Annotated in this window: 53 protein-coding genes (1 of these 53 cut by a window edge); 40 read left to right on the top strand and 13 right to left on the bottom strand. The window is 63.7% G+C overall.

Annotated elements, in window-relative coordinates:
• The 9 genes from ABFD92_17735 to ABFD92_17695 all read left to right on the top strand — a co-directional run.
• Window positions 1-519, top strand: partial view of a hypothetical protein gene (locus tag ABFD92_17735; protein ID MEN6506381.1) — the 3' portion only. 9 nt of this gene lie to the left of the window's left edge; only the last 519 of its 528 coding nucleotides appear in the window; its start codon lies off the left edge, out of view; its stop codon occupies window positions 517-519.
• 647 nt (window positions 520-1166) lie between these two features.
• Window positions 1167-1466, top strand: a complete 300-nt coding sequence (locus ABFD92_17730; GenBank protein MEN6506380.1) for a hypothetical protein — start codon at window positions 1167-1169, stop codon at window positions 1464-1466.
• Window positions 1463-2809: an electron transport complex subunit RsxC gene (rsxC, locus tag ABFD92_17725; protein ID MEN6506379.1), complete on the top strand. Its 1347-nt coding sequence runs from the start codon at window positions 1463-1465 to the stop codon at window positions 2807-2809. The genes ABFD92_17730 and rsxC overlap by 4 nt, the downstream gene beginning before the upstream one ends.
• 7 nt (window positions 2810-2816) lie before the next feature.
• Window positions 2817-3893 carry an RnfABCDGE type electron transport complex subunit D gene (locus ABFD92_17720; protein MEN6506378.1) on the top strand — a complete coding sequence of 359 codons (1077 nt, stop codon included), beginning with the start codon at window positions 2817-2819 and terminating at the stop codon, window positions 3891-3893.
• An 11-nt stretch (window positions 3894-3904) separates the two neighbouring features.
• Entirely contained in the window at window positions 3905-4480 is a 576-nt protein-coding gene (locus tag ABFD92_17715; GenBank protein MEN6506377.1) for an FMN-binding protein, read from the top strand.
• Complete coding sequence (gene rsxE / locus ABFD92_17710; protein ID MEN6506376.1) at window positions 4470-5120, top strand: electron transport complex subunit RsxE; 651 nt, start codon at window positions 4470-4472, stop codon at window positions 5118-5120. Before ABFD92_17715 ends, rsxE begins: the two co-directional genes overlap by 11 nt.
• 9 nt (window positions 5121-5129) lie before the next feature.
• Window positions 5130-5945, top strand: coding sequence for an Rnf-Nqr domain containing protein (locus tag ABFD92_17705; GenBank protein ID MEN6506375.1), 816 nt, complete (start codon window positions 5130-5132; stop codon window positions 5943-5945).
• 8 nt (window positions 5946-5953) lie between these two features.
• Window positions 5954-6871, top strand: a complete 918-nt coding sequence (locus ABFD92_17700; GenBank protein ID MEN6506374.1) for an RnfABCDGE type electron transport complex subunit B — start codon at window positions 5954-5956, stop codon at window positions 6869-6871.
• A 98-nt stretch (window positions 6872-6969) separates the two neighbouring features.
• Entirely contained in the window at window positions 6970-7794 is an 825-nt protein-coding gene (locus ABFD92_17695; GenBank protein ID MEN6506373.1) for an alpha/beta hydrolase, read from the top strand.
• 137 nt (window positions 7795-7931) lie between these two features.
• Here the strand turns inward: ABFD92_17695 and ABFD92_17690 are convergent, their stop codons facing one another.
• The 3 genes from ABFD92_17690 to ABFD92_17680 are packed head-to-tail and all read right to left on the bottom strand — an operon-like array spanning window position 7932 to window position 11966.
• Window positions 7932-9086, bottom strand: a complete 1155-nt coding sequence (locus tag ABFD92_17690; protein MEN6506372.1) for a uroporphyrinogen decarboxylase family protein — start codon at window positions 9084-9086, stop codon at window positions 7932-7934.
• Window positions 9087-9099: 13 nt separating this feature from the next.
• Complete coding sequence (locus ABFD92_17685) at window positions 9100-10332, bottom strand: uroporphyrinogen decarboxylase family protein (protein ID MEN6506371.1); 1233 nt, start codon at window positions 10330-10332, stop codon at window positions 9100-9102.
• A gap of 8 nt (window positions 10333-10340) precedes the next feature.
• Complete coding sequence (locus ABFD92_17680) at window positions 10341-11966, bottom strand: hypothetical protein (GenBank protein ID MEN6506370.1); 1626 nt, start codon at window positions 11964-11966, stop codon at window positions 10341-10343.
• A 336-nt stretch (window positions 11967-12302) separates the two neighbouring features.
• On the opposite strand from ABFD92_17680, the gene ABFD92_17675 reads away from it, so the two are divergent.
• The 4 genes from ABFD92_17675 to ABFD92_17660 all read left to right on the top strand — a co-directional run bounded on the left by ABFD92_17675 (window position 12303) and on the right by ABFD92_17660 (window position 16789).
• On the top strand, window positions 12303-13676 hold the full coding sequence (locus ABFD92_17675; GenBank protein ID MEN6506369.1) for an MFS transporter: 1374 nt from the start codon (window positions 12303-12305) through the stop codon (window positions 13674-13676).
• Between the two features lie 198 nt (window positions 13677-13874).
• Entirely contained in the window at window positions 13875-15035 is a 1161-nt protein-coding gene (locus ABFD92_17670; GenBank protein ID MEN6506368.1) for a Gfo/Idh/MocA family oxidoreductase, read from the top strand.
• A gap of 144 nt (window positions 15036-15179) precedes the next feature.
• Window positions 15180-16244, top strand: coding sequence for a hypothetical protein (locus ABFD92_17665; protein ID MEN6506367.1), 1065 nt, complete (start codon window positions 15180-15182; stop codon window positions 16242-16244).
• A gap of 2 nt (window positions 16245-16246) precedes the next feature.
• Window positions 16247-16789: a metalloprotease family protein gene (locus tag ABFD92_17660; protein MEN6506366.1), complete on the top strand. Its 543-nt coding sequence runs from the start codon at window positions 16247-16249 to the stop codon at window positions 16787-16789.
• Between the two features lie 66 nt (window positions 16790-16855).
• Here the strand turns inward: ABFD92_17660 and ABFD92_17655 are convergent, their stop codons facing one another.
• Window positions 16856-17539 carry a PEP-CTERM sorting domain-containing protein gene (locus tag ABFD92_17655; GenBank protein ID MEN6506365.1) on the bottom strand — a complete coding sequence of 228 codons (684 nt, stop codon included), beginning with the start codon at window positions 17537-17539 and terminating at the stop codon, window positions 16856-16858.
• A 376-nt stretch (window positions 17540-17915) separates the two neighbouring features.
• Between ABFD92_17655 and ABFD92_17650 the strand changes: the two genes are divergently transcribed.
• On the top strand, window positions 17916-18137 hold the full coding sequence (locus tag ABFD92_17650; protein ID MEN6506364.1) for a hypothetical protein: 222 nt from the start codon (window positions 17916-17918) through the stop codon (window positions 18135-18137).
• Between the two features lie 129 nt (window positions 18138-18266).
• The gene (locus ABFD92_17645) at window positions 18267-18767 is read left to right on the top strand and encodes a fasciclin domain-containing protein (GenBank protein MEN6506363.1); all 501 of its coding nucleotides are present in this window, start codon (window positions 18267-18269) and stop codon (window positions 18765-18767) included.
• A gap of 58 nt (window positions 18768-18825) precedes the next feature.
• On the opposite strand, the gene ABFD92_17640 is transcribed toward ABFD92_17645, so the two are convergent.
• From ABFD92_17640 to ABFD92_17630, 3 genes are all read right to left on the bottom strand, one after another.
• Window positions 18826-19413 carry an RsmD family RNA methyltransferase gene (locus tag ABFD92_17640; protein ID MEN6506362.1) on the bottom strand — a complete coding sequence of 196 codons (588 nt, stop codon included), beginning with the start codon at window positions 19411-19413 and terminating at the stop codon, window positions 18826-18828.
• Between the two features lie 169 nt (window positions 19414-19582).
• On the bottom strand, window positions 19583-19804 hold the full coding sequence (locus ABFD92_17635) for a DUF3185 family protein (protein MEN6506361.1): 222 nt from the start codon (window positions 19802-19804) through the stop codon (window positions 19583-19585).
• 88 nt (window positions 19805-19892) lie between these two features.
• Window positions 19893-20666 (bottom strand): hypothetical protein, encoded by a 774-nt coding sequence (locus tag ABFD92_17630; protein ID MEN6506360.1) that lies wholly within the window; start codon window positions 20664-20666, stop codon window positions 19893-19895.
• A gap of 237 nt (window positions 20667-20903) precedes the next feature.
• Here ABFD92_17630 and asnB point away from each other — a divergent pair, with 237 nt between their 5' ends.
• Together asnB and ABFD92_17620 are read left to right on the top strand one after the other, a co-directional pair.
• The gene (gene asnB, locus ABFD92_17625) at window positions 20904-22934 is read left to right on the top strand and encodes an asparagine synthase (glutamine-hydrolyzing) (GenBank protein ID MEN6506359.1); all 2031 of its coding nucleotides are present in this window, start codon (window positions 20904-20906) and stop codon (window positions 22932-22934) included.
• A gap of 36 nt (window positions 22935-22970) precedes the next feature.
• The gene (locus ABFD92_17620) at window positions 22971-23672 is read left to right on the top strand and encodes a prolyl oligopeptidase family serine peptidase (GenBank protein ID MEN6506358.1); all 702 of its coding nucleotides are present in this window, start codon (window positions 22971-22973) and stop codon (window positions 23670-23672) included.
• Here the strand turns inward: ABFD92_17620 and ABFD92_17615 are convergent.
• Window positions 23660-23818: a hypothetical protein gene (locus ABFD92_17615; protein MEN6506357.1), complete on the bottom strand. Its 159-nt coding sequence runs from the start codon at window positions 23816-23818 to the stop codon at window positions 23660-23662. The genes ABFD92_17620 and ABFD92_17615 overlap by 13 nt on opposite strands.
• Window positions 23819-23908: 90 nt before the next feature.
• On the opposite strand from ABFD92_17615, the gene ABFD92_17610 reads away from it, so the two are divergent.
• From ABFD92_17610 to ABFD92_17560, 11 genes are all read left to right on the top strand, one after another.
• Window positions 23909-24772 carry a hypothetical protein gene (locus ABFD92_17610; protein ID MEN6506356.1) on the top strand — a complete coding sequence of 288 codons (864 nt, stop codon included), beginning with the start codon at window positions 23909-23911 and terminating at the stop codon, window positions 24770-24772.
• The gene (locus ABFD92_17605; GenBank protein MEN6506355.1) at window positions 24773-26332 is read left to right on the top strand and encodes a DNA methyltransferase; all 1560 of its coding nucleotides are present in this window, start codon (window positions 24773-24775) and stop codon (window positions 26330-26332) included.
• 104 nt (window positions 26333-26436) lie between these two features.
• The gene (gene alaS / locus ABFD92_17600; GenBank protein MEN6506354.1) at window positions 26437-29139 is read left to right on the top strand and encodes an alanine--tRNA ligase; all 2703 of its coding nucleotides are present in this window, start codon (window positions 26437-26439) and stop codon (window positions 29137-29139) included.
• A 444-nt stretch (window positions 29140-29583) separates the two neighbouring features.
• Window positions 29584-29769, top strand: a complete 186-nt coding sequence (gene rpmF / locus ABFD92_17595; GenBank protein MEN6506353.1) for a 50S ribosomal protein L32 — start codon at window positions 29584-29586, stop codon at window positions 29767-29769.
• A gap of 3 nt (window positions 29770-29772) precedes the next feature.
• Entirely contained in the window at window positions 29773-30780 is a 1008-nt protein-coding gene (plsX, locus tag ABFD92_17590; protein ID MEN6506352.1) for a phosphate acyltransferase PlsX, read from the top strand.
• Window positions 30780-31772: a beta-ketoacyl-ACP synthase III gene (locus ABFD92_17585; protein MEN6506351.1), complete on the top strand. Its 993-nt coding sequence runs from the start codon at window positions 30780-30782 to the stop codon at window positions 31770-31772. Before plsX ends, ABFD92_17585 begins: the two co-directional genes overlap by 1 nt.
• Before the next feature lie 137 nt (window positions 31773-31909).
• A complete protein-coding gene (fabD, locus tag ABFD92_17580; protein MEN6506350.1) occupies window positions 31910-32854 on the top strand; it encodes an ACP S-malonyltransferase in 945 nt (314 codons plus the stop codon).
• Window positions 32855-32927: 73 nt separating this feature from the next.
• On the top strand, window positions 32928-33689 hold the full coding sequence (gene fabG, locus ABFD92_17575) for a 3-oxoacyl-[acyl-carrier-protein] reductase (GenBank protein ID MEN6506349.1): 762 nt from the start codon (window positions 32928-32930) through the stop codon (window positions 33687-33689).
• Between the two features lie 135 nt (window positions 33690-33824).
• Window positions 33825-34070 carry an acyl carrier protein gene (gene acpP / locus ABFD92_17570; protein MEN6506348.1) on the top strand — a complete coding sequence of 82 codons (246 nt, stop codon included), beginning with the start codon at window positions 33825-33827 and terminating at the stop codon, window positions 34068-34070.
• A gap of 21 nt (window positions 34071-34091) precedes the next feature.
• Window positions 34092-35342: a beta-ketoacyl-ACP synthase II gene (fabF, locus tag ABFD92_17565; protein ID MEN6506347.1), complete on the top strand. Its 1251-nt coding sequence runs from the start codon at window positions 34092-34094 to the stop codon at window positions 35340-35342.
• Window positions 35343-35375: 33 nt separating this feature from the next.
• Window positions 35376-35906, top strand: coding sequence for a hypothetical protein (locus ABFD92_17560; GenBank protein MEN6506346.1), 531 nt, complete (start codon window positions 35376-35378; stop codon window positions 35904-35906).
• A 126-nt stretch (window positions 35907-36032) separates the two neighbouring features.
• Here ABFD92_17560 and ABFD92_17555 read toward each other — a convergent pair whose 3' ends face one another.
• A complete protein-coding gene (locus ABFD92_17555; protein ID MEN6506345.1) occupies window positions 36033-37274 on the bottom strand; it encodes a CCA tRNA nucleotidyltransferase in 1242 nt (413 codons plus the stop codon).
• Between the two features lie 184 nt (window positions 37275-37458).
• On the opposite strand from ABFD92_17555, the gene ABFD92_17550 reads away from it, so the two are divergent.
• On the top strand, window positions 37459-37965 hold the full coding sequence (locus ABFD92_17550; protein ID MEN6506344.1) for a metal-dependent transcriptional regulator: 507 nt from the start codon (window positions 37459-37461) through the stop codon (window positions 37963-37965).
• A 17-nt stretch (window positions 37966-37982) separates the two neighbouring features.
• Complete coding sequence (locus ABFD92_17545) at window positions 37983-38162, top strand: hypothetical protein (GenBank protein ID MEN6506343.1); 180 nt, start codon at window positions 37983-37985, stop codon at window positions 38160-38162.
• A gap of 263 nt (window positions 38163-38425) precedes the next feature.
• On the opposite strand, the gene queC is transcribed toward ABFD92_17545, so the two are convergent.
• Window positions 38426-39175: a 7-cyano-7-deazaguanine synthase QueC gene (gene queC / locus ABFD92_17540; protein MEN6506342.1), complete on the bottom strand. Its 750-nt coding sequence runs from the start codon at window positions 39173-39175 to the stop codon at window positions 38426-38428.
• Between the two features lie 114 nt (window positions 39176-39289).
• On the opposite strand from queC, the gene ABFD92_17535 reads away from it, so the two are divergent.
• The 5 genes from ABFD92_17535 (at window position 39290) to ABFD92_17515 (ending at window position 41883) form a co-directional block, all read left to right on the top strand.
• Complete coding sequence (locus ABFD92_17535) at window positions 39290-39508, top strand: type II toxin-antitoxin system HicB family antitoxin (GenBank protein ID MEN6506341.1); 219 nt, start codon at window positions 39290-39292, stop codon at window positions 39506-39508.
• Window positions 39505-39726, top strand: a complete 222-nt coding sequence (locus ABFD92_17530) for a type II toxin-antitoxin system HicA family toxin (protein ID MEN6506340.1) — start codon at window positions 39505-39507, stop codon at window positions 39724-39726. Before ABFD92_17535 ends, ABFD92_17530 begins: the two co-directional genes overlap by 4 nt.
• Window positions 39727-39861: 135 nt before the next feature.
• Window positions 39862-40203 (top strand): preQ(1) synthase, encoded by a 342-nt coding sequence (queF, locus tag ABFD92_17525; protein MEN6506339.1) that lies wholly within the window; start codon window positions 39862-39864, stop codon window positions 40201-40203.
• Window positions 40190-41326, top strand: coding sequence for an FAD:protein FMN transferase (locus ABFD92_17520; GenBank protein MEN6506338.1), 1137 nt, complete (start codon window positions 40190-40192; stop codon window positions 41324-41326). Before queF ends, ABFD92_17520 begins: the two co-directional genes overlap by 14 nt.
• A 2-nt stretch (window positions 41327-41328) precedes the next feature.
• Window positions 41329-41883 (top strand): hypothetical protein, encoded by a 555-nt coding sequence (locus ABFD92_17515; protein MEN6506337.1) that lies wholly within the window; start codon window positions 41329-41331, stop codon window positions 41881-41883.
• 197 nt (window positions 41884-42080) lie between these two features.
• Here ABFD92_17515 and ABFD92_17510 read toward each other — a convergent pair whose 3' ends face one another.
• Both ABFD92_17510 and ABFD92_17505 read right to left on the bottom strand, forming a co-directional pair.
• Window positions 42081-43943 (bottom strand): MFS transporter, encoded by a 1863-nt coding sequence (locus tag ABFD92_17510; GenBank protein MEN6506336.1) that lies wholly within the window; start codon window positions 43941-43943, stop codon window positions 42081-42083.
• 138 nt (window positions 43944-44081) lie between these two features.
• Entirely contained in the window at window positions 44082-44903 is an 822-nt protein-coding gene (locus ABFD92_17505; GenBank protein MEN6506335.1) for a hypothetical protein, read from the bottom strand.
• Window positions 44904-45059: 156 nt separating this feature from the next.
• Between ABFD92_17505 and dinD the strand changes: the two genes are divergently transcribed.
• From dinD to ABFD92_17485, 4 genes are all read left to right on the top strand, one after another.
• Complete coding sequence (gene dinD / locus ABFD92_17500) at window positions 45060-45929, top strand: DNA damage-inducible protein D (protein ID MEN6506334.1); 870 nt, start codon at window positions 45060-45062, stop codon at window positions 45927-45929.
• A 283-nt stretch (window positions 45930-46212) separates the two neighbouring features.
• A complete protein-coding gene (locus tag ABFD92_17495; protein MEN6506333.1) occupies window positions 46213-46950 on the top strand; it encodes a TetR/AcrR family transcriptional regulator in 738 nt (245 codons plus the stop codon).
• Window positions 46943-48232, top strand: a complete 1290-nt coding sequence (locus ABFD92_17490) for an efflux RND transporter periplasmic adaptor subunit (GenBank protein MEN6506332.1) — start codon at window positions 46943-46945, stop codon at window positions 48230-48232. Before ABFD92_17495 ends, ABFD92_17490 begins: the two co-directional genes overlap by 8 nt.
• Window positions 48233-48238: 6 nt before the next feature.
• Window positions 48239-51865: an efflux RND transporter permease subunit gene (locus tag ABFD92_17485; GenBank protein MEN6506331.1), complete on the top strand. Its 3627-nt coding sequence runs from the start codon at window positions 48239-48241 to the stop codon at window positions 51863-51865.
• Between the two features lie 142 nt (window positions 51866-52007).
• Here ABFD92_17485 and ABFD92_17480 read toward each other — a convergent pair whose 3' ends face one another.
• Window positions 52008-53789 carry an alpha-L-fucosidase gene (locus ABFD92_17480; protein MEN6506330.1) on the bottom strand — a complete coding sequence of 594 codons (1782 nt, stop codon included), beginning with the start codon at window positions 53787-53789 and terminating at the stop codon, window positions 52008-52010.
• A gap of 577 nt (window positions 53790-54366) precedes the next feature.
• Here ABFD92_17480 and ABFD92_17475 point away from each other — a divergent pair.
• Complete coding sequence (locus ABFD92_17475; protein MEN6506329.1) at window positions 54367-56814, top strand: transglutaminase domain-containing protein; 2448 nt, start codon at window positions 54367-54369, stop codon at window positions 56812-56814.
• The last annotated feature ends 82 nt before the right edge of the window (window positions 56815-56896 follow it).

Below are 56896 nucleotides of genomic sequence, written 5' to 3'. Positions count from 1 at the left end.
CTGTTCTACTCATATCAGAAGGCAGTTTGTGACCATGATGGTCGGGCTGTTCTTGACTGTCTGGAACCGGCCTTAAGAAAGGAAGCCGCCAAAATGTTGGCGGCGTACGCAGAGTTTTCAGCACAATCAGATGGCCTGCAAGAGTTGCTTTCTGAGAGATTTGGCAGGGAAGCAGGTGAGTATTTTCGTGAGCACCTGTTTGACCCCGTAAGTCAGCAATATCAGGGTGTTCTTCTATGGAGCGACTGCAGTGCGCGCATAGGGCGTGAGATAACAATTGACGGAAGTCCTCATCTTGCCCGTCTGGTAGTAGATGGGAGCAGCATAGGCATTGAGGCCGCGCGGATCGATGGCAAATGGGCGATATACTTTTCCCCCGAACGCATGGCAGGGCATTATCTAGATCGCTATCGTCTAATGTTGACCGAAGCTAACCAAGAGGTCGACCGTATATCTGAGGGCGTGAAAAGAGGAACCGTCACCAACGCAAATGTGAAAGAAGTGCTTTCTGGGAAGTGAATCCTCTCGGCAGACGGCTTTGGATCCAGCCCTCTTGTTCTGGGAATGCCTCGGGGGTGGAGGGTGTGGTCCTGGCCAGGGCTGCAACCGTCCGCTTGATCCATGGCGCCTCAACCGGTGGTGCGCCATGGGAGTACCATGCTGTGGCGTTTGCAGGTGGTTGATGGGGGCTTGAGGATGTTTGATCGAGAATTTGGGCGCGGGGGCACGATTGTCTGCTTGCACGTTGGGCGAGGCGGCGAAGTTATATAAACCATTTAAGGCCAACGGTTTGTGGTGCCACTCAAAGTGTTGATCGCTCGAAACAGACAAGAATAGACAACGAATGGACAATTGTTGGACAGGTGGTGCGAGTTTCAGGTTCGCATGAAAAGCTCCATGGAATGGTGTCCTCCATGCCTTCGACATGCGTACCAGAGGTGGGGGCCCGGCGGGGAGCATGGGCGAGACGCCCATGCAACACGGCGGGAGCATGGGCGAGACGCCCATGCAACACAGCGGGAGCATGGGCGGGACGCCCATGCCACACAGCAAGAGCATGGGCGGGACGCCCGTGCTACGGGGGACGGGCTTGCCACGGGGGGATTCTGTTTGATTTTCACAACGGTCATCAGTACAGTCATTCTTTTCGTTTTGAGGTCAGGATCGTGTCTGAGCAACCTCAGGATCAAACCGGTTCGCCGGCGGGCGGGGGCTGTCAGGCGTGCGGGCGCGCGTGCAAGTTCGCCGACGCGGGGATGGAGGCCTCGCCTCTGTCGTCGTGGCGGATGACGCTTTGCGCGGCAGAGGTGTTTCTGCTTCCGCTGGCGATGGCGGCGGGCGGGGCGGTGATCGGCGGACCGGCCCAGGGCGGTCAACTGATCGGGTGCCTGGTCGGACTGGTCGGGGGCATTGCTTTGGCCATTGGCGCCGTCCGCCTCATCGGCGGCCTCAAGGAGCGTTCATGACAGCCACCGGCAGAATGGACTTTCGCGGCGGGGTTCACCCGCCCGAGCGTAAGAGCCTGTCGGCCGACGCGGCGATCGAGGTGCTTCCGACGCCGCCGGAGGTTCGGATTCCGCTGGTGCAGCACATCGGCGCCCCGTGCGAGAGCCTGGTCAAGCCCAAGACGCCGGTGGCGATGGGCGAGATGATCGGCAAGGCCGGCGGGTTCGTCTCGGCGCCGGTCCACGCGTCGATCGACGGCACGTGCGGCATGGCGGACGTGACGACGCTGCCCAACGCCCGCCACGTGGCGGTGATCCCGATCACGGCCGGTCCGCAGACCCTCAGCGGTCAGGGTCTGTGGGACGCGATCTTCGGCGGCGAGTGGCCCACACGGCACCTGGAAGACCACGCCCCCCAGCAGATCGTCGAGGCGATCCAGGCGGCTGGCATCGTCGGCCAGGGCGGGGCGGCCTTTCCCACGCACGTCAAACTCGTGCGCAACGAAACCAAGCCCATCGACACGCTGCTGGTCAACGGCTGCGAGTGCGAACCGTACCTGACGGCGGACCATCGCATGATGATCCAGCTTCCCGGACCGATCATCTCCGGGGCGTTGCTGGCGGCGCAGGCGGCCGACGCCAAGCAGATCATCATCGCCATCGAAGACAACAAGCCCGTGGCGATCGACAATCTGCGCCGGGCGGTGCGCGGGACGAAGATACAGGTGGTGGTGCTGCCGACGCATTATCCCATGGGCGGCGAGAAGATGACCATCCGCGCCGCCCTGGGGCGCGTGGTGCCCACCGGCGGGCTGCCGCTGGACGTGGGCGTGGTGGTGATCAACGTCGGCACGGCCGCGGCGATTGCACGCGCGGTGCTGCGGGGCAAGCCGCTGACTCACCGCGTGGTGACGGTGACGGGCTCGGGCGTGGCGCGTCCGCGGAACCTGCTGGCGCCCATCGGCGTCAGTTACAAAACGCTGATCGAGCACTGCGGCGGGCTGACCGACCAGGCGGCCCGGGTGCTCTCCGGCGGACCGATGATGGGCCTGGCCATCGGCAACCTCGACACGCCGGTGACCAAGGGCACCAGCGGCATCACGGTGCTGACCAGCCAGGAGGCCCGCAAGGCCGAAGAACTCCAGTGCATCCGCTGCGGGCGGTGCGTCGACGTCTGCCCGGTGGGGCTGGTGCCCACCAAGATCGCCCTGGCGTGCCGATTCAAGGACTGGGACCTCGCCCGGCGATACCATCTCGACGCCTGTATCGAGTGCGGCTGCTGCGCGTACATCTGCCCCTCGGGAATCCCGCTGGTGCAGTTGATGCGCATGGGCAAGGCCGAAATCCCCCGCAAGAAGAAATGAGCCGCCGATGAGTCAAGCCCAACAACCCGCCCCTGCCGCCGGTAGCCAGCCACCCGCCGAACCGGTCCTGATCGTCGCGCCGTCGCCGCACATGGGCAACATCGCCCAGACCACGCGCCGCATGATGCTCGACGTGCTGCTGGCGCTGGTGCCGGTGATCGTGGCGTCGATGGCCGTCTTCGGGCTCTACGCCATCCAGCAGATCGCCCTGTGCATGCTGGCATGCATGGCCTTCGAGGCGATGTTCTCGATGCTCCGCGGAAAGGGGCTGACCATCATCGACGGTTCGGCGGCCGTCACCGGAGCGATCCTGGCGTTGTCGCTGCCCTGGTCGGCGCCGTGGTACGTCGGCGTCGTCGGCTCGCTGATCGCCATCGGAATCGCCAAGATCATCTTCGGAGGCCTGGGGCAGAATCTGTTCAACCCGGCGATGGTCGGCCGCGCGTTCGTCATGATCGCCTTCGCCGGCGTCATGGGCGCCAGCGCGTACGTGGCCCCGGCGTCGCGAACCGACGCGCCCCACGCCGTGACGCAGGCTACCCCGATGACCGCCCGGCGCGAAGCCGCCCGCAAACCCGCCGTCGCGACCGCGCCGGCCGCGGCGGCAACGCAACCGGCAACCGACTGGAATTACGTCAAGCGATTGTTCTGGGGCAACGTCAACGGCTCGCTGGGCGAGACGAGTGCGGCCGCCTGCATCCTCGGGGCGGTGTACCTGCTGATCCGGCGGACGGCCAGTTGGGAGATTCCGCTGGGGATGGTGGGCACGGCGGCGGTGATCGCCGGTCTGATGAACCTCGCCCAGGGCGGGGGACCGGAGCTGCTGCTGCATCACCTGTTCGGCGGGGCGCTGCTGTTCGGGGCGGTGTATATCGCGACCGATCCGGTGACCAGCCCGCTGACGCCCAGGGGCAAGCTGATCTTCGGCGCCGGGTGCGGGGCGCTGGTGATGCTGCTGCGGGTCTTCAGCGGATATCCCGAGGGCGTGATGTTCGCGGTGCTGCTGATGAACTCGGTCGTGCCGCTGATCAACCGCTGGACCATCCCCACGCCCATCGGCGGACCGGCGCCGGTCAAGGCCTGAGCGAGAACGCTATGAACTATCTCAAACAGAGTTGGCTGGTGATCGTGCTGGCGCTGGGCTTCGGCGTGGCGCTGGCGTTCGTGCAAACCAGCCTCAGCCCCGCGATCGAAAAGAACAAGCTCGACCTGACGCTGGAGCAAATCCCCTCCCTGGTTCCCGGCGCCGAAGCGGCCAAGAGCGAGCAGGTGACCCTCGCCAACGGACAGACGGCGTTCGTAGCCAATGACAAAGACGGCCGGCAGGTCGGCTGGGTCGTCAAGGGCAGCGGGCTTGGCTTTGCGGACGTCATCGAGGTGCTGGTGGGGCTGACCGCCGACGGAAAGACCATCACGGGTCTTTATGTGCTCGACCAGAAGGAGACTCCCGGCTTGGGCAACAGGATCACTGGCGAAGAATTCCTCTACCAGTTCAGAGACAAGAGCCTGAGCAAGCCGCTGGTCATTTCCAAGGCCTCGGGGCCCAGCAACATTACCCCCCTTTCCGGAGCGACTATCTCCTCCGAGGGCGTCGCCGACATCGTCAACAAGACCGTTCAGTCCTTTTTCAAGGCGATGTCCCAGAAAGAACCGGTGCGCCATGGCCGATAATGGCCCCTCCGCCTTACAACGATTCAATAACGGGATCGGTCCCGAGAACCCGGTCTTCCGCCAGATCCTGGGCCTGTGCCCCACCCTGGCGGTGACGAATACCGTCTCGGGCGCGTTGACCATGGCCGCGGCTGTGGCGTTTGTGCTGATCTGCTCCAACGTTCTCATCAGCCTGCTTCGTCTGCAGCTCAAGCCGCACCTGCGGATTCTGGTCTTCACGCTTACGATTGCGGCGTTTGTGACCATCGCCGACCGGGTGCTGGCGGCGTACCTGTACTCGATGAGCCGCCTGTTGGGGCCTTATGTCCCGCTGATTATCGTCAACTGCATCATCATCGCCCGCTGCGAAGTCTGCGCGGCCAAGCAGGGGCTGATGCCGGCCCTGGGCGACGCCATCGGCCAGGCCACCGGCAATGCCGCGGCGTTGCTGGCGATCTCTTCCGTCAGGGAAATCCTCGGCAGCGGAAAGTGGTTCGGCTTCACCCTGTACCAGTCCCCGGTGCATATTTCCTGGCTCGGGCAAGGAACGCCATTCTGGGAATCGTGGTCGATCATGATCCTGCCGCCCGGGGCGTTCCTCACTCTGGGGCTGCTCCTGGGCCTGGTGAACTGGGCCGTGGCTAAAAGAAAGGCCGCTTAGCGAGGCGCCATGGATTACTTAACCACCATCCTGCTGATGGCCATCACCACGGCCTTGATCAACAACATGGTCTTCCACTTCTTCGTGGGAAACTGCCCGTTCATCGGCGTCTCGCGAAGACTGGACGCGGCCTTTGGCATGGGTGCGGCCGTGACGGCGGTGACGACCGTGGCGGGACTGTTGAGCTGGGCGGTGACCTACTACATCCTGGCGCCCAACAAGATCGGCGGGCAAGTGCTCAGTGCGCCGCTGACGCATGCGGTCGTGCAGCTTTTCAGGCCCGGCTATGACGGCGTGGTCGACCTGAGCATCCTCAGCTATGCCGTCTACATCTTCCTGATTGCCTGGGCGGTGCAACTGGTCGAGATGTACATCCGGAAGTTCTTCCCGCCGCTGTACAAGGCCTTCGGCGTTTACCTGCCGCTGATCACGACCAACTGCGTGATCCTCTTCACGTGCCTCGAGATCATGCGCCACGCCTCGGCCACCAGCGGGGCCGAGCAATGGGGTCTGGACAAGACGCTGATTTTCGCCTTCTTCGCCGGAGTGGGATTCCTGATCGCCATCGTGATCATGGCCGGTATCCGCGAGGAATTGGACAAGGCCGACATCCCCAAGGCGCTGCGCGGACCGGGAATCACGATGGTGTTGGCCGGTATTCTCTCGATGGCGTTCATGGGCTTTGCGGGCGTGGACCGTGGCCTGGAGAAGGCACTGCATCCGCCCGCCAAGGAGACCGCGTGGATCGTCGCTCTGCCGACGACACAGCCGGCACAGGGCCCACAGGGGCAGGCTCCCACCAGCGCGGGCGCCCCCAGACAATAGGAACAACCATGGCAATCATCATGATACTTCTGGCGGCCGGGACGATGCTGATCCTGGCGCTGGCTGCCGGATTCGTCCTGGGCTGGGCCAACAAGGCCTTGCACGTCAAAGCCGACCCGCGCGTGGAGTCGATCCTGGCCATCCTGCCCGGCGCCAACTGCGGCGGATGCGAGTTCATCGGTTGCGCCGACTATGCCGAGGCCCTCGTCAAGGACGGCGCCGCCATCAACAAGTGCTCCGTCGGCGGCGAAAGCTGCAAGAAGATGATCGCCAACATCCTCGGCGTCGACGTCACCGAGAGCTGGCCGTACCGACCCGTCGTCCACTGCGGCGCCCACACCGGCGACAAGTTCGGCCGACACCTCTACCAGGGCGAAGGCACCTGCTCGGGCGCCAACGGCGTGGCCGGCGTGCAAGGGTGTACGTACGGGTGCCTGGCCTTTGGCGACTGCGAGCGGTCGTGCAATTTCGACGCCATCCACGTCATCGACGGCCTCGCGACGGTCGACTACCACAAATGCACCGGCTGCGGCGCCTGCGAGCGGGCCTGCCCGAGGCACATCATCTCGATGGTGCCCTTCAAGCGCGAGAAGATGCTGGCCGTCACCTGCTGCAACCACGACTTCGGCAAGGCGGTCAAGGCCGTCTGCAAGGTCGGCTGCATCGGCTGCGGCGCCTGCGCCCGAACCAGCGCCCTGTTCTCGATGGAAAAGAACCTCCCCCGCATCGACTACGAAAAGTACGATCCGGAGACCGCCGCCCAGGAGCTCGAACTGGTCATGGGCAAGTGCCCCATGAAACGCCTGCTGTCGATCGGCAAGCCAACCGAACAAGATCTCGCGGGCGTCGCCGACGAAAAGACGCCGCCGGACCTGATCGTCGACAAGTTCGAGACCACCGCCGACAAGACCGAATGGCGCGGGTGAGGCAATTTCCAATTTCCAATTTCCAATTGAACAACAAAACGGGCTCGCCCTCCCGCTGTTCTGTTGTTGAATTGGAAATTCCAAATTGGAAATTGGAAATGAGAACCTCCCGCATGATCCTGCGAATCATCATCCTGCTCGTCGGCTCGTACCTGATCCTCTTCACGGTCGCCTGGCTGGTCCAGTCGCGGCTGGTGTACTTTCCGACGAAAACCTGGCGGATAGCGCCGGCAGCGCTGGGCTTTGAAGAGTTGAACTTTGCGGCCGCCGACGGCGTGAAGCTTTCGGCGTGGTTTTCGCCGGCGCCACAGGCGCGGGGGGTCATCCTGATCTGCCACGGCAACGGCGGGAACGTTTCACACCGCGCGGAGATGATGCTGACGTTCAATCGCCTGGGCTACAGCGCGATGTGTTTTGACTATCGCGGGTACGGCCACAGCGAGGGTTCGCCGGATGAGCAAGGCACCTACGCCGACGCGCGGGCGGCGTGGGACTACCTGCTCACGCGCGGCGACACCAAGGCCGCCGACATCGTCATCTACGGCGAGAGCCTCGGCGGGGGCGTGGCGGCGCACCTGGCGGCCGGCGTCGGATCGTGCCGGGCCCTGGTCCTGCAGTCCACCTTCAGCTCGCTGACCGACGTGGCCGCCCATCATTACTGGTACCTGCCGGTGCGCTGGCTGCTGCGATTTCGCTATCCCTCAGCCGAGCACGCGCAGAAGGTCACCTGCCCGGTGCTGGTCATCCACAGCCCCGAAGACGAGATCGTGCCCTACAAGTTCGGCCGCAAGCTCTTCGAAGCCGCCCACGAGCCCAAGGCGTTCCTGGAGATTCACGGCGGGCACAACGACGGTTGCGACGCGTCAGGCAGCATCTACACCGAAGGTCTGTCGTCGTTTCTGAAATCGTGCCAGAACAATTAGAGGCGGGTGCCGTGGCGCGCAGGGCCGAAGGCCCAGAGAGCCACGATCCCTGACCTTACTGGAGCGCGTGCCAGCTCAGTAGCGGCTGGTCGTGGCTGTCGGGCTGCGCCCTCCCGCCACGGCACCCGGGCGACCCGCTATCCGAAGACCTTGTGCATCCGGTCGCAGTAGTAGCGGACGTTGTCCCACTGGGCGTCGGGGGGAATGCGGTGGTCGGGGCAGGGGATGAATCCCCCCAGGGCCACCAGCGGGCGGAGGCGTTCGACTTCGGCATCGACGGCAGCGCGGTCGCGGGCGAAGACTTTCTTGTCCATCCCGCCGACGCCGCGAAGCTCCTTGCCGTACTGGGCCCGCCACGGGGCGATGCTGGCGTTCCACGTGCCGACCTCGATGGGGAACATCGTGTTGACGCCGTTCTCGATCCACGTCGGGATCAGCGCGTCGATCATCCCGTCGCAGTCCAGGCTCACGATGTCGATGCCGTAGCTGTTGACCAGTTGCGTGATCCGCTTGTACTGCGGGCCCACCTTCTCCATGAACACCCGCGGCGAAATGAGCGGGCCGTTCTTGAAGCAGATGTCTTCCCAGAAGTGGGCGAAGTCGAACTTGGCTCCGCTCTCCAGGGCCTGCTTGGTGCAGCGGTAGCACAGCTCGCCGACGGTGGCGATGATCTCGTCGAACAGCGGCTCATCGTCGACGACCAGGTACGCCGAGTTCTCCACGCCTATGAAATTGCGGATGCTGCCGTACAGGCTGCCGCAGTGCAGGCCGTAGAGGAACTCGCGCGTGTCGGCCTTGAGGAACTCCGCCCCGCCGGCCTCCAGCGGCAGCGTGCCGTCGTTGGTCCGCACGTGGCACTTGGTGACGCGCTCGGGAAAGAAATTGAAGCGGTGCTTGTACTGCTCGTCCCACTCCTTGCGGCCCTTGAAGATATGGTCGATCTCGGAGGGGATTCCCGTGGCGCCGGGGCGCTGGAGCACGACGACGCCCTCGCCGGTCTGCACGTGCTTGGCGCCGTCGGGAAACTCGGCGATCACCTTGTACTCGAAGCCGGGGTTCATCCCCGTGCTGGTGTGGAAGCACGCGTAGTAATCGAAGTCGAAGCCCAGCTTCTTGCAGATCGCCGGGTCGGTCCCGCCGCCGTCGTACCAGCCGCGGGCCTCATCCTCGGTCAGGTGCCCCTCCTGCACCCACTTCCAGAGCGTCTCGCCCCAGTACCCGAAATGCACGATGGGCAGGCGGTCGTACGGTTCATAATGCAGGACGGCCATCGTCCTTTGTCGTTCGTTCATCGCAAGCTCCTGTTCAGTTCCGTATCCAAGGCGCAGCAGTATACTTGACGCTGTTGTACGCGTCGAGAATTGCGCGAAGATGGCCCGGCGGGGTGTCGCCGGGGATATTGTGCGTCCCGGCGAAGATATACCGCCCGGCCTGCGCGAGAGTCTCGATGACCTTGCTCGCCTGCTCATAGACAAGCTCGTCGGGCGTGGGCGGCGGCGTAACCACCGCGTCGAGAGCCCCGCCGTAGAAGATGATCCGCCCGCCGAACCGCGCCGCCAGCGTCGCGACGTCCATCCCCCGCGCGGAGACCTGGATGGGGTTGAAGATATCCAGGCCGCAATCGATGAAGTCGTCCATGATGTCCACCACGCTGCCGCAGCAGTGCAGCAGCGACTTCATGTGCGTGATCGTCTTCCAGCCGTTCCACAGCCGCTTGTAGTGGGGTTTGTAGATCTCGCGCCACAGGTCCGGTCCGCAGGTCACGCCGCGGGTATCGCCGATGTCGTCGGCGATGATCATCGCGTCGGCGTATTTGCCGACGGCCTGATGCACCTGCCGTAGGTGCGCCAGCCCCGCGTCAACGGCCTTGGCGAGGTACTCGTGGCAGGCCTGGGGTTCGATGCGCATGCGCATCCACCACGCGTGCATGCCGCCGGGCTTGAGCTGCAGGTCATGGATCGACTCGCCGACCACGATCGAGTAGTCCGTCGTCTCGTGGAGGAATCGCGCCGCGGCTTCCATGTCGGCGAGCATTTCCTGCGGCAGGTCGTGCGAGGGGTTGAAGTCTGCCGGAGACGGCTGGGCATCCATGTCGGGCAGTTCGAGCACCTTCGGCGGGCCGCTGGGCCAGTCGAAGTAGATGCCTCCGGGGGGGCACTTGAGAGCCTTGTCCCACCAGATCGTCCCGTCCCGGTGCGTTTCGAACTGCCATGCCGCGGGAACCTGGAACGTCTTGCCCCAGAAGACCTGGTCCTTCCATCGCCCGCGGGCCGGCGGGCCCCACAGCGGCGAGGCGCTCATGCGGCTGTTGAGCACGATCATGTCGCCTTCCATCGCCGCAAGAACCGAAGGCTCGAAGACCGCGTTGGTCATGAAGGTGTACATGCGGTTGAGCGGGTCCGCCACGCCCAGGATGCCCTTGAGGTTATCGTATGCCAGCAGGTGCATGCCGGCCGTCTCGCAGCCGCCCAGGCCGTTGGGGATCCGGTCGACCGCCCGTCCGGCGAAAAACTCTCGCATGCGTTGTCGTGGAGTCATAGAGCAGTTCATCGCGGGCGGGGCTTGAAGGTTTTGCTGTCGATTTCCTTGCCCGCGATGTCGATGGCCGTCATCACGCAGGCGTCGGCCTTGACGTCGAAGACCGCGAACGAATGCTCATACACGAACGGGCCCGTTCCGGCAAAGGGATTATTTCGCGTGGCTGTGGGGCTCTGGTTGAGGCGTTTGGACCCGCCAGCCCCGACGATGATGCACGTGACGCCCTTGGGCGGCGTGGCCTCGCATCGCTCGTAGTCGTAATCGAACGCCGAGATCAACGCCGTGGCGTTGTACTTGGCCAGCAGCGGCAGAATTACCTCGCGGCACTGAACCAGCGGCGGCAACTTCATCTTGCCCATCATGCCCGAGGCGTAACCGGGAAAGTGGTTGAAGACAAAAACGAACTTCTCGCGCGAGTTCTTGAGCACGCCTTCGAGCCACGCCGCATTGGGCGAACCGGCCGCCCAGTCTTGTGCGCCGTCGAGGCCGATGAATCGCGCGTTGCCGATGACCTGCGTCCAGTTGAGCACTTCGCTATCGCCGGCCGGCGTCCAGAACGTCTTGTAGACCATGCCCGTGTGGTCGCCGCCGTCGGGCGCCAGGTACGTCGGCACCGTCGCCAGCACCTGCGCATACGGCGTGAAGTAGTACGGGTCCCAGTGAAAGTCCCACGTCCCCAGCTCGACCACCTGCCCGGCGTGCATGAACAACTGCGGCCGCGTCTTGAGCATCTGGGCGATCAACGCCGGGCAGAGCGTGATGTTGTTCGAGCTGTTTCGCGTGTTGCCCACGGCCAGGAATCGGAAGTTCTGCGGATCCGGTAGCGTGACCTCGAACGGTCCCTTGGCGTCTTCGAACGCGCCGGCCTTGCCGGCGATGGTGTACTTGAACTTGCGCGTGCCCTTGGGCAGCATCACTTTCAGGCGGTGGTAGAGGGCGGGTGCTGATGTCTCCGTCGAGGCGGCGCCGGCCGGTTCGAGGGGCGTTGCCGTGACGGTGACGGCCGCGGGCAGGCTCGTGCGGCAGGTGACGGTGAAGAAGTCCTCGCCGATCATGCCCAGGGTGGGTCCGCTGCGGATGGCAGGTTTCTGCGGCCCCGCGGCCAGCAGCGCCAGGGCCTTGGTGGGCACGCCGCGCGAGTAGCCCGCCGCGGCCAGGCCGCCGGTGACGATCAGCGTGTTGGGCCCCCTGACCAGCGCTGCGCTGTCGATGGGCAGGTAGTGGTACATCATCGGATGCAAAGGCCCGGTTATCGCCTTGCCGTTGAGCGTGCCGGCCACGTGCGTCCACAGCGGCAGGGCGCCGCAGTATTTGCCGCGGGCGTCTTGCAGGCTGCCCAGGCAGAAGGCCGAACGCGTGCTCTGGTCTTCAAACGCCAGGAACAGCATCGCCACGGCCGCGGCGTCGTCGACGTTGAACGTCACCCGCGCCTGGAGCTTGATCTGTCCCGGCTCGACCGTCGCCGGCAGGGCGGCGGAGTATGTCGCGCCGCCGTCGAGGCTGTATTCGATTTTGGCCGCGACGGGCGCGGTCTTGACGCCGCCGGTTTCGGCTTGCTGCTGATCCGGTCCTTCGGCCGCTCGCGCCATCGCCGCCGCCAGCATTACCGCCAGGGCCATATGGATTGTTCGCATGGGGTTCTCCGGATAAAGGCGCTGTGGAACGGTCAGGGACATGGCGGCTGAGACAACGGCCGCCATGGCACCCGATCGGCACGGTTGATCTAACCCGCCGCGGGTTCGCCGGGCGGGGAAAAGTCGCGGCGGAGGCACCAAGTATTTATCAAAGCCGTTGTTTGGCTTTGATAGATACTTGCGCTGAGCCAGGATACACGGCCCCAAATGAAGAAGTAATTCACACAACGAATTACTTCTTCATTTAGTGCCTCCGCCGCGACTTTTCCCCTCCCCGCGCCCGCATTGTGATCGCCGCCGGCGGAGAGTATCATTACCTTTTTGCAGGATGAGCTGATGTCGTCGGTTGAGCCGCCCATTCCCTCCCAGAGCCTTCCCCGCTGGCGCACGCTGGTGCGCGCGCTGGGGCACCGCAACTACAAGCTGTTCTTCCTGGGCCAGGGCACCAGCCTGATCGGCACGTGGGTGCAGCGGACGGCGCTGGCGTGGCTGGTGTATCGCATGACCGGCTCGGAATGGCTGCTGGGCGTGGTGGGTTTTGCCGGCTCGATCCTCACGTTCCTGGTGGCCCCGTTTGCCGGCGTGCTGGCCGACCGCGTCAACCGACGCGGCGCGCTGATCCTGACGCAGGTGCTGGCGATGGTGCAGGCCTTCGCCCTGGGCGCCCTGGCCCTGAGCGGCGCCATCGAGGTCTGGCACATCATCGCCCTGGCGGCCGTCATGGGGCTGATCAACGCTTTCGACATTCCGATCCGCCAGTCGTTCGTCGTCGAGATGCTCGAGAAGAAGGACGACCTCCCCAACGCCATCGCCCTCAATTCGTTTCTGGTCAACGCCGCCAAGCTGGTCGGGCCGGTGCTGGCCGGGTGGCTGATCTACGTCCTGAGCCCCGCCCAGACTGCCGCCGCCAGTGAAAACTACCGTGCCCTGGGCGAGGGGCGGGCCTTCCTGATCAACGGCGCAACGTTCCTGGCCGTCGTGGCGGCGCTGCTGGCGATGCGCGTGCGCCCCGGGCCGCCGCGCCCTCCGCGACGGGGCATCCTGCACACCCTGCGCGAGGGGCTTAACTACTCGATGGGCTTCGCGCCCATCCGGGCCATCCTGCTGCTGCTGGCCCTGACAAGCCTGCTCGGAACGCCCTACACCGTGCTGCTGCCGGTCTTCGCCAAGGATATCTTCCACGGCGGACCGGCCACCCTGGGTTTCCTCACCGCCGCCACGGGACTGGGCGCGCTGGCCGGCGGCGTGCTCCTGGCCTGGCGAACCAGCGCCCGAGGCCTGGGCAGAATCATGGCCGCCGCGTCGGTGCTGTTCGCCGCGGCCTTGGCGCTCTTTGCCCTCTCGGCGAACCTGTACCTCTCCCTGTCACTGCTGGTGGTGGTGGGCTTTGCCTTCATGATCCAGATGGTCGCCAGCAACACACTGCTGCAGACCATCGTCGACGACGACAAGCGAGGCCGCGTCATGAGCCTCTACACCGTCTGCTTCATGGGGATGATGCCTTTCGGCAGCCTGCTCAGCGGTTGGCTGGCCCATTGGCTCGGCGCCCCGGGAGCGGTGCTCGTCGGGGCCGGCGGCTGCGCCGCGGCCGGTATCGCCTTCGCCCTGCGCCTGCCCGCCCTCGGCCGCGCCACCCACCCCATCTACATCCAGAAAGGCCTCATCGCCCCCGACGGGCCAGGAACCCAACCGCTCCAGCACCGCCTGTAAGGCCTGAACCGCAATTCCGTCAGAATCACAGCTATTCTTAATAAGCGCACGATTGGAAACGGGTGGCATGGCGACACACGTTTTTGTTTCTCCTGGGTCGCCATGCCACCCCGGGCGACGGAATACATGGACACGACGTTCGATATGAGCCAAGATGCTCATGCTACATTTTGTCAAAGCCCCTATAAGAGGACTACCATGAGCGCACAAAAGGCGAAGGCGAACCGTAGGGGAGCACCCCAGACCCCCGCGATCCAGGGATTTGAGCAGGCGCCGACGGACGTACAGGCCGCCAGGGAATGGCAACCCGTCAGCGACCGAAGGCTCCGCGTCGGCATTGCCGGGTACGGCGTCTGCGCCTTCGGGGCGGCCTTCGGGTTCCAGGACCATCCCAACGTGAGCGTCGCGGCGGTGGCCGACCTGGACGCCGGCCAGCGGGCGGCGTTGGCCAGCGCCTGCCGCTGCGAAAAAACTTACGCCTCGTGCGAAGAGCTGATCGAGGACGATGCGATCGAGGCTGTCTTCATCGCCACCGACGCGCCCAGCCACGCGCGGCTGGCCATCGCGGCGCTCAAGGCGGGCAAGCACGTGGCCTCGGCCGTGCCGGCGGTCTTCGGGTCGCTTGACGACGCCGACGCGCTTTTCGAAGCGGTCAAGGCTTCCGGATGCACGTACATGATGTTCGAGACCTCCTGCTACCACCAGGACGTTCATTCGGCGCGGGAGATGTACCGGCGCGGGGATCTGGGTCGCGTGATCTACACCGAGGGGGAGTACTGGCACTATTTTCCCACGCCGCTGGCGGCCCACGGGGCGTGGCGGACGGGTCTGCCCCCGCAGTGGTATGTCACGCACTCGTCGGCGTACTATGTGGGCATCACCGGCGGCAGCTTCACCGAAGTCTCCTGCCTGGGCGCACGCAGTTCCATCGAGCACCTCAAGGCGGAGAATAACGCCTTCGGCAATCCCTTCGGCACGGAGGTGGCGTTGTTGCGAACGAGCGAGGGCGGCATGGCGCGGATGGCCGTGAGTTGGGACACGCCCGGCCGCGGCGGAGAGCAGGGGCGCCTCCGCGCGGAAAAAGGATCATACGACGGCAGCTTCTATGCCGAGGGCGCCGGCGAGCCTGCGCCGCTGATCGCGCGGCCGCCGCTGCCGCCCGGGCTCGCCGCCGGCGGGCACGGCGGCTCGCACGGATACCTTACCAACGAGTTCGTCGAGGCGATTCTCACCAACCGCCGCCCGCTGGTGGACGTGGCGCAGGCGTTGAACATGACCGTCTGCGGGATCGTCGCCCACCAGTCGGCGATGAAGGACGGCCAGTGGATGAAGATTCCGCAGTATTCCCTGCCGGATTGAGGACGTTGCCCTGGACGGGAGGCTGCGCTGGCTGCCACGTCCCCAGAAAGACAAGCAGGCTCTTGCCCAGGGGCTGCGCTGGGGGCAGAATACCGGCAGCGTTTGGAATAACGGTTGATCAAGAGCGCAGTATGAGGGGCATCAATGAAGCAATTGCGATGTGACGGGTGCGGGATCACTGCTCCGGCGGCCACCATGTTTGACGTGGGCGGCAAGATATTCTGCGAGGCCTGTTGCACTAGCGAGGTGGAGAGTTACCCTGCCGGCGAAGTTCCCCAGGGGCTGGTCCAGCCGGTTGTGGATACCACCGTCTGCGCCGTGTGCGGCGCAGATTTCGGATCGCTGGAGCTGCAAAGCGTGGCCGGGCATCCGGTTTGCGATAGCTGTTCGCAGCGGTTGCTCCATTATCCGCTGCCCTTGTGGGTCAAGGCCGCCTCACTGGTGGTGGCTGGGCTGATCGTCTTTTCACTGGCGACGAACTGGCGATTCTTCCAAGGATTCTTTGAGGCCCGGGCGGCAATCAAATGCCTCAAGTCGCCCCAGCCCGATTACGTCAAGGCAGACTCGATGGCGAAGGCGGCGGCAGGGCATGTTCCCGAGAGCGCCGAAGTGAGGGGCCTGGCGGTGGCCGCCCAAGCCCATCTGGCGTATTCCCGCGGCGTGCAAGCCGCTGAAAAAGGGGATTTCAAACTTGCAGCGGAGCTGACAGACCAAGCCTCCCAGGCCCTGCCGCAAGATTCCCGCCTTCGGGCCGACGCCTTGATCTACAGGGGAATTGACGCGATGCAGGAAGACCGCTCTGCCGCTGCCGTGGAGTGCTTCCGCAAAGCGCGCGGCGACTCGAACATCCCCGTCAAGGCGCTTGACGCGCTGATTCTGCGAGCCGAGGGCGGGGCGGCCTTCGATGCTAAGGACTACCCGGCATTTCTGGACAAGGCTCGCGCCCTGGAGCAACTCCAGGGCGATGACGCCAGCCGCGCCCAGGTGGCCTCGGCCTTGGCGTGCATGTACGCCCAGAGCGGACAGGACAGCTACAAGGCGCAGGCCCTTGCGATTCTCAATGCGCTGCCTGCCGGCAGCGATGATCCCCACCCCGACGAGTATCGCCAGCGGATCCTTCACCGCATCAACACGCGGACGATCATCAGCCGCAAGCAGTATCTGGCCACCGTCGGCGCCGCTTCGAGGCCGGCATCGAGCAAGGAGTAATCATGTTCTTCATTATTCCCGGTCCGGTAATCGCTGCCCTGACGTTTCCCGGAGTGATCGTTCACGAGGCGGCCCACCTTTTGTTTTGCCGCCTGCGCAAGGTGGCGGTGTTTGACGCCTGTTTTTTCCGCTTTGGCAATCCAGCAGGCTACGTCATCCACGAGCAGCCCGGGAATTTCACCTCGACGCTGCTGATCTGCATGGGTCCCTTCCTGCTCAACACCCTGCTGTGCGTGGCGATCTGTTTTCCGGTCATGCTGCCGCGAGAGGTGTTCGGCATCCATAATGGCAAGAGCTTGCTGATGCTCTGGCTGGGCATTTCGATCGGGATGCACGCGATTCCTTCCACCGGCGACGTGAGCACGTTGTGGCGCGAGGGATGGGCCGCGGCCCGACGGGGTAATCCACTGGGCATCCTGAGCCTGCCGCTGGCAGGCCTGATCGCCGTTTTGAACGTCGGGCGAGTGGTCTGGCTCGACGCTATCTACGGCGCCGCTGTCGGGATCGGCCTGCCAATGTTGCTGCTGGATTGGCTCTCGGCATAGCGGTGCGGTGAGCGGCTCAAGGCGGCCGCAAGCTTATGGACCTGAAACCCGAATCCACCGGCATCGCTATGCGCGGGTTCTGCGCCGGCGGATCAGGGCGGCGAGGGCGCCGGCGGCCAGGACCGACATTGTCGCCGGCTCGGGGATCGAGACGGTGTCGGGGCGCAGGATGTGGAAGGCGACCGAACCGTTGCTGGGCGCGGCTGTCGGGTCGACGTCGCCGGTGAGGAAGCCGCTTTCGACCAAGCCGGTCAGGTTGTAGTTATAGGCGTGATTGAAGCCGCCCAGTTTGCCGCCGCACTTGGCGTAGAAGTCTCCCCAGACCGGCGCGCGATCACTGTAGAACGTCCAGGTCATCGAAAACGCATCTGCGGCAGGGGCAAACTTCAGACCCACCAGCCCTTCGGGCATGTCGGGATTGCCCGACTGCACGGTCTGCATGCCGGCTGAATCAAGAGTGGCGCCAGTGAGGCCGGTAATGTTGGCGGCGCTGATGCCCTCGGAGGCCTCGATGATCAGGTGGCTGATCGCCGCCTGCGTGCCGTTGTGGCCGAAGGTGTAGGTGTACTTCCACGGATGCGTCGCATAGGACGCGTCTTCATTGGTGACGGTCCACGACATGCTGACGGTGTAGTTGACCCACTGCAGATTCGACGGGCCCACGGCCAAACCGTCGCTGGAATCCGCCGGGTATCCGGGGGTATACGTGAGACTGCCCTGGTACGTGGCGGCGCGAGCCGAAAGAGACACTGCGGCGATCACTAAAGATGCAGCGATAGCACATGCGTAGCGGTTTGACATTGAGGCTTCCTTCCTTTTTGCGGGTCCAGAGTGTCATCGTAGCATAGATCACCGGGGCGTCAAGATGGTTTCCGTCATTACCATAGACCGAGTAGCGAGTCCTGCTGCTTCCCGCAATTCGCTGTGAAAAGTACAACAAACTGCAAGGAATGTGCAATGTCCGGTCGACGGGCGAATTAACGAACGCCGCACCGCAAGCGGGTGCAGTGAGCACCCTCGCCGCTTGCGGTGGGGCGTTTGCTCTTCGCGGAAGCGTCATGAGATGGGTACAAACGCGAAGAATCCGCTTGCGGTGCGGCGTTCGTTTCTTTGAGAATACCGCACCATGATCATCGCCCATCACATCATTCTCACAGGGTACGGTCACTGGTTACCCAACGATCCGCGCGGAAGTCTCTCGCGCAGCGTCTACAAGGACAGCATCGAGTCCATGCGCACCTGCATCCGATACATCGAGTCCAACCCCGAGAAACACAATCTGCCCGCTCAGAAATGGGGATTCGTCACGAGCTATGACGATTGGCCTTTTCATAAGACCGCGCACTGACGCTCTACTCCGCTTGCTTCCCGAAATTCGCTGCCGGCTCTAATTCCGGACCGGTGGGCGAATAGAATTCGGCGATTCACGGGGGAACGCATACCAAGGCCCATGTGGCCAGAAAGGATCGGTGTACAAATGACGCACGTTAAGTGGATATCTCTGGGGTTCGCCACGCTGGCGATGATCGGTGTTGCAGGAATGGCCTGGGCGCAGGCCGACGCCGCGGCCAAAGACATCGTCGAAACCGCCAAGGCCAACGAAAACCTCACGACGCTGGTCAAGGCGTTGGCGGCCGCCGATCTGGTCGAGACCCTCAAGGGCGCCGGGCCGTACACGGTCTTTGCCCCGACGAATGCGGCCTTCGACAAGCTGCCGGCAGGCAAGCTGGACGAACTGCTCAAGCCCGAGAACAAGGCCGAGCTTCAGAAGGTCCTCAAGTGCCACGTGGTGGAGGGCAAGCTGACAGCCAAGGACCTTGCGGGCAAGGAAACGCTGAAGTCCTTGAGCGGAGAGGAACTCAAGATCAGCACCAAAGACGGCAAGACGATGGTGAACGACGCGACGGTGACGACGGCCGACGTTGAGGCCTCCAACGGCGTGGTCCACCTGATCGACACGGTGCTGATGCCCAAGTAGAGTTTCAGGCTGAGCTGCGCGAACTTCAAGCCGGTCCCCGAAACGGGACCGGCGTTTTTTATGGTTCCGGTCTGGGCAATTCGAGCATGGTGACGCGCATGTCGCCGTAGCGGCGCTGGCGCCAGGTGGACAGGCCGCCCAGGCCCGGCGGGACGGTGATCTTTCCGGGGGTTCGCAGGACGATCAGGCCGTTGGGGCTCAGGCGTGCGGCCAGCGGGGTCAGCAGGTCTCGGGCGATGTCGTTCCAGTCCCAGGCCCGGACGGTGTCGTAGGGCGGGTCGACAAAGGCCACGTCGACGGCGTCGCTGACGTCGGTGAGCCATTGCCCGATTCGCAGGGGCACGTTGCCCTGCCAGACGACGCTTCTTTCGGCGGCGCCTTCGAGGGCATCGATATTGCGGCGCAGGCAGTCGATGACGTCGGCGTTGTTGTCGGCGAAGAAGCACCGGCGCGCCCCGCGCGAGAGGGCCTCGATCCCGAGCGTTCCGGTGCCGCAGTACAGGTCGAGCACCACGCCGTCGTCGATGAGGCCGCCCAGCGTGTCCATGACGGACTTCTTGGCCAGCGACGTGATGGGTCGCGTCTTGGCCTGCGGCGGCGGGGGCAGGAGGTGTCGGTGCTTGTATCGGCCGGCGAGAATCTGCATGGGGTCCTTTCTCAGCAAGCCCGGGCCTGTTCGCGCGGGGGGCGCTTGGCGGTGCGGCGTTGTCCGCCCGGTTCATCTGCCTGATGCTACCGCGCGTGCGCGGGGGCGGGAATGTGAATTCCTGCGCGAACTTCCCGTCTCTGCGATCTCCGCGGTGAAATATCCGCGTTCAGGGACCCTTCTTGCCCAGGCGCGGGCCGAAGATCGCCAGGGCGCCGCCGACGACAATGCCGACGACTCCCAGGATGATGTACCAGGTCGTCTCGTCGCTGTACTGGCCGGCGAACTCTTTTCGCAAGGTCTCGCCGGTGGTCTCGGTGGCGTTAAGACCTAATATCAGAAACACGATGCCCCCGGCAAGCAGGGCCAATCCGATGATTCGCAGCACCATTCGGGTACCCCCCTTTCAGCAAATTATAGGCCGTGGATTGGTTGACTGGTTAATTGGTTAGAGTAGCCAGTCTGACGAGTTCAACGAACTAATGAGCCTGTTGTGCGAGTCCCAGGGCCGGAGCGATGATGTTGGCGACGTAGCCGCGTCCGGAGGCGGCGAAGTGTCCGCCCCAGTGCCCGAACCGGGCGTACAGCGGGTGCCAGGATACGTGGGTGAGGATTTCGCTGCCGGGCCCGTGGAGGCCTACCATCCCGGCGGCGGGAGCGTGTTTGCGATCGGCAGTTCCAAAGATGCAGGTGCCGATCCCGGCGATGAGCCAGTCGGCCACCGAGGAGCTGGAGACCATCGGACCGCGCACGGCGGCCGCGGCGGTTGTCAGGTCGTGGTTGGGGCTGATGGCCCCGGCGAGGAAAGCGGCGCCCTCGACGGTGACGCCGCCCTTGAGCAGTTCCAGCGCTCTCAGGGCCACGAAGGCCCCGCAGGAATACCCGATGACGTAGATGGGGCGGTCGGGTTTGCTGCGTTTGCATGCGGCGATAAACTCAGAGAGCTCGGTCGAGCGTTTCTCGAGCATGCGGCGGTCCATGATGGCCGGCAGCACGAGCCATCCCCGCCAGGTGCTGTGCCATGGCCAGTAGAGGAACTCGCCGCCGAAGCCCGCGTCGCGCAGGCCCGCGGCGACGGTGCGCTTGCCCCAGGCCACGCCCAGCCAGCGGATCGACTCGACGAAGATGACCAGAGCCTTGTCCTGGTTGCCCGCACGGTCGCGGCGCGCAAAGAGGTGCTGCAGCACGCCGGCGAAGACATGCACGCCCAACGCCACCCCCGCGACAGTAAATCCAATTCCAACGCCACTCATGTAATCTAATCCCACGAAAAAGGCACATAGCACTCTACCGCCCCGAAGTGCTTTTGTGAACAGGGAACCCGGGCGGGGCAGGCCAATCGCCTCTGGATTCAAACCGTCCCGTGTCGTGCCCTCGACTATTTGGATGCGATCGCCCTGCCCAGCCCGCGTCTTGGCCTTGTGCTCAAGCGTAGAAGAGGCTATGATTAACCGCCTTGCCGTTCTGGGGGCGCCTCATGGAGATAGTCAATGTGTGGAATCGCAGGCATCATCAATCTGGCGGGCGGCCCGCTGCCGGCGTTTGACCCGCGGGCGGTGCTTTCGGTCATTCACCATCGCGGACCCGACGACCGCGACTTCTTTCGCGATGGCAGCGTCTTCCTCGGCGCCACGCGACTGGCGATCATCGACCCCGCCCACGGCAGGCAGCCGGTGCAGGACGAGAGCGGCCGCCACCACCTGGTGATGAACGGCGAGATCTACGACTACGACCAGATCCGCTCGGGCCTGGTCGCCCGCGGGCACGTGGTGAAATCGCACTGCGACACCGAGGTGGCGGTGCATCTGTTCGAGGAGAAATGGCTCGACGCGCTGGAGGTCATCGACGGCCAATACGCCATCGCCCTGTGGGACTCGGCCCGTCGCCGCGGTCTGCTGGCGCGCGACCGGATGGGCATCTGCCCGCTGTTCTACGCCGTCGCCGGCGACTGCCTGGTCTTCGGTTCGGAGATGAAAGCGATCTTCGCCACCGGTCTGGTGAAACCGCGCATCGACGTGCGGAGCATCGACTCGGTGATGGCGTTGGGCTGCGCCGCCGCGCCGCGGGCGATGTTCGAGGGCATCCGCAGCCTCGGGCCCGGGCGCTATCTCGAGATCGTCGACGGGCGACTGCGCGAGGGCGTCTACTGGGACATCCCCTACCCCGACGCGGGCCAGTACGAAGACCGCCCCGCCGACGTGTGGGCGTCGGAGTTTCACGATATCTTCCAGGCCGCCACCTGCCGGCGCCTCAAGGCCGACGTTCCGGTGGGCCTGTACCTCTCGGGCGGCATCGACTCGGCGTCGGTCGCCGCCATGGCCAACGGGCGCGACGACGTGCGAAAGCGCGTCTTCACCATCGGCTTTCCCGAGCCCAGCTACGACGAGAGCCACCGCACGCAGCGGCTGGCCGAGGCGCTGGACATCGAGGTACACCGCCGCTTGTACCGCCAGCAGGACCTCGCTGCCGACTTGCCCAAGCTGATCTACCACGGCGAGGCGCCGATGCTCAGCACCGAATCGGTCCCGCTGATGTCGCTGTCGGAACTGGCCAGCCGGCACGTCAAGGTCGTCCTCACCGGCGAAGGCAGCGACGAGGCCCTGGGCGGCTACGAGTATTTCCGCTGGGAAGCCATGCGCCAGCGCTGCGGAGCGCCCCTGAGCGTGCTGCTGAATCTGTTCATGAAGCCGCTGTTCGCCTACTCCAGCGGGCGGCGCAACCCGTTCATCCCCCAGGCCGACGACACGCGCTACGCCCACTCGCTGTTTGGATTCTTCCCGTCGGTCATGATCACGTTCCTGTACTTCCGCGCCGTCCGCGAGATGATCTACACCCCCGAGATGCTCGCCCGCTCGGCCGCCTGCGACGACAGCGAACTGGTCAACCTGCCCCGAGAAACGATGAACCGCTGGGACCAGCTCAACCGCTCGATGTACGTCTCCAGCCGCGTGTTCATGACTAACCACCTGCTGGGCTCCCACGGCGACCGGGCGCTGATGGCCAACAGCGTCGAGGGGCGATACCCCTTCCTCGACCGCACGGTGCAGGAGTTCCTCGCCCGCGTCCCGCCGCTGATCAAAACGCGATGGACGTCGCAGAAATATCTGCTCCGCCGCGCCATGGCCGGACGCCTGCCCCAGGAAGTGCTCCAGCGAGTCAAGAAACCGTTCCTGGCGCCCTTCGGCACCCCCTTTGTCGGCGACGACGCCACCGACTACGTCCGCCACCTGCTCGAAGAACGAACCCTGAGGCGGTTCGGATACTTCGACCCCGCCTCCGTCGCGCGGATCGTCTCGCGCCTCGAGCAGTGCAAGGCCGGCATCGCCGCCGAACGCCAGGAGCCCCTGCGCCTCGGCCGAGCCGCCATCGAGCGGACCATGATGGGAATGGCCCTGACGATGGTGGTCTCGACGCAGGTGCTGGCCGACAAGGTCGACCGCGGCGAATACGCACCCCGCGCCGGAGGGTACGCCGCCACCGGCCGCGACCACGCATACGCCGCGCCCGCGCCGGCCAATTGACTCGAACCCGCCGGTACAAACCGCTGGAGCAAACACATGCCGACCGAGACATTCATCATTGAAGGCCGCGACGCGTTTGTGATTCCGCCGACCAACTGGAGCGCCACCCGCGCCACGCCCTGGGTCTGGTACGCCCCGACGTTGAAGGGACTGCCCGGACCGGAAGAACAATGGATGATCGACCAGTTCGGCAAGGCCGGCATCGCCGTGGCCGGAATCGACGTGGGCGAATCGTACGGCAGCCCCGCCGGCCGCACGCTCTACAGCGCCCTCTACAAAGAACTCACCCGCGGACCAGGGTTCTCCAAGAAGCCCTGCCTGCTCGGGCGAAGCCGCGGCGGGCTCATGCTCTACAACTGGGCGGCGGAAAATCCCGACTGCGTCGGCGCCATCGCGGGCATCTACCCCGTCTGCAATCTGGCGAGCTGGCCGGGACTCGACAAGGCCTGCGGCGCCTACGCCTTGACCGAAAAGCAGCTCGCCGCCGCCCTCAAGGCCCACAACCCCATTGACCGCCTGGCCCCGCTGGCGGCCGCCGGCGTGCCGCTCTTCCACATCCACGGCGACGTCGACGAACTGGTGCCCCTCGAGGCCAACAGCGGCGAACTGGCTCAGCGTTACCAGAAGCTCGGCGGCCTGGTGAAGCTCCTGATCCCCAAAGGCCAAGGCCACAACATGTGGCAAGGCTTCTTCCAGTGCCAGGACCTGGTCAACTTCGTGATCGCTCACGCGGCGTAGCACGTAAAGTTGTGGAGCAGGGTGCCGTGGCGCGCAGGGGCGAAGCCCCGGAGAGCCACGATCCCTGAACGTTCGATTCGCCAGTCGTGGCTGTCGCGCCCAAGCCCTCCCGCCACAGCGCCCACCGTGGCGGTTGCCTTTTCCATCGAGAGTATTATTCCGCCATGTCTTGAGTGAAGGTGCAAAAGAGCGGATAATGCCAGTCGTCGCATTGGCCGCCGGCAAGGATAGAAACGATGCACCTTCAGCAAACCAAAGACGAGAGCAGGAAATCGGGCGGGCCTCAGTATTTCTTCCACGGGCTCTCGCAGCCGGTGAAGGAGTTTCTTCGCAAGCGAGGTGCTTGCCCGGTGGTGCTGCAGACTCCTTATGGAATCGCCCGCAGTTCTTTCATGGCTGTGGACCGGGACCATAAGCTTTCCGGCGACAAGGTCATCTCAGGCAAAGTCGGGCATGATCGTATCCAGAAAGCAGGCGGTGAACAGTCTATCGGCGAAGCGATTCGGTATTGGTATGGCCTGAAAGCGGGACGTGATTTTGAGAGAATCGATCTGGATGTCGAGATTCATCCGGACGGGCATTTTATTCTTGTTCCCACCGCCGTGCGGATGCAGGGGGCTAAACGGGATCGGCCCCTGGAGAAGGTGCATGCGCCGCTTTCTTTCCACCGTGACTACCAGAGCAAGTTCTGGAGACAGCAACTCGACGCCTGCCGAAGACGTTCCCCTGCATGGAGCGAATGGGCTGCCTCCCAGATCAACCGCGTGGCAGCCGAGCATGGGGATTCGAAAGCCAGGAACATTCTCGAATCCGATTTGCTCCGAACGGGAGGAGCTTTATCTATCCTTGGTCTGGAGTTGAGCGCCTATCTGGGAAGAGGCTATGATTGCGTTACCAGCCGGTTCCAGTTCAATTCGTTGCCCATGTACACTTGCCCTGTTGAAATAAAGAAACGATCGACAGGATTTACGTATCAAGTGACTCGATATACGAGTCTTCCGCGGGCTGTCGTTCTGTGCATGAAACACGATATCATCAATCCGCCTGCGCATATTGATTTCGTTGAACTGCCTGTTTTGGCGGATTACCTGAGCCGTTAGATGACCCGTGCCACCATCCAACCTATCGTCGAGGCGATTCCAGCCGCACGACAGCAAGACGCGCGGCACTATGGCGTTCACCCCTATTTCACGCGCCGCCCGCCCAACGTGGTCCGGGCGTATATCGAACGGTATTCTCGCCAAGAGGATGTTGTTCTGGATCCTTTCGGAGGGACAGGCGTCACCGCCATCGAAGCGATGTTGCTGGGGCGGCGAGCCATCCACAACGATCTGAATCCTTTTGCCAATTTCCTGGCGAGGAACATTGCAGATACCACGCTGCCCTCCATCGCACCGCTGCAGCAAGCATTCGAACGCATCGAACGAGAGACGGTTGAATCCCTTGCCCAGATTGAACAGAGCGAGTCCGCGGCCGCTCAGTGGCTGCAGAAGTTGTCGTTACCCGAAAACATCCCCTTGCCGCGAACGTCCGACGCGGAGTTTTTTTACGACCTGTTCACGCCGCGCCAGTTGGCCGGATTGGCGCTGCTTAAGAGTGCCATCGACAGGGAATCAGGCGTGGTGCGGGAACTGCTGTTGCTCGCCTGGTCTGCGGCTGTCTCCAAGCTGAACAAGACATTCCTGTCGGCCAAGGGGCGGGCGGCCAGTCGCGGCGGGTCCAGCATATTCAGCATCTATCGCTACAAGCTGGCTTCACAGTGCGTGGAACTGCCTATCTGGGAGACGTTCCGGGGGCGTTACCTGAATGTTCTTGCGGCCAAGAAAGAGGTTCTGCAAACGCGGGATTACTGGCTTCAGAGGACCAAGGACAGACTGGTGCTGGACAGTCAGCGCGACTTCATTGTGCTATCGCAAGATGCCGGCACGCTCGATCAGACGTTGGCACCGGGGAGCGTGGACTACATTTTCACCGATCCTCCATATGGAGCCTTTATCAGCTATCTCGACCTTTCGATTCTTTGGAACCACTGGCTGGGTTTTCCCGTAACCGAAGAAACGCGACAGAATGAGACTATTGTCGGCGGGGAATGCGGACATAGCGAAGAGCACTATCGGCAAAGCCTGGCACAGAGCATTCGAATGTGCTTCAGGCTTTTGCGTGGCGACCGGTGGTGCTCGATTGTCTTTCAACATTGGGACCTGTCGTATTTTGCGACAATTCTCGAAACGGCCAGCGAGTGCGGTGCATTGCTTAAGACGGCCATCACGCAGACGGGCGATGTTATCTGGTCCATGCACAAGAAGAAAAATTCTGCCAGCATGCTTGCCGGCGAGTTGATCCTCACTTTCTACAAACCGGAGAATCGTCCGAAGCCGCGAAGAATTCCTGTGCGGCCGGCGGGCCAACTCGAACAAGTCTTGTCAGAGGTATTTGAAGCATGCCTCAACCACGGAAGCACCAGTTTTTCAAACGAAGCTTTGTTCAATCGCGTGGTGATTGAATTATGGAATCGTCGAGCGTTGGGGTGCCTGTCTCTTGACCGCCGGGAGTTTGCCGACCGCCTTACCCGCATGGGGTGGACGTACAACTGCAAGACGCATCTTTGGGCCAAGAGCGATGCCTCTGGCGAGTCCGCCGAGTCGCGAGAGTTGTTCTAATCCGCGTCCGGAGTCAATTGTTGCTTGGCGGTGTGTGCCTGTGCCGCTAAAATGACCGGTTCGATTTGTCCTACGGATTCGCAGACCCCCAGGCGCAGGCACCCATGAAATCGGCTAATGACATTCGCAACGAGTTTCTGGACTTCTTCGCTCAGCGTGGGCACACGTTTGTGCCTTCGTCATCGCTGCTGCCCGGCGACGACCCGACGCTGCTGTTCACCAACGCGGGAATGAACCAGTTCAAGGGGATATTCCTCGGCCAGGAAAAACGCGAGTACGTGCGGGCGCACAACTCGCAGAAGTGCATCCGCGCCGGCGGCAAGCATAACGACCTCGAAGACGTCGGCCACGATACGTACCACCACACCTTCTTCGAGATGCTGGGCAACTGGAGTTTCGGCGACTACTTCAAGGCCGACGCCATCGCCTGGGCGTGGGAGCTGCTCACGGGCGTCTGGGGCTTGCCCAAGGATCGCCTGTACGCCACGGTGCTTGCGGCTGACCCGGCGGAGAACCTGGCCGCCGACGACGAGGCGCGGCAGATCTGGCAGCAGCGCACGGACATCGACCCCTCGCACATCGTCTGGGGCAAGAAGAAGGACAACTTCTGGGAGATGGGCGAGACCGGTCCGTGCGGGCCATGCACTGAAATTCACATCGACCTGACGCCCGACAAGAGCGGCAAGGACCTCGTCAACGCCGGCGACCGGCGCGTGATGGAGATCTGGAACCTGGTGTTCATCCAGTTCAATCGCGACGAGACTCGGGCGCTGACGCCGCTGCCGGCCCAGCACGTCGATACGGGCATGGGCCTGGAGCGCATCTGCATGGTCATGCAGGGCAAGAGCAGCAACTACGCCACCGACCTGTTCGTGCCGCTGATCGAGAAAATCGAGACGCTGACGAGCCACCGCTACGGCAGCAAGAGCGGTCTGAAAGACCGCTTCGACGTCACCAGCGCCGAGGACCTCCGCGACGTGGCCTGCCGCGTGATCGCCGACCACGCCCGCACACTGACGTTCGCCATTGCCGACGGGATCATCCCCTCCAACGAAGGGCGGGGCTACGTGCTGCGGCGCATCCTCCGCCGCGCCGCCCGCTACGGCAGGCAGTACCTCGACATCTCCGGCTCGTTCCTGGTGGACCTGGTGCCCAAGGTCGTCGAGATGATGGGCAAGGCCTTCCCCGAGCTTGGCAAGCGGCAGAAGTACGTCATCGAGACGATCGCCGGCGAGGAGGAATCCTTCGGCCGTACGCTGGACCGTGGCATCGCGCTGTTCGAGAAAGAGGCGGATCGCCTGCGCAGCGCGGGCAAGAAAGAATTGCCCGGCGAAGTGGCGTTCGACCTGTACGCGACATTCGGATTTCCTGTGGACCTGACGCAGATCATGGCCGCCGAGCGCGGGCTGAGCGTCGATATGCAGGGTTACGGTGCGGCGATGGCGGCTCACAAGGAGACCTCGTCGGCCGGAGCGGCGTTCAAGGCCGGCGAGATTCACGACCTGCCCGCCACCGACGACGCGGGCAAATACCATCGCGAGCCGATCACGGCCACCGTGTTGGGTTGGGTCGTTGAAGGCGCCTTCGTGACCAGCGGCAAATTGGCCGCCGGGCAGGAAGCAGCCGTCGTGCTCGACCAGACGAACTTCTACGCCGAGCAGGGCGGGCAGGTCGGTGACAGCGGCGTGCTGACATCGCAGGCCGGGGCGCGGTTTGAAGTGACGGACACGCGGCTGGCCGGTTCGGCCGTGCTGCACGTTGGGCGCGTCAGCGGCGGGGCCCTGGGCGTGGGCGACCAGGTTGAGTGCGTCGTCTCGCCGGCGCGGATGGACATCATGCGGAATCACACCGCCACGCACCTGCTCAACTGGGCACTGCGGGCCGAGCTGGGCGAGCACATCAACCAGGCCGGCAGCGAAGTGGCGGCAGACCGCCTGCGGTTCGACTTCTCGCACAACCAAGCCATGACCGACGAGCAGCTCCACCGCGTCGAGACGATGGTCAACGAGCGAATCCTGGCCGACGAGGACGTCTCGGCCCACGTCATGCCGCTGGCCGAGGCAACCAAGATCGGCGGCGTGCGGGCGGTCTTTGGCGAGAAATATCCCGACCCTGTCCGCGTGGTGGCGGTGGGCGAGCACGGCGCCGCCGCGGCGGCTGTCGAGTTCTGCGGCGGAACGCACCTCGACCGCACGGGGCAGGTGGGGTTGTTCAAGATTCTGTCGCAGGAGTCGGTCGCCAAGGGCGTGCGGCGCATTACGGCCGTCACCGGGCGGGCGGCGGTCGCGCACGTTCAGGAGGCTGACCGCGTGCTGTCCGAGGCCGCCCGGGCGCTGAAGGTTCGCCCCGACGAGATCGCCCAGCGTATCGAGGCGCTGCAGAAAGAGATCAAGGACCTGCGAAAGAAACCCGCTGCTGGTGGCACAGCCTTTCCAGGCTGTGGAGGGCACGATAGCGGCCGCACCGTCTACAAGAGCGACGACGGGCGCGTGCTCGTGGTCGAGTTGCCCACGGCGGACGTCAATACCATCCGCAACTTCGCCGACCAGCAGCGCCAGAAAGGCGCCGCAGCGGTGATGGCCGGCGGGGCCGCTGAGGGCAAGGTCTGCATCGTCACGATGGTAGACCAGGCGCTGGCCGACGCGGGAACGCTCAATGCGGCCGACTGGGCCAAGGCGGTCGCGCCCGTGGCTGGCGGCGGAGGCGGCGGCAAGCCGATCCTGGGCCAGGCCGGCGGCAAAGACCCCGCCAAGCTTCCCGCGGCGCTGGATGCAGGCGCAGAGTGGGTTCAGAAGAAACTCAGGTAGCCCGGTGCCGTGGCGCGCAGGGGCGAAGCCCCGGAGAGCCACGATCCCTGAACGTTAGATTCGCAAGTCGTGGCTGTCGGGCTAAAGCCCTCCCGCCACGGCACCCGCTTTGTGGCACGGGCAGCACGGGTGCCACGCACAACTTCGTTGTGCGTGTCCCTGACCGCAAAGGAGGGGAGCATGGGCGGGACGCCCATGCCACACGGCAAGAGCATGGGCGGGACGCCCATGCCACGAAACCATGGCGACCCGCTAGAAACAAAAACGCGTGTCGCCATGCCACCCTGGGCGGGCGTAATAGAAGCGTTGTGAAAAATGAACAGGTGCGGGGAATCAGGATTGTCTTGACAAAGCGGTCAGGACTGACTAATTTCTTGCGTTTCTTAAATTGCGCGGGCAAGTCGGCCGCACCGGCCGGGTCCTGCGCAGATGGAAGGTCAGGATATGCTCCCTAAATATAAACTCAGCCGAGGGCGGACGCGCAAGCGCCGCAGCCACCACGCCCTTCGTCCGATCAACCTGGCGGATTGCCCCAAGTGCAATTCCCCCAAGTTGCCCCACGCCGCCTGCAGCAACTGCGGGTACGTGCGTGCAGGGCTCAAACTCGAGGTCGAAGAAAAGGAGAGCTAGCCCATGCGGATCGGTATTGACGCCATGGGCGGCGATCATGCCCCGGTCGAGGAAGTCCGCGGCGCTCTGGCGGCGCGCGAGTTGCTCGCGCCGGGCGACCGCGTCGTTCTCGTCGGGCAGGAAGACGCCATCCGCGCCCAGCTCAAGACCGAGGGCGTCGCCGACTGGGACCAGTGGGTCGACGTCCGCCACGCCTCGCAGTTCATCACCATGAACGAGCACCCGGTCACCTCGCTGCGGGCCAAACCCGACAGCTCGCTGGCCGTGATGACCAAGATGCACCGCGACGGCGAGCTGCAGGCCTGCATCTCGGCGGGAAACACCGGCGCCTTCGTGGCGGCAGCGCAGATGAACCTGCGCCGCCTTCCGGGCGTACACCGCCCGGGCATCGCCGTGATCGTGCCGACCAGCCACAACCCCGTGGCCGTCTGCGACGTCGGCGCCAACATCCAGTGCCGCCCGCTGCACCTGCTGCAGTACGGGATCATGGCGTCGATCTATATGGACGCCATCTGCTCGGTCAAGAACGCCCGCGTGGGGCTGCTGTCGGTCGGCGAGGAAGACGCCAAGGGCAACGAGCTGGTCAAGGCCACGCGCCAACTGATGAAGGCCGACCGGGGCGTCAACTTCATCGGCAACGTCGAGGGGCGCGACGTCTTCCGCGGCACCGTCGACGTGGTCGTCTGCGAGGGCTTCGTCGGCAACGTCGTGCTCAAGCTGATTGAGGGCATGGCCGCCGGGGTCATCAAGTCGGTGCTCAAAGAGATCGCCATGGTCATGCCCGACCACTTGGACAAAATCAAGGCCGCCGGGGCGGGCCTGGCCAAGAAGTTCGACTTCAATGAATACGGCGGCGCGCCCCTGCTGGGCGTGGCAGGCATCTGCATCATCTGCCACGGCGCCAGCGATTTCCGCGCCATCAAGAACGCCGTGCGTGTGGCCGGCGATTTTTCCAGACGCCAGGTCAACGAGCAGATTACCGAGCTCTGCAAGAGCACCGAGGAAGCATAATGGGCAAGTCCCGCCGCGCAGTGGTGACAGGCATGGGCTATGCCGTTCCTGCCAAGGTTCTCACCAACGCCGATTTCGAACGCATGGTCGAGACCAGCGATGAATGGATCATCCAGCGCACGGGCATCCGCGAGCGCCACGTCGTTTCCGACGGCGAATCGACCACCGACCTGGCTGTCGACGCCGCCCGCAAGGCCCTGGCCAACGCCGGAAAAACCGGCGCCGACCTGGACCTGATCATCTGCGCCACCGTCAGCCCGCAAATGCTCCTGCCCTCCAGCGCCAGCATGATCCAGAACGCCCTGGGCGCCACCGACGTTCCGGCGTTCGATCTGTCGGCCGCCTGCAGCGGGTTCATCTTCGCGCTGACCACGGGCTGCCAGTTCATCGAGAACGGTCTCTACCACCGCGTGCTCGTGATCGGGGCCGACTGCCTGAGCCGCTACACCGACTATAAAGACCGCGGCAGTTGCATCCTCTTCGGCGACGGCGCCGGGGCGGTGATTCTCGAGGCCTCCGACGCCGCCGACAAGGGCGTGATGTACAACGTCCTGCACACCGACGGGTCGGGCTGGGATTTCATCCACATCCCCGCCGGCGGATCGGCCAAGGCCGCCACGCACCAGACCATCGACGCCGGCGAGCACTACATCAAGATGCGCGGACGCGAGGTCTACAAGTTCGCCGTCGAGAAGATGCAGTGGCTTCTGGGCGACTGCATGCAGCAGTGCGGGCTCAAGGTCGCCGACATCGACATGGTCATCCCCCACCAGGTCAACACGCGGATCATCGCCTCGGCGGCAGAGAAGTTCGACCTGCCCATGGACAAGATCTACATGAACATCGACCGCTACGGCAACACGTCGGCGGCGTCGATCCCGCTGGCGATGGCCGAGGCGGCGTCGAAGGGCCTGATCGGTCCGGGCTCGACGCTGCTGCTGGTGGCCTTCGGAGCCGGGCTGACCTGGGGCGGGTCCGTCGTGCGGCTCTGACAATGAAATAGAGCCGCTGAGGTCGCCCAGGACGCTGAGGATAAAGGAGATAAAATAACTTCTTCCTCAGCGTCCTGGGCGACCTCAGCGGCTTATTCAAACCCCCAGCTACGACACCAAAGGAATCCGGATTGAATATGAATACAACCTTTTTATATCCAGGACAGGGCGCCCAGGATGTCGGGATGGGCAAGGACCTCTGCGAGAAGTACCCCGCCGCCCGTGCGATCTTCGAGCAGGCCGAGAAGATCTCCGCCCTGCCGCTGATGAAGCTCTGCTTCGAAGGACCCAAGGAAGAGCTCTCGCGCACCGACGTGGCCCAACCGGCAATCTTCACCATGTCGGTGGCCGTCAGCGCGGCGATCGCCCAGAAGCTTGGCCCCCAGGCGGCGACGTTCGTGCCAACGTTTACCGCAGGCTTGAGCCTGGGCGAATACACCGCCCTCTATGCCGCCGGCGCGATGGACTTCGAAACCGGACTCAAGCTCGTCACCCAGCGCGGGCGGTTGATGCAGCAAGCCGCCACGCTTGTGCCCTCGGGCATGGTCAGCGTGATCGGGATGGACGAGCCCCAGGCCGAGTCGTTGTGCCTCCAGGCGTCCCAGGGCGAGGTGCTGGTCTGCGCGAACTTCAACTGCCCGGGACAGATCGTGCTGTCCGGTCAGATCGGCGCCTGCCGCCGCGCCGCCGAAATGGCGCCCGCCGCCGGAGCCAAGATGGCCGTACCGCTCGACGTGGCGGGCGCCTTTCACAGCTCGCTGATGGCCACGGCGGCGGAAACGTTCGCCCAAACCCTTCTGGACGTGCCGTTCAAAGATCCGACCTGCGTGGTGCTGTCCAACGTCGACGCCCGCCCGTACGCCTCGGCGGCAGAGATCCCCGCAAAACTGCTGGCGCAGCTTGTCCAGCCCGTTCGCTGGCAGCAGTGCATGGAGTACCTCATCGCCCAGGGCGCCGGAGCGTTTTACGAGATCGGACCGGGGCGGGTGCTGGCCGGGCTGGCAAAGAGAATCGACAGAAAACTGCCCATCACTTGCGTCAACGCCCCTGACGCGGTAGAACAATTGACCGCAAACGCATAGGTATGGTTCCTCCGCCGCTTGCGGCGTCGCCGGTGTTGGGCAAGCGGAGAAACCACGAAACAAGGTGAAAATAATGGCAAAAACCGTAGCTGCAACCCCCGACAATCAGAAGGTCGCCATCGTCACCGGCGCCGCGCGCGGCATCGGACGCGAGATCGCCCGAGAACTGCTCAAGATGGGCATGACCGTCGTGGCCGTCGACCTCAAGGCCGACCTGCTGGGGCAACTGCCCGAGGCCCTGGGCAACCCCGGCGACAAACTCGAAACCCGCGTTCAGGACGTGACGGACTCGGCCGGCATGACGGCGATGGTCGACGCGGTGGCTGAGAAGTACGGCCACCTCGACGTCATGGTCAACAACGCCGGGATCACGCGCGACAACATCGTGGTGATGATGACTGACGAGGAGTGGGACCTGGTGCTCAAGGTCAACCTCACCAGCGCCTTTTACGGGACTCGGGCCGCCGCCCGCGTCATGATGCGCCAGCGCTGCGGCAGCATCGTCAACATGTCCAGCTACAGCGGGCTGGAAGGCAACCGCGGGCAGGGCAACTACGCCGCCAGCAAGGCCGGCATGCTCGGCCTGACGAAGTCCGCGGCCAAGGAACTGGCCAAGCGCAGCGTTCGGGTCAACGCGGTGGCTCCGGGCTTCATTGCCACGGAGATGACCGAAGTGCTTCCCCAGCAGGCCAAGGACATGGCGCTGGCGATGATTCCGATGGAGCGCATGGGCACCCCCGGCGACATCGCCCGCGCGGTGGCGTTCCTGGCGTCGGAGAATTCCGCTTATATGACCGGGCAGGTGCTCAGCGTCGACGGCGGAATGCACACGTAAATTCGCGTTGCGGCTTGACAGTAATCGCCCGGAATTGGTATTGCATGAGTTTGATCGTCACGCTATAGTACCGCACCCTCGCCAGCCCTGGCGGCGGTGGGTGAATCCTAAGGTCGTTGTTGCAGGAGAATGAAAGTGCCAGACGAAATCGAAGATAAGGTCATAGACATCGTTGCCGAACAGATGGGCGTGGACAAGAGCGAAATCACGCGCGAAACCTCGTTCGTCAACGACCTCAACGCGGACTCTCTGGATACCGTCGAGCTGGTGATGGAGTTCGAAGATGAGTTCGAACTGAGCATCCCCGACGAAGAAGCCGAGAAGATCCAGACCGTCGGCCAGGCGATCGACTACATCAAAGAGAACTCCAACAAGGCCTAGAGCCTGTGGATCAGGCATTCGATGTCCAGATGCCGCGTAGTCATCACTGGGCTGGGGACCGTCAATCCGGTCGCCCATGACGTGCCGCTGTTCTGGGCGCGATTGCTGGAGGGAACAACCGGCATCCGCCCGATCTCGCGGTTCGACGCCGCGCCCTTCGCCTCCCGCATCGGCGGGCAGATCGTCGATTGGGCCGGTCCGCCCACCGACTTGGTCGACCCGCGCGAAGCACGGCGCATGGACCCCTTCACCCAGTACGCCACCGCCGCGGCCATCGAGGCCGTCCGCGACAGCGGTATCGCCTTCGACCCCGCCAAGGCCCGCCGCTATGCCTGCATCATCGGAACCGGCATCGGCGGGCTGATGACCCTGCAGGAACAGCACGAGATCATGATGGCCCGCGGCGTCACCCGCGTCAGCCCCCTGACGGTGCCCAAAATGATGGGCAACGCCGCCGCCGGAACGATCTCGATCCTCTACGGGCTCACCGGCGTGTCCTATGCCACCGTCACCGCCTGCGCCTCGGCCGCCAACGCCGTCGGCGAGGCGATGGCCCTGCTGCAGCGCGGCGCCGCCGACGTGGTCATCACCGGCGGCAGCGAAGCCGCCCTGACCGAGATCGGCCTGGCCAGCTTCTGCGCCCTCAAGGGGCTGTCCACCCGCAATGACGACCCCGCCCACGCCTCGCGCCCGTGGGATAAGGACCGCGACGGGTTCCTGCTGGCCGAAGGCGCCGGCGTGGTCATTCTCGAAACGCTCGATCACGCCAGGGCCCGCGGGGCGAAGATCTATGCCGAGCTGGTGGGCTTCGGCGCCACGTGCGACGCCTACCACATTACCGCCCCATCGCCCGAAGGCACCGGCGCGTGCGATGCAATGATCCTGGCGCTGGAAGACGCCGCCATCGCCCCCGACCAGGTCGGATACATCAACGCCCACGGCACCAGCACAGAACTCGGTGACATGGCCGAGACCGTCGCGATCAAGAAGGCTTTCGGCGATTACGCCAGGAACGGCCTGATGGTCTCCTCGACCAAGAGCCTCACCGGCCACATGCTCGGGGCCTCCGGCGGAGCGGAGTTGGTGGCCTGCTGCAAGGCGATGCAGGACAACGTCCTGCCCGGCACGTGGAACCTCGACAACCCCAGCGAAGGCTGCGACCTGGACTATATCCCAAATCAATCCCGCCAGAAGAAGGTCCAGTACATGCTGTCCAACAGCTTCGGCTTCGGCGGCCACAACGCCTGCCTGATCATCAAGCGGTTTGAGTAAGGGAACCGGGTGTAGGGACAGAAGGGAATGTGCGTGAAGGATCGCATTGTTATTCATTGCGACAAGGGCGTTTATAAAGGGGAAACTTGGTTCCTGGACATTTCTGAGTCGGAAGTGGTCTTGGTCAACGCTTTAGGAAAGACCATGGCTACATGTAGTCCCAATCTGGCAGAAAATATGATTATCCCGCTAGGTTCTGCTCCGCAAAAGAGACTGTTTGTTCGGGTCGGCAGCACAAGGCTGGAGTTTGACTCTCTTACCGAAGATGTCCAGAAGCTAATGTCCTATTTTGACACAGTCATGGCGGCCGAAGGTTCTGCACGTTTGCGGGCCTTTGCCAGAAGAGCGCTCGGTTTCCAGTTCTTGGGGATTATTATTATCGTTGGCTCCGTGTATTGGATGAGCCGCGTGGATTCACAAAAGTCCGATACGATGTTTCCGGCTTTCTTGCTTGTGCTTGGGATTGTGCTGGTCGCTATAGGCCTCGGAGCAATGGGCAGATATTTCAAAGTCAAAAAGCTCGCCGAAAAATCCAAAGACCGCAATGACTACCAAGCCCAGTAGCCAGCGCGAAGAAAGAAGTGTTCTTCCATTAGCGGTCGAACTCTTGTCCGGCGTAGCTCGCAGAGCGAAGACGACTGTTCAACGTGTTTATCCCCCTTCAACAACCGCGCGGAGCAAGCTCCGCCGCTAACTTTCCCTCTCCTGCATTTCCTCCGTCAGTCGCCGCGCTTGTTCCATCGCTGCCTGGCGGGTTGAAAATTCTTCGTTGAGCTGCGCCTCGTAGAGGCGGCGGAGGAGTTTGCCCATGGTGGGGCCGTCCGTCACGCCCAGGGCGTGCAGGTCGGCGCCGGTGATCAGGGCGGGGGGACAGACTGCTTCGGGCTTGACGGCCGTCGCGCGGTCGGCGATGCGTTTGGCTTGGTCGAATCTGCCGGTGACGAGTTTTTCCTGCGCGTGCCAGAGGGCCTGAAGGTGTGGCCAGTAGGGGCTGCCCATGAGGAACTTGAAATCGGCCAATTGCGTGTCGGCGGCGGTTTGCCATCCGTCCACGCGGGCGGCCAGGTAGCTCAATTCATCGCGAAGTTCATTCGAAGCGCCCCAGCGGCGCACGCAGGCGCGGATGGCCTTGGGCGGCGTCTCGGCCAGCAGGGCCGCCAGCGCCAGCGTGACGTTTTTCTTTGGCGCGACTTTCGCCAACCGCTGCCGCGCTCGCGTCAGGCGCGACTCGTCGGCCGTCAGCTCGTCGGGAAAGATATGCTGCGCCAGGTTCAAGTCGATCAGCAGGTCCATCGCCTCGGCGGCTGACGCTCGGACGAGCATCTTGCTGAGCTCTTCGAAGATGCGTTCGCCGCTGATGGCGGTGATCTTGTCGGACAGGACGCGGATGGCTTGTGCTGTTTCGCTCTCGATGGCGAAACCCAATCGCACGGAGAACCGCGCCGCCCGCAGCATGCGCAGGTAATCCTCGCCGAATCGCTGCTCGGGCCGGCCGATGGTGCGGATGATCCGCCGCCGCAGGTCGTCCTGCCCGCCGACGTAGTCGATCAGCTCATCCTTGAGCGGGTCGTAGAACATCCCGTTGATCGTGAAGTCGCGGCGCTGGGCGTCTTCGCGGGCGCTGGTGAACGTCACCGCATCAGGCCGGCGACCGTCGCTGTAGGACGCATCGGAGCGGAAGGTGGTGACTTCGACCTTGCGGCCGCGGTGGAGCACCATGGCAACGCCGAACTTGGCGCCGACCAGCAGCACGCGGGGGAAGATTTTCTGCACGTCGTCGGGGGTGGCGTTGGTGGCGACGTCGTAGTCGAAGACGGGATGTTCCAGCAGCATGTCGCGCACGCACCCGCCGGCGAAGAGCGCCTGGAAGCCTCTTTCGACCAGGCGCTGGACGACCCAGATCGCGGTTTCTCGTGGTGCGGGTTTCGCCATGTGTACACGGATTCTACCGGCGGACCGCATCCATGAAAAGGCTCGGCCTGACGGCTTGCCCGTTTGGCGTCCTCTGGCGCCGCGCGAGTCGCCGCCGTCGCCCTGCAAAAGTGCTATGGGGATCAGGAGTTTTGCCTTATACTTTGCACAGGCGCGCTGTGCGTCGCAATGGGACCATCCAGCCTTGAATGCCAAGAACAAATCGGCGGGCGAACACGAGTTGAGCGCTTCGCAGGAGGATTACCTTGAGGCGGTCTGCCTGCTCGTGCAGCGCAACAAGGTCGCCCGGGTGCGGGACATCGCCGACCACATGAAGGTCGGCATGCCCTCGGTGACTGCGGCCCTGAAGAACCTCTCCGCCCGCGGGCTGGTGAATTACGACCCGTACGAGGTGGTCACCCTGACGGGGCCCGGCGAGCAAGTGGCCCAGCAGATCACGCGAACTCACACGTTCCTGAGGCGGTTTCTCATCGGCGTGCTGGGGGTCAGCGCCGCCTCGGCCGAGGCCAATGCCTGTCGCCTTGAACACGCCGTCGACGCCGAGCTGCTCGAGCGCCTGCGCAGCTTCGCCGAGTTCATCGAGCACTGCCCGCGCACCGGGCCCGACTGGGTCCAGGAGTTCCTGGAGTACTGCAATCGCCGCCAGGACCCCGAGCACTGCAAAGACTGTAAGGCCGACAAAAACTCTTAGCAGCGGAGTCTGCACCCATGTGGCAGGATATCGCAATCGGCGCCGTGCTGGTGTTGTTGGCCGCGGCGGCGATCTATCGCATCCTGCTGGCGGGCAAGGGCAAGGGAGGGTGTGGGTGCGACCGGCGCGTGTTCCCACGCGAAAGTCACCAGTCGCAAGATCCAAACAACGCCTCCGAAGATCAAATCCGTCGCTGAGGTCACAGCGCGGACTGCGCCCAATCTCATTGCGGATCTCAGATTTCGGATTGCGGATTACTTCTTCATGTCCCGCCGCGCTCGCAACCTGCGGGCCGAAGGCCTGCAATTCGTCAGCCCAGGGCGCAGTCGCGAGCGAAGCGAGTGACGCAGCCCTGGGTCAGGTCGCACCTCCGGTCCCAGCCCTGAAAGGGCGGCACACGATGATGTTTCGCCCTTTCAGGGCTTAAAACATGTTGGGGCAGATTCCCCAGGGCGCAACGTCATCCGGAATCTTCAGCGGTCACGTATGTCAGTGGGTCGCTGACCCCGGCTTGCTTGAATCCTGCCAGGCGCAGGCGGCAGGAGTCGCAGCGGCCGCAGGCGGCGCCGTCGGGTGACGGGTCGTAGCAGCTATGCGTCAGCGAGTAATCGACGCCCAACGCCAGGCCGGTGCGGATGATCTGTCCCTTGCTCATGTGAATCAGCGGGGCGTGGATGGCGAACTGCCCTCGCCCTTCGACGGCCGCCGCGGTGGCCAGGTTCGCCAGGCGCGTGAAGGCGGCGATGAATTCGCTTCGGCAGTCGGGGTAGCCGCTGTAGTCGACGGCGTTGACGCCGATGAAGATATCGAACGCCCCGGTCACCTCGGCGAACCCCAATGCGATGCTCAGGAAAATCGTGTTGCGGGCCGGAACGTAGGTGACGGGAATTGCGGATTTGGGATTGCGGATTTCGGATTCCACCTGCGGCCCGGTCCGGTCCTTGGGCACGTCGATCGCGTCGGTCAGGGCGCTGTGGCCGAACCCGCCGGCGGCGGTCAGGTCCAGTTTCACGACGCGGTGGTCGGCGGCCTTGAGCGCCGCGGCCACGCGTGCAGCCGCCTGGAGCTCAAAGCGGTGGCGCTGGCCGTAGTCGAAGCTCAGGCAGTGGCAGGCGAAGCCGGAATCGGCTGCCACGGCGAGCGTGGTGGCCGAGTCGAGCCCTCCCGACAGGAGCACGACAGCGGGTTTGGGTGGTTGAGTGCGTTTCATGGTCAGTGCGAACTATAGCGAGGCACTTCTGATGGTACAAGCCGCATGGATGCGAGATTGGGCTACCGCGTGACGGCGCACGATTTGTTATAATGGTTCATGAAGGAGTTTTCCATGCGACGCGAATTTAGCGTAATCATCGAGAAGGATGAGAAAGGCTGGCTTGTGGCTTCGGTGCCGGAGCTCAAAGGCTGCCACACGCAGGCGAAGTCTATGGACAAGCTGCTCGAGCGAGTCCGAGAGGCCATTGCGGTTTGTTTGGAGGCGCAGGAAGATACCGAAGATGAAGTGCATGAATTTGTTGGAGTGCAGCGGGTCGCGGTGGAATCATGAGCAAGATGCCCCGATTGCGTGGGCGGGAAGTGATCCGAATCTTGAAAAGGGCGGGGTTTGAAGTGATTCGAGTTCGGGGCAGCCACCATTTTCTGCGTCATTCTGACGGCAGAGCAACAGTTGTCCCAGTGCATGCCGGCGAAGATCTCGGGCCGGGGCTTACGCGGGCAATTCTGCGAGACTGCGACCTGACATTGCAGCAGTTCCTTTCATTGTAAAGGGGCGGTAGGCTTCACCGGGACACACGCTTCTTCCCTGCGCGCCTGCATTGCAGGGCCTTGCCAAACGCGGTAAGCTGTGAATGTACCGGGTCCTTGCCGCTGGAGCGGCGGGGCGCTATCGGGAGAAGCAAGATGGCGACATTTGAAACGTTCGGTAATCCGCGGCCGGGGCGGGCGTACGTTGTGCGCCACGTGGCGCCGGAGTTCACGTCGGTCTGTCCCAAGACCGGTCAGCCGGATTTCGGGACCATCGAGATCGAGTACACCCCCGGCGACCTGTGCGTCGAGCTCAAGAGCCTCAAGCTGTACCTGCAGGGGTTCCGCAACCAGGGCGTGTTCTACGAAGACGTGATCAACCGCATCCTGGACGACCTGGTCGAGGCCCTGCGCCCGCGGCGGATGACGGTGACAGGCACATTCACGCCCCGCGGGGGCATGCACACGATCGTGACGGCGACACATGAGCTATCCTGAACCGTATCGCACAGGGCAAGGCAGCGGGGCCTTTTGGCGCGTTGCGGCTGTAGCTTCGACGCTGGTGATTCTTGTGGCGCTGATCTGGTCGGGATGGCGTGCCGCGCAAGGGCACGAGATGATCTCGCGCACCACGCGGGACGAGAGCATCATGGGCACGGTGACGGAGATCACCGCCACGGGCGATTTTGGCGACGAGGAAGCGATCAATCAGGCGATGATCGACGCGCTCAAGGCTCTGCGCCAGGTCGAGGCGCTCATGAGCGTCTACCTATCGCAGTCGGAACTGTCGCAGTTCAACGCCGCGCCGGTGGGGCAAGTGGTGCCGCTTTCACCCGAGATCATGACCCTGCTGCGCACTGCGCGCGAGATGACCCGGCGCAGCGGCGGGGCCTTCGACCCGACCTGCCGCCCGATCGTGACGCTCTGGAAGCAGTGCGCCCAGGAGAAACGCCTGCCCACCGACGAGCAGATCGCCGCGGCGATGAAGAAGGTCGGCTGGGACAAGATCTCCCTCCAGGCGGGCGGGGCGGTCAAGCTCGCTGCCAGCGACGGGGTGGACCTGGGCGGCATTGCCAAAGGCTACGCCGCCGACCAGGCGGCCAAGGCGATGCAGACCCACGGCGTGCGCGGCGGCCTGGTCAATGTCGGGGGCAACATGCGATGCTTCGGTCAGTCCAAAGGCGGCGGGCCCTGGCACATCGGCATCCGCAACCCGTCCTGGCATCGCGGCATGGACGAGAACGCCCAGACGATCGGAACTCTGCGATTGACCGGCGGCGCCGTCTCCACCAGCGGCAACTACGAACGCTTCGTCGAGATCCAGGGCAAACGCTATAGCCACATCGTCGATCCGCGAACCGGGCGGCCGGTCGATACCTATCCCTCGGTAACGGTGATAGCCGCCGACGGCGCCGAGGCCGACGCCTGGTCGACCGCCCTGAGCGTGCTGGGTCCGGCGGGCCTGGCGCTTCTGGAAAGCCAAGAGGACACCGAGGCCATGATCGTGACGGGCACGTCCCAGGAGCAGATTGTCACCACCAGCGGATTCTTCCGGCTGTTGGCGGATCCCATCACCTTGCCCCCCTTGCCCGCCGCCGCGACGCGACCGGAAGGACCGTGACGATGGCCGACAAGGACAACACCGACACGCTGCGGCGCATCCGGCGCGGCTTCTTTGCCGCCATGGGCTTCCTGGCGATGGGGTACATCGGCTTTCACGGTTTTTCCAATCCCTATCCTGCCGTGGCGATCATGGGCGTGGCGGCGGGCTTTCTTGCCAGGCGCTCAACCAGCGTCAAACGAGGCGTCCTCTACGGAACGCTCCTGGGTTTGATGGCCGGTCTTGGAATCTACATGGGCTGGGTGAGCCAGCAATATCACATCCTGAACGTGAAGGTGGCGACAACGCAGCCGGACACGCAGAGCGCCTCGGCGCCTTACGCGCCGCCGGGCCGATCGGCTTCCCCGAAAACGCAGCCGTCGACGCGGCCTCCCACGTCACAGGAAATCGAGCAGAGCCTGGCGGCCATCGAGCGGCAGCGCCAAGAGGATATCGCCGGGTTCGAGGCCAGGAAGACCCGAGTGGGCGTGCTGGTCGTAGGGGCGACAGTATTTCTGGCCGCGGTGATATCGGCTATCTACACCAGCGTCGACCTGCGCCGCCGCCAGGGACGTTGATGGATTCACCGCGGAGGCCGCAGAGGCCGCAGGGAATCAGGATGGGAAATAAGCCGCTCTTTCCTGCATCCGCGTGATCGATCATTATTGCTTCTCCGCGTTCTCGGCGACCTCTGCGGTGAACCCAGCCCATTGAGCGCAATAAACAGGCCCCGGCGCCGAAGCGGCCGGGGCCTGAGGATCCATCCTGTCCGACCTCATTCGCTGGGCGTTGCGGCCTCGTCGGCTAATTCGCGCCTGAGCGTGGGTACGACTTCGGTTTCCCCATTGGCGGTCAACTCGACGGCCTTGTATCCGCCCTTGGTTCGGAAGTAGATAATCAGGCCGATGTAGCACAGCGCCATGATGACCGGCAGCAGGGCGATCTGTTTCATGGCATCCTGCTTCCCGATGGTCTGAGCCTCGGTGATCTTGGCCAGGTCGGCCTTGGCCGCGTCAAGTCCGGCGCCGGAGATGATCATATCTTTTTCGGCAAGCACCTGGATCATCTGTTCCAGCGACGGGTTTTCGATCTTCTTGGCCTGGGCAAAGGGCTTGTAGCTGCGGGCCACGAGGTCGCGGTAGTCTTTGTCCGGTTTTCCGGCGTCGGGGCGGCCGGCCAGATCGACTTTGTCTTTGAGGAGCTTGACCTGCTCGGCGTTGAGCGGGCGGTACTCGCCCAGGAAGCTGGTCTTGGGGGTGTCGATGTACTTGCTGTAAATGGCGGTTTCGTTCTTGAGATTCTTCTCGATGCTGGAGTCCTGGATCCATCCCAGCAGCGGTCCGCCGATGATCCCCACGCCCAGCATGCCCATGCCGCCGATGGCATTGATCGTCAACGCTCCACCCTTGGGAAAACGCTCGGCCACCACGCCCAGCGTTACCGGCCAGAAGTACGCCTGACCGATTCCATAGATGGTGGCTGTCAGCAGAATCCACCAGGCGGCCGAGGCGTCGGACAGCAGATAAAGCCCCGCCGCGGCGAACAGCGACCCGCCCAGCAGCACGCCCAGGGGTTTGAGCACCTTGACGATCGGGCCGATGATGAATCGCAGGATCATCATCAGCGTGGCGGTGTAGATGAGGATCCATCCGCCCTTCATGCCCAGTTTCCTCATCGCCGGGTCGCGGAGCTCCGAGATCCAGCCATCGGTTCCCAGTTCAGTGATCGCCAGCATGATCATCACCAGCAGCAGGAAGATATACATGGCCCGGCCCAGGGAGCGGGTGTAGATCAGGTACGAGACCACCGAGACGATGATCACGCCGTAGACGATCACGTCGACCCACGTCAACGGAATGGAAAAGACCGGGAACGCTTTCTGGTTCAGGATCGCGATGTGGGTCAACACGACGCGCCCGATCTCCTTCATGATCATGTACAGCACGATCAGGGCGCCCAGGGCGCCGGCCTCTTTGAGCATGTCGCGATACGGCACGCCGGCGGCCACCCGCTCATTGACGGGGAACTTCGCCCGCAGCATCAACAGTCCGTAGGCGATCGTGGGCGCCAGCAGCAGGGCGACCTTGGCCTGCCAGGCCTGCACCGTCCACGAGCCGATATCCAGAGTCTTCGCCTCGCCCATGGACAGGATGATGATCCCGCCCAGCACGATGCCGCCCGGCCACGCCGCGTGCAGGACGCTGAGCATCTTGGTCTTGCTGTTGGGGAACATCGTCGCCACGGCGGGGTTGATGACGGCCTCGATCGTTCCTGCCGCCAGCCCGCACAGGCAGGCGCCCAGGTACAGGTGTTCGTACGAGGTCGCAAAGATCGTCAGGGCCACCGACGCCACATGGCACAAGAAGGCGAAGATCATGCTCTTGCCGTAGCCGACGCGGTCGATGATCAGGCTGAACAGCACGATGCTGATGCCGAAAGGCCAGAAGCCCGCACCGATGATCTCGCCCTGCTGCGTGGGGCTGAGATTGAACGTCCTGCCCAGCTCGCCGATGACAAACCCGCGGATGACGAATGCCACCGAGGTCGCCACCAGCGAAACGAAGCACGCCACGAACAGGAACTTCTCATGCCCGCTGCGTTCGAGCGATCGCGGGGCGCCAAGGGCTGCGGTTGACAAGGTTCGTCCTTTCCACAAGATGGTGCTCCGGGAAGTGCGCATCGGACCGCCGCGGCGGCATCTGCCCGGAAAGTGCCTGAGAAAAATCTACCCGCCCGCCCCCCGCGCGACAAGGGCTTTTCGCCACCGACGGAGACATTACGGTTTCATGAACAAGCCCTTCAGCTCGAACTCGATGGGCTCGACCCGGTCTTCGGTGACGGCCACAAGCTTGAGCGTCCGGTGTACTTCGTCGCTGGCCAGGGGGAACTTGGCGGTGACTTTGCCTCTGGCGCCTATCGGGTCCCCTTCGCCTATCCGCCCGCTGCCGAGGGTCTTGCCTTCGCCGTCGAGAGCGTAGACGGCTTCGAGGAACGGAAACCCCACGCCGTTCTTGCCGCGTTTGAACTCGATGGATACCTCGAGTTCTCGCTTGGCGCTCATCCGCAGGCTCGCGACGCGAACCTCCAGACCCGGCGCCGCCTCGACCATATCTTCCATCACCACCGCCGCGAGACGTTTGGTCTGACGCGACTTGGCCACGATGACCTGCGTCGCCAGCTTCATCGTCTTGATCTGCGTGGCCGGCGCGATCAGCTCCACCCGGTCCACCACCGCTTCGGCCGACAGCGTCTTGGCGTGTACGATGCTGAAGGCGTCGGCCTTGTACGTCCCCGAGGCCTTGCTCCGGGAGGGCTTGAGCAACTGCTCGCCGCCGGCGCCGATAACCGAGACTACCTCCAGGTGCTTGCCTACGGCCACGGCGTCGACTTTCTCGGGCGTGGCGATCACCGCATCGATCTCGATCTGATGCCGCGTCTTGGACGGCTGGGCGTAGTCCAGCGTCGATTGCAGATCGATCTTCTTCACCGCCAGGCGGTACTGCCCGCTCTTGAAGGTGGGCGCCCCATCCGGCACGACCGGCGGAGCGCTCGAGGCCGCCAGAACCGCCGCCACCGCCAACGCATAGAGATAGTACATGTTGGTCTCCCGATCTTGGTTGCCCGCAATTCTACGGCCGGACGCCGAACTGGTCCAATGGATATCGCCTCCCGCTTCCTCTTTGACAGAGATGTTGGGCGGGGATAGGCTATTGTTCATGCCTCAAAAGATAGCGGGCGGAAAAGGATAATCTTCATGTCTGAAAACCATTTGCCGGCTTCTGATCGCAGTCCGTTTGAGAGTTTGAAGAATCTGAACCAGCATGGGGCAGAATACTGGACAGCCCGGCAACTGCAGCCACTGTTGGGATATAAGCAATGGCGCAGTTTCGAGAAGGCGATCAAGAAAGGCATAATCTCTTGTGAACAGTCAGGCAATGATCCGGCGCATCACTTTGCGCGCGCGCGCAAAATGATCGCTTTGGGCAAGGGGGGCGTTCGAGACGTTGACGACTACATGCTTTCCCGCTTCGCATGCTATTTGATCGCGCAGAATGGCGACCCTCGCATCGCTCAAATCGCTGAAGCCCAGAAATACTTCGCTGTCCAGACCCGCAGACAGGAGATATCCGATACGACGGCAGCCGATCTGGAGCGATTGGAGATCCGCAAGCAGACCTCCCAAGAGTTCAAAGCGCTTTCGGGCGCCGCCAGGACGGCCGGAGTCCAGGATCGGATGTTCGGGATGTTTCACGACGCCGGGTACAAAGGGCTATACGGCGGGTTGGGCAGAGAGCAGATCAAAGCCCGCAAAGGGATTCCCGCCAAAGAACAACTGATGGATCGGATGGATACGACGGAATTGGCGGCCAATCAGTTCCGGATGACGCAGACTCGCGAGAAACTCGCACGGGAAAACATCCATGATCCAGGCCGCGCTATCGAAACCCATGCGCGGGTCGGCAAAGAAGTGAGGGACGCCATCAAGCGAATCGGGGGTACCTCCCCGGAGGATATCCCTCCTGCTGAGCACATCAAACAAGTGCGCAAGCGAATAGCCAAGGCTCCGGCCAAATTGCAGTTGGGCGACAAAGACGCCAAGGGATTGGCTGGCGATCCGCAATAGAACCGGAAGAACCTGCGGGCTCGCTTCGCTCGGGCGCAACCAGATCGCCCTGGCGCCTTCCATAATTTTCTTGCAAGTGCCGCAAGAGGAGCTAGTATGTTGTGACTGACTGGTCAGTCATGAAATAGGGCAGACTGACCGGTCAGTCGTAGGCACAATCGCGATAGATTAAGTGAATGACCTTACTGTTGGCCGGACTGAACGACGATTTCGATGGCCCTTGCGGGTGGAGACTCTTGGCTTGCCTGCTTGGGACATTTGAGCGGCTCTGGAGACGAAGACAATGGACGACTCGTCCGACAAACCGACAGACGCCCCGGCTGGCGGCGGCTCCGACGCGCCTCAGGGCCAAGCGGACGGCGCGCCGGGCGCCTCGCCCAACGGGCATCATGGCAATCGGCGGGCGGACATTCTGGCCGCGGCGGGCAAGGCCTTCGACGCCCACGGCTATGCCGGAACGACGATGGACCAGATCGCCTCGCAGGCGGGGGTCGCCAAGGGCAGCCTGTACAACTATTTCCAGAGCAAGCAGGACCTGTTCCTGGCGCTGTTCAAGGAGAGTATCGCCTCGGCCCAGCAGCAGACCGACGAGTTGATCGGCGAGCCGATCGGCTCGGGCGAGAAGCTGCGGCGGCTGCTGGACGTGTGGTATCACGACTTCGAGCGTTTTCGCGCGATGGGCGCGTTGGTGCTGGAGTTCTGGCTGGCGGCCTCGCGGGAAGACCCTCAGGGCCAGATGATCCAGGCGATGCGCGGGCTTCACCAAGACCAGTGCCGGCGCATCGAGGCGATCGTGAACCAAGGCGTGGCCAGCGGCGAGTTTCGCGACATGGACCCACAATGGTCCAGCGCGACGGTGATGGCCCTGCTCAACGGCCTGACGCTCCAGAGCATCCTGGGTGTCGGGGCCGCGGTAGACGAGGACTTTCTCGAAGCGCTCAAGAACGGGCTGGTGACGAGCATGGCCGCCGGAGCGCCGCACGGCGCGGACGTACAACAAAAGGGAAACCACGATGCGTGACGATGGCACAAGAACACAGCGCGAGCGATGCCCGTCCCGCCGGGGCCAGCGCATGGCGCTGCTGGTTCTGGGCGGGCTGGTCGCGGCGACAATCGCCGCGGGCTGCTCGCGGCCGCAAGCCTCTCTGCCGCAGCGCAAACCGGTCAACGTGACCGTAGAGGTCATCGAGCCCCTGGCGGAGATGCCAGACACGTTTGTCATTCCCGGCGTGGTCGAGCCCAATCGCGTGGTGCAGGTTTGCGCGGAGGTGGACGGGCGGATCATGAAGATTCACGGCCGCGAGGGCGAGGTGGTCAAAAAGGGCGCCAAGCTCATCGAGCTCAACACTGACCTACTCAAGGCCGAGCTCGACCGCACGAGCAGCCAGTTGAAGATTTCGCAGCGTGAGCTGGAGCGCATCGAGTCGCTGCACAAGCGCACGCCGCCGCTGGCGACCGACAGCGAGCTGGATGTAGCCCGCAGCAATGCGGGGGTGAACCAGGCGCTGTTTGACGCGGCCAAGGCCAAATTCGAGCGCGCCACGATCGTGGCGCCCATTGAGGGCGTGCTCAATCAACTGCCCAAGGAAGAAGGCGAGTACATTCAGCTTGGCATGTGCATCGCCGAAATTGTGGACCTCGATCCGGCGGTGGTGGTTGTCGACGCCCCCGAGCGCGACGTGGCCTTGCTCCGCAAGGGCGACGCCGTGGCGGTCTATACCGGTCTGACGGCGACGGACGACCAGGAGGCGGCGGTGTCGCAGGCCTCGACGGGCGGAACGTCGGCGACCCAGCCCCGCAAGCTCCAAGGCACCATCCGCTACATCAGCGAACTGGCCAACGCCCAGTCGCTGACCAGCCGCACGGAATTGACGGTTCCCAACGGTGAGGGCACCGGTTCCGAGGGCAAGGGTCGCGCCTTGCGCAGCGGACAGATGGTGCGCGTGCGCCTGCAGCGCCAGGTCGTGCGCGACGCGATCATGGTGCCCCTGGGGGCGATCCTGCCGCTGGAAAAAGGCTATACCGTCTGGGTGGTCGAGAACGACAAGGCCCAGCCGCGATTCGTGCGCGTGGGGCTGATGAAGGACGACCGCATTCGCGTGCTGCCTTCCAACGGCCAGGCGGGCAATGGCCTGCGGTCGGGCGACCGTCTGATCGTCGAGGGCCAGCAGTACGTCGGTCCCGGTCAGGAGGTCGTGGTGCGCGGAATCAAGGGGCCATACCGGCCCAACGGTCTGGACAGCCCGCCGCCGATCGCCGCCGATGGAGCAGCCAAACCCGCTTCGGGGAAGACCCCCAGGTAACCCGCCGTGATTATCACCGACGCCGCCATCAAGAACCGCACCACGATCATGGTCATGATCCTGCTGATCATCGTGGCCGGGGTGTACAGCTACATCACCCTTCCCCGGGAGAGCTTTCCCGACGTGCAGATCCCCAAGGTGCTGGTGACGACGACGTACGAGGGCGTCAGCCCCGAGGACGTCGAGACCTCCGTCACGATGAAGCTCGAGGACAAGCTCGCCGGTCTCAAGGGTCTCAAGGAGATGCGTTCCAGCAGCGCCGAAGGCATGAGCATGATCTCGCTGGAGTTTTTCCCCGAGATCAAGATCGACGACGCCCTGCAGTACGTCCGCGACCGCATCGACCAGGCCAAGCCCGACCTGCCGACCGTCGAGGAACGCAAGGAACCCACCATCGCCGAGATCAACCTCCAGGAGATGCCGATCCTGATGATCAACGTCGCCGGGGACGCCTCGCCGGCGCGGTTGAAGGTGATCGCCGATCGCCTGCAGGACGAGATGGAGAAGATCCCCGGCGTGCTCGAGTGCCAGGTGCTCGGGGCGCGCGAGCGCGAGATCCGCGTCGAGATCGACCCCGACCGCCTCGCCGCCTACAACCTGAGCATCCCCGAGGTCATGCAACTGATCCCGTCGGAAAACGTCAACGTCTCCGCCGGCGGGCTCGAAACGCCCGGCATGCGGTTCAACATCCGCGTGCCCGCCGAGTTCCAGAAGCCCGAGGAGGTCGACCTGCTGCCCGTGGCCACCCGCGACGGGCGCACGATCTACCTCTCCGACATCGCGAGCATCCATGACACCTTCCGCGACCGCGACACCTACTCCCGCCTCAACGGCGACGAGAGCATCACGGTGGCCGTCAAGAAGCGCAGCGGAGCGAACATCCTCTCGATCGTCGACACGGCCAAGGTGGTGCTCGAGCATTTCCGCGCCGCGGCGCCGATGGGCGTGACCTTCAAGATCACGATGGACCAGTCTGACCACGTCCGCAGCATGCTGTCGGACCTGGAGAACAACATCTTCACCGGCCTGGTGCTGGTCGTCGTCGTGCTGATGGTGTTCATGGGCCTGCGCACCAGCCTGATCGTTTCGACGATCATCCCGCTGAGCATGCTGATGAGCTTCGCCGTCATCGAGATCCTGGGCTACACGCTCAACATGATGATCCTCTTCGGGCTGATCATGGCCCTGGGCATGCTCGTCGACAACGCCATCGTCATCGTCGAGAACATCTACCGCCACATGCAGATGGGCTACAAGCGCATCGAGGCCGCCCGGCGCGGAACGGCGGAGGTCGCCTGGCCAGTCGTCACCAGCACCCTGACGACGCTGGCGGCCTTTGCGCCGATGATGTTCTGGCCGGGCATCATGGGCAGCTTCATGAAGTACCTGCCCATCTGCCTGATCATCACCCTGACGTGCTCGCTGCTGGTGGCGCTGGTGATCAACCCGACGATCTGTTCGATGTTCGGCGGCGGTGTGAAGCGCAAGATTGAATCGGCCCGCGACCCGTTGATCATCCGCATGTATCGCTGGGCACTGGCCAAGGCCCTGGCGCACCGGGCGATCACGCTGGGCGGCTCGTTCCTGATCCTGATCGTCACCGTCATCGCCTTCGGCATCTTGGGGCACGGCGTGCAGCTCTTCCCCGACACCGAGCCCCGCAACGCCCTGGTGAAGATCCGCGCCCCGCAGGGCACGAACATTCACGAGACCGACCGCATCGCGCGGCTGGTCGAGTCGCGCATCGACCCGCACTGGGACGAGCACGAGCTGGAATACATGATCAGCAACGTCGGCTCGCCCGGAAACAGCATCTCCGCGGCCCTGACCGGCGAGGCCTCGGGTCCGCACGTGGCGACCATCACGCTGCAATTCCTCGATTTCGAGGATCGCAAGAAGGACCCGACCCTGGCCCTGACCGCCATGCGCCAGTACCTCGACGACATTCCCGGCGTCGAGTTGGTCGTCGAGAAACCCCAGAACGGCCCGCCGACCGGGGCGGCTGTCACCGTGCGGTTCATCGGCGAGGACTTCAAGAAGCTCTCCGGCCTGGCCGCACGCGGGCAGGCGATGATCAACGACGTGCCGGGCCTGGTGAACCTCTCCAGCGACTATGAAGCCGCCCGCCCGGAGCTGCGCATGAAGGTCGACCGCCGCCGCGCCGCCCGCCTGGGCGTCAACAGCCGCGTGATCGGCAACTTCCTCAAGACCGCTATCTTCGGCTCCAAGGTCGGCATCTACCGGCAGTTCAACGACGAGTACGACATCACCATCCGCCTGCCCGAGTCGCAGCGCAGCCGCATCCAGGACACGCTGCGCCTGCGCGTCCCGACCAGCGGTGGAAAGGCCGTGCCCCTGTCGTCGCTGGGCGAGTTCACCTACGCCGGCGGGTTCGGAACCATCAGTCGCATCGACCAGAAACGCGTCGTCACCCTCTCCGGCGACGCCGACGGACGCCTGAGCACCGAAGTGCTCGCCGAAGTGCAGCGCCGCCTGGGACCGCTGGGCCGCCTAACCCTGCGCTCCAGCGACATCCGAAACTGGAAGACCTTCTCGCAGGCCATGCTTGCCCCCTCCGGGTTCGGCCCGCGCCTGATCGCCGCCGCCAAAGACAAGAACAGCGACACCGCCAACATCGCCCTGCGCGCTCTGACAAGCGACGCCGCCGCCAGAACCGATCTGTCCAGCCGTCTGAGCGCCCGCACCCGGACCGCCCAGACCCAACCGGCCGCTATTACCAATGAGGCCGTCGATGCCTTCGCTCGCGAGACGGTGCTCTCGGCCGTCAACGACGCATTGGCTACCCCGGGCGTGGTGCAGGTCGAAGATTTGGGCAAGACCGAGCAGGACGACGTCGACCGCAAGCTCATCGCCGGCGGCAAAGTGTCTAAAGACGACGTGCTGCGCCTCAACCGCAAGGCGCTGACGGCGGCCTATCCGGACCTGGTCGGACCGCCCGACACGCTGGTCGTGGACGAAGGCTACCGCGTCAGCTACGCCGGCGAAGAGGAAGAGCGGCAGAAGGCCCAGGCATTCCTGAACAAGGCCTTCATCTTCGCCCTGTTGAGCATCACGCTGATTCTGGTGATCCAGTTCAACACGATCTCCGTGCCGATGATCATCATGGTGACCGTTCTGCTGAGCCTGGAGGGCGTGTTGATCGGGTTGATGGCCACGGCCACGCCTTTCAGCATCATCATGACCGGCATCGGCGTGATCAGCCTGGCGGGCATCGTCGTCAACAACGCCATCGTGCTGCTGGACTATACGCGGCAGTTGCAGAAGCGAGGCAAGGACCTCATCGAGGCGACCATCGAAGCCGGCGCCACGCGCCTGCGCCCGGTCATCCTCACTGCCGTCACCACGCTGCTGGGCCTGGTGCCCACCGCCATCGGCATGGGCGTGGATCTGGAGAACCTCGCCTTCGCCACCAAGAGCGAGTCCAGCCAGTTCTGGCGTCCGATGGCCGTGGCGATCATCTTCGGCCTGGCCATCGCCACGGTGCTGACGCTGGTCGTCGTGCCCACGCTTTACGTCAGCTTCGCCCGCCTGAGCCAGAAGTTCTTCTGGGGCGGCGGCCTAAAGAAAGCCGGCGACGACAGCACCGCCGAACCGGAAAAAGAAGACTTCTGACATCTATGGAGTGCGGCAGCCTTAGCTGCCGCTTTGGATGTTTTTCGGTCGCGGCAATGCTCGCAGCCGCGCTACAGCACCATCGTAGAAACAACCAAAGCGGCAGCTAAGGCTGCCGCACTCCATGGGGCCGCATTTTATATTAATGTGGCGTCAGCGTGACGGATTCGAGATTCATCAGCCACGTGCCGGTCAGCGTCCTGGGCTTGATCGAGACCGTGCAGCTTGTCGGTTTGTCGAAAGCCACGCTGCCGAGTTTGATGCTCTTCATCTCGAAGCCGTAGCCTTGCGATTCGACTTTGGCGGCGATGGTCTGCTTGCCGATGGTCACCACGAACTCGCTGCCGACGGAGTCCTTCGGGGCGTCGTAGGTCAGATCGAGGTCGTATGTGCCGGGGGCGTCGACGCGGATCTCCCAGCTCAGCGAATCTTCCGCCCGCCAGTTGGACACGCAGCTCAATCGCTTGCCGGCGAACTGCCCCGGCAGGGCGGCCCACATGTCGGCCCCGGCTTGCCAGTCGGGCGCCATCGCCACACACGCGTCCCAGACGCACTCGACGTGCGAGGCGTTAGGTCCGTGCAGGCGGGCTTCGTACGCGGCTAGCACTGTCTTGTCCTTGTTGCCCAGCACGACGCGCGGGTCGATGTCCGGCGCCCCGGCCAGTTCGAGCACCACGACGGTGTCGATGTCGTCCAGCAGCCGCGCGGGCAGTTTTTCCGCCGGAACGTATACGCTCAGGTCGCCGGCCGCACTGCGGGTGCACTTGAGGGGCTTCCTGCTCTTGTCGGCCAGCAGATACGCCTTGCGGATCTTGTTGCGCACGCCGGCCAGGGTCAGCGTGTCGTCGAGGGGCCAGTCGAAGATGTGCAGGAACAGGCGGCTGCCCTTGGTCGTCACGCGGCCCCAGCGATAGACGTACTGGCGCGGCAGCGGCGAGGCGCCGGCGCCGTGAATGCTGTCGCTGTGCGGGGCCATCCACTTGGCCAGATCCTGCAGCCGCCGCACCGACGGACCGGGGAACGTGCCCTCGGGCGTCGGCCCGATGTTCAGCAGATAGTTGCCGCCCTTACTGACGATGTCCACCAGCGTGCGGATGATCTCGCGAGGGCTCTTGTACGCGTTGTCGTTGGCGGCGTAGTTCCAGTTGTTGTTCATCGTCGCCGGCGTTTCCCACGGCAGCGAATAACCGGCGTTGGGGTTGTCGTTGTCCATCGCCGAGATGTAGTCGTACAGCCCGTGTCCGATGCGGCTGTTGATCAGCGTGTCAGGCTGGAGCGACCGCACCAGGTCGACGAGTTCCTGGCTCTGGGCCTTGGTGATCTTGACGGGCACGTCGAACCAGATCAGGCCGATGGGCCCGTACTGCGTCAGCAGTTCGCGGAGCTGGGGCTTGACCTTGCGGTCGAGGAATCGCTGGAGGACCTTGGCGTCCTGGTCGGGGTAGTCGACGCTGTTGCCCACGGCATCGGGGTCTTCCAGGTCCAGCACCTGGCAGTAATAGAAACACATTGTCAGGCCGTGCTTTTTGCAGGCCTTGGAAAGCTCGGCCATCGGGTCGCGCTTGAACGGCGTGCCGGCCACGATGTTGTGCGGGGTGGCCTTGGAGTTGAACATGGCGAAGCCTTCGACGTGCTTGGAGATAAAGACGACGTACTTCATCCCGGCGGCCTTGGCCATGCGGACCCACTTGTCGGCATCGAACGCGACGGGGTTGAACGTCCTGGCGATTTCGCGGTACGTGTTGATCGAGGTCTTGTTCTCAATCTCGGTCACGTGCGTGTTGCCCGTCAGCGCGGCCCCGAGCTTGGCCATCAGCCCCCAGTGGATGAAGAGGCCGAACTTGGCCTCGTTGAACCAGTCAAAGCGGGATTTGGCGGCATTCTTCCTGTGGGAAGCGGAACGTGTGGTGGATAGTTTTGGCATCGGCCAACTCCTGTGGGATAAAGAACGCACTATATCCCCCTGCCGAGGATAAGCAAGAAGTGGATCGGTCCTTAACCCGCTTCAGCGGGTTTTGTCCCGCCGAAGGCGGACCTAGCCCCGGCGTCTTACGCCGGGGTGAGCATGCAGGGATCCTTCTATTGTCAGCACGCTTTAGCGTGCTTCCAGCAAGCACGCTCAAGCGTGCTAAGGAAAGAAGAACGATCCGCAGGGCCAAAGGGCCGACATATCGTGGCCGGGGGCGTGAGGCCCCGGAACGAGGGCTCTTTCCCATCCCCAGCCCCAGCGGGGCGGCACTTTCCCCCGCCTTTGTGCCGCCCTTTCAGGGCTTGAATCAAAAAGGGATCGTTCCCGGGGGTTCCGCGGCGGAACAACCCGGCTATCATCTGCCGGCCGTTCCGGCCTCGCATTGTCCTGACTTGAGTCCTGCGCGCCGGCCTGGAGTTTTGCTCGAGGACCGCTGCTGATAGAATACCGCTTCACGCAACGGAGACATGGCGCTGGACGACGGCCGCCATGGCACCCATAAAAGATGGCTTCTCCAGACTAAGGATAGACGATGAATCCGCTCATTGCGGCACGCGTGGCGACTGGTATCGTGATTCTGGCGAGCATCCAGGCCGCTTGCGCCCAGACTTCCCAACCATCCACCCATCCACTCATCCAACCATCCAGCGCCCCGGCTGTGGCCGCGGCGCTCAAGAGCGCCGGCGCCAATGCCCCCCAGCTTCAAAAGGCGCTGGACAAAGTTCCCACCGCCCAGCGCGAGGGCATGGAGTTCCTCATCGCCAACATGCCGCCGCGCGACTTGACGAGCCTGTCGGCCGACTTTCTGCTTGAGAACGTCGAGTATGCCTACAAGGTCATGGACCAGGTCCCCTGGGGCAAGACGATCTCCAAGGAGATGTTCCTCAACGAGATCCTCCCCTACTGCTGCGTCAACGAGCGGCGCGACCAGTGGCGCAAAGATTTCTACACCCGCTTCCTGCCGCTGATCAAAGACTGCAAAACCATCACGCAGGCCGCCGGCGCCATCAACACCCAGGTCTTTCCGCTGCTGAAGGTGCGCTACTCGACCGAGCGGGCCAAGCCCGACCAGAGCCCGTATGAGTCGATCGCCTCGGGCAAGGCCTCGTGTACCGGCCTGGCGATTCTTGCCGTGGACGCCTGCCGCGCTGTCGGCGTGCCCGCGCGGTTCGTCGGCACGATCTGGACCGACGGCAGCGGCAACCACTCCTGGGTCGAAGTCTGGGACGGCCGATGGCACTTCACCGGCGCCGCCGAAGCCACCGGTGACAAGCTCGACATCGCCTGGTTCGTCGGCCGCGCGTCGGCCGGAATGGCCAACGACCCCGTCCACTCGATCTACGCCGCCAGCTTCAAACGAACGCCCACCCGATTCCTCCTGGCGTGGGCGCCGAATGTGGATTACGTCTCCGCCGTCAACGTCACCACACATTACGCCGCCAAGGTGCCGCCCCCGCCGGCAGGGCAAGGGAGGCTGACGCTGACAGTCGTCGCCGGTCCCAAAAAGCAGCGAGTCCCGGCCAAGCTCGTTGTCACCGACGAGGCAGACAAGAAGGTGTTCGACGGCACAGCCAAGGACGAGCGCCACGACCTCAACGACAAGCTCGTCCTCACGCTGGCGCTGGGCAAGAAGTACCGCATCGAAGCCTCGCTGCTGAACTTCACGCTCAAGCACACCCTGACGATGGAGGAGGACGGGCAGGACCTCACGTTGTCGATGGACCAGGCGCGGCCGCGAGTGTCCCCGCGTTTGACGCTGAGCGAGCAAGAGCATGGGCTGTTTGCCTCGCCGCAAGGCGCCGCCGTCTCCAAGGCGCTTAAGGAATATTTCCAGGCCGCCCCCGACAAGCGGAGCGCCATCGCCTTCGACGCGGCGGCCGACGAGCTGCTGGCCAGGCATCCGCAGTTTGTCCGCAAGGCCGCCTGGGCCGCGTACGTCAGCGGGCACGCTCGCAGCGAATACGAAGCCGACGTCAAGGGCTCGAAGGTTACGTGGGATAAATACACCAGCCCATATGTCGTCCGGCCCGTCGGCACAATGCCCGCCAATGGTTGGCCGCTGTTTATCGCGATGCACGGCGGCGGTAATGCCCCGCAGGAACTGAATGACCAGCAGTGGCAGGTCATGCAGATCTACTACAAGGACCATCCGGAAAAAGGCGGGTACCTGTACCTGGCCATCCGCGCCCCCAATAACGACTGGAACGGCTTCTACGCCGGCTATAACCTGCACCTGACCGAAAAGCTCATCCGCCAGTTGGCCGTGTACGCCGACATCGACCCCGACAAGGTCTACCTCATGGGCTATTCCCACGGCGGGTACGGGGCGTTTTTTCAGGGGATGATCATGGCCGACAGCTTCGCCGCGGTGCATGCCTCGGCGGCGGCGCCGTATGATTTCAATGATTGGCCGCGCAACCTGCGCAACACGCGTTTCACGTACATGATCGGCACGCGCGATACCGCGTACGGCCGCTATGACCGCAACAAGTGGCTCAAGAAGGAGATCGAGAAACTCCGCGGCGATCGCACGGACATCTACCCGGTGACGATGGAGGAGATCAACCACGGCCATGGCGGCCTGCCCGACCGCGACACGACTGCCGACATGTACCCGCACGTGCGCAATCCGCTGCCGCGGCACGTGAGCTGGACCGTCTGCGACCAGCGTCCGTTCTTCAACTGGCTGGGCGCCACCGGCGTTCCCACCGCCCAGATCGACGCCCAGTGCGAGAACAACGCCGTCACGCTCACCAGCGACAAGGCCCCGAACATCACACTGTTGCTGGACGAGCGGCTGATCGACTTCGCCAAGCCCGTCGTCATCACAGCCAACGGCGTTCGCAGCGAACACAATCTCAAGCCCTCGCTCAAGACGCTCTGTGAAACCCTCCAGGCCCGCGGCGATTTTCAGTACATGTTCAGCGCGAAGATCGACCTGAAGCTCAAGCTGCCTCAGCCGGCGACAAAGCCAAAATAGTATGGAGTGCGGCAGCCTTAGCTGCCGCTTTTAGAGTTGTTCGGCCGCCGAGAAACTTCCAAAGCGGCAGCTAAGGCTGCCG

The sequence above is a fragment of the Planctomycetaceae bacterium genome, from assembly GCA_039680605.1.
GTDB lineage: Bacteria > Planctomycetota > Phycisphaerae > SM23-33 > SM23-33 > JAJFUU01.
Note: the sequence above shows the minus strand (reverse complement) of the source record. Positions and strands in the feature narration are given on the sequence as shown.

Coding starts and splice junctions, on each gene's coding strand:
- rsxC (MEN6506379.1), top strand. CDS start 1,463: ATGACAGCCACCGGCAGAATGGACTTTCGCGGCGGGGTTCACCCGCCC.
- ABFD92_17720 (MEN6506378.1), top strand. CDS start 2,817: ATGAGTCAAGCCCAACAACCCGCCCCTGCCGCCGGTAGCCAGCCACCC.
- ABFD92_17715 (MEN6506377.1), top strand. CDS start 3,905: ATGAACTATCTCAAACAGAGTTGGCTGGTGATCGTGCTGGCGCTGGGC.
- rsxE (MEN6506376.1), top strand. CDS start 4,470: ATGGCCGATAATGGCCCCTCCGCCTTACAACGATTCAATAACGGGATC.
- ABFD92_17705 (MEN6506375.1), top strand. CDS start 5,130: ATGGATTACTTAACCACCATCCTGCTGATGGCCATCACCACGGCCTTG.
- ABFD92_17700 (MEN6506374.1), top strand. CDS start 5,954: ATGGCAATCATCATGATACTTCTGGCGGCCGGGACGATGCTGATCCTG.
- ABFD92_17695 (MEN6506373.1), top strand. CDS start 6,970: ATGAGAACCTCCCGCATGATCCTGCGAATCATCATCCTGCTCGTCGGC.
- ABFD92_17690 (MEN6506372.1), bottom strand. CDS start 9,086: ATGAACGAACGACAAAGGACGATGGCCGTCCTGCATTATGAACCGTAC.
- ABFD92_17685 (MEN6506371.1), bottom strand. CDS start 10,332: ATGACTCCACGACAACGCATGCGAGAGTTTTTCGCCGGACGGGCGGTC.
- ABFD92_17680 (MEN6506370.1), bottom strand. CDS start 11,966: ATGCGAACAATCCATATGGCCCTGGCGGTAATGCTGGCGGCGGCGATG.
- ABFD92_17675 (MEN6506369.1), top strand. CDS start 12,303: ATGTCGTCGGTTGAGCCGCCCATTCCCTCCCAGAGCCTTCCCCGCTGG.
- ABFD92_17670 (MEN6506368.1), top strand. CDS start 13,875: ATGAGCGCACAAAAGGCGAAGGCGAACCGTAGGGGAGCACCCCAGACC.
- ABFD92_17665 (MEN6506367.1), top strand. CDS start 15,180: ATGAAGCAATTGCGATGTGACGGGTGCGGGATCACTGCTCCGGCGGCC.
- ABFD92_17660 (MEN6506366.1), top strand. CDS start 16,247: ATGTTCTTCATTATTCCCGGTCCGGTAATCGCTGCCCTGACGTTTCCC.
- ABFD92_17650 (MEN6506364.1), top strand. CDS start 17,916: ATGATCATCGCCCATCACATCATTCTCACAGGGTACGGTCACTGGTTA.
- ABFD92_17645 (MEN6506363.1), top strand. CDS start 18,267: ATGACGCACGTTAAGTGGATATCTCTGGGGTTCGCCACGCTGGCGATG.
- ABFD92_17640 (MEN6506362.1), bottom strand. CDS start 19,413: ATGCAGATTCTCGCCGGCCGATACAAGCACCGACACCTCCTGCCCCCG.
- ABFD92_17635 (MEN6506361.1), bottom strand. CDS start 19,804: ATGGTGCTGCGAATCATCGGATTGGCCCTGCTTGCCGGGGGCATCGTG.
- ABFD92_17630 (MEN6506360.1), bottom strand. CDS start 20,666: ATGAGTGGCGTTGGAATTGGATTTACTGTCGCGGGGGTGGCGTTGGGC.
- asnB (MEN6506359.1), top strand. CDS start 20,904: ATGTGTGGAATCGCAGGCATCATCAATCTGGCGGGCGGCCCGCTGCCG.
- ABFD92_17620 (MEN6506358.1), top strand. CDS start 22,971: ATGCCGACCGAGACATTCATCATTGAAGGCCGCGACGCGTTTGTGATT.
- ABFD92_17615 (MEN6506357.1), bottom strand. CDS start 23,818: ATGGAAAAGGCAACCGCCACGGTGGGCGCTGTGGCGGGAGGGCTTGGG.
- ABFD92_17610 (MEN6506356.1), top strand. CDS start 23,909: ATGCACCTTCAGCAAACCAAAGACGAGAGCAGGAAATCGGGCGGGCCT.
- ABFD92_17605 (MEN6506355.1), top strand. CDS start 24,773: ATGACCCGTGCCACCATCCAACCTATCGTCGAGGCGATTCCAGCCGCA.
- alaS (MEN6506354.1), top strand. CDS start 26,437: ATGAAATCGGCTAATGACATTCGCAACGAGTTTCTGGACTTCTTCGCT.
- rpmF (MEN6506353.1), top strand. CDS start 29,584: ATGCTCCCTAAATATAAACTCAGCCGAGGGCGGACGCGCAAGCGCCGC.
- plsX (MEN6506352.1), top strand. CDS start 29,773: ATGCGGATCGGTATTGACGCCATGGGCGGCGATCATGCCCCGGTCGAG.
- ABFD92_17585 (MEN6506351.1), top strand. CDS start 30,780: ATGGGCAAGTCCCGCCGCGCAGTGGTGACAGGCATGGGCTATGCCGTT.
- fabD (MEN6506350.1), top strand. CDS start 31,910: ATGAATACAACCTTTTTATATCCAGGACAGGGCGCCCAGGATGTCGGG.
- fabG (MEN6506349.1), top strand. CDS start 32,928: ATGGCAAAAACCGTAGCTGCAACCCCCGACAATCAGAAGGTCGCCATC.
- fabF (MEN6506347.1), top strand. CDS start 34,092: ATGTCCAGATGCCGCGTAGTCATCACTGGGCTGGGGACCGTCAATCCG.
- ABFD92_17555 (MEN6506345.1), bottom strand. CDS start 37,274: ATGGCGAAACCCGCACCACGAGAAACCGCGATCTGGGTCGTCCAGCGC.
- ABFD92_17545 (MEN6506343.1), top strand. CDS start 37,983: ATGTGGCAGGATATCGCAATCGGCGCCGTGCTGGTGTTGTTGGCCGCG.
- queC (MEN6506342.1), bottom strand. CDS start 39,175: ATGAAACGCACTCAACCACCCAAACCCGCTGTCGTGCTCCTGTCGGGA.
- ABFD92_17535 (MEN6506341.1), top strand. CDS start 39,290: ATGCGACGCGAATTTAGCGTAATCATCGAGAAGGATGAGAAAGGCTGG.
- ABFD92_17530 (MEN6506340.1), top strand. CDS start 39,505: ATGAGCAAGATGCCCCGATTGCGTGGGCGGGAAGTGATCCGAATCTTG.
- queF (MEN6506339.1), top strand. CDS start 39,862: ATGGCGACATTTGAAACGTTCGGTAATCCGCGGCCGGGGCGGGCGTAC.
- ABFD92_17520 (MEN6506338.1), top strand. CDS start 40,190: ATGAGCTATCCTGAACCGTATCGCACAGGGCAAGGCAGCGGGGCCTTT.
- ABFD92_17515 (MEN6506337.1), top strand. CDS start 41,329: ATGGCCGACAAGGACAACACCGACACGCTGCGGCGCATCCGGCGCGGC.
- ABFD92_17505 (MEN6506335.1), bottom strand. CDS start 44,903: ATGTACTATCTCTATGCGTTGGCGGTGGCGGCGGTTCTGGCGGCCTCG.
- dinD (MEN6506334.1), top strand. CDS start 45,060: ATGTCTGAAAACCATTTGCCGGCTTCTGATCGCAGTCCGTTTGAGAGT.
- ABFD92_17495 (MEN6506333.1), top strand. CDS start 46,213: ATGGACGACTCGTCCGACAAACCGACAGACGCCCCGGCTGGCGGCGGC.
- ABFD92_17490 (MEN6506332.1), top strand. CDS start 46,943: ATGCGTGACGATGGCACAAGAACACAGCGCGAGCGATGCCCGTCCCGC.
- ABFD92_17480 (MEN6506330.1), bottom strand. CDS start 53,789: ATGCCAAAACTATCCACCACACGTTCCGCTTCCCACAGGAAGAATGCC.
- ABFD92_17475 (MEN6506329.1), top strand. CDS start 54,367: ATGAATCCGCTCATTGCGGCACGCGTGGCGACTGGTATCGTGATTCTG.